This is a genomic window from Streptomyces sp. NPDC004732 (assembly GCF_040609235.1).
Taxonomy (GTDB): Bacteria; Actinomycetota; Actinomycetes; order Streptomycetales; family Streptomycetaceae; genus Streptomyces.
On record NZ_JBEXJR010000005.1, the window covers coordinates 592,707 to 650,377 of the forward strand.

Sequence of the window (57,671 nt, forward strand, 5' to 3'; positions counted from 1 at the left end):
GGCGTCCGGCGTCGCCTCGTACCCGCCGTCGGCGAGGCCGGTGAACAGGTCGTCGGGGGTGTACAGCAGGCCGCGGTACGGGTTGAACGGCAGTCCGGGGACGGGCGGGAAGACCAGCGCGCCGCCCGCCCGCACCTTCGCCGCCGCGTCCTCCCGCATGGGGCAGCCGAGGAAGACGGCGCCCGCCACGTCGGCCGCGAGGAGGGCGGAGGTGCGCTCCGTCAGGTCGACGGCCTGGACGCGGCACCCCGCGAGGGCGCCGCGGCCGGTCACCTCGTCGAACTCGGAGAGGGTCTCGATCTCACGGTCCTCGCCGGGGAGTTGCGGGGTGGACGCGCGTTCGGGAGTCGGCTGCATCCGCCCATGCTAAGCAGGCCGGATGCCGGGGGCTCGGTCAGCCCTGGACCTCGGACGGGTCCATCCACATGATCTCCCAGGTGTGGCCGTCCAGGTCGTCGAAGCCGCGGCCGTACATCGTTCCGTAGTCCTGGACCTTGCCCGCGGTGCCGCCCGCGGCGATCGCTCTGTCGACGAGCTCGTCGACCTTGTCGCGGCTCTCGGCGCTCAGACAGATCAGCGCCTCGCTGGTCTTGGTGGAGTCCGCGATCTCCTTCTGCGTGAAGTTCGCGTAGTGCTCCTTGCTCAGCATCATGGCGACGATGGTCTCGCTGATCGTCACGCACGCGCATTCGTCGGTCGAGAACTGCGGGTTGATCGTGTAGCCGAGCTCCGTGAAGAACTTCTTCGACGCGGCGACGTCGGACACGGCCAGGTTCACGAAGATCATCTGCTGGTACATGAGTGTCTCTCCCGGTGTGTGTGCGCTGTCAGCGCGTGTGCTTACGGAGGGATAGACATCCGTTCGACTCGGAACTCATCGCTCGTGGCGGACTTTCTTCGGATCTTCCTTCGGATCTTCCTTTTCGCAGTGCTGCCGATGCGCTGTCACGGGGTCAGCGGCACTGCCGCCAGCTGAGCGACGACCCAGGTCAGCGGCCCGAACACGGCGACGAGCGCGCCCGCGCGGAGGGCCGCCGAACCGCGCAGCATCGTCGCGGGCGCCCCGAGCCGCAGCAGCGCGGACGTCGTGTCCGAGCGGGACTGCCGGGCCTCTACGGAGGCCGTGGCCAGGGTCAGCACGGCGCAGCCCGCGACGAGCAGCGCGCCGAGCGTGGTGAGCGGACCGGCCTCGGGGCGCGGACCCGCGTACAGCACGATCGAGGCGTACGCCCCCGACGCCACCGCGCACAGCACGCCGAGCGGACGTCCGATGCGCCGTGCCTCTTCCTGGAGGACACGCCCCGCAAGCAGGCGCACGGCGCCGGGCCGCACCGCCTGGACGACCCGTCCGCAGAGGTACGTGAGTCCGGGGCCCGCGAGGACCAGGCCGAGCGCGGTCAGCGCCCAGCCCGCGAGCACGCCCGCCGGGCTGCCGTCGGCGCTGCCCGGCATGGGGAAGCCGGAGCGCGGACCGCTGCCGGAGCGGCTCGCGTACGTCTCCACGGCGAGGCCCGCCGCGAGCAGCGCGACGCCCCAGGGCAGGCCGCTCGGCGGCGTGGCGGGGGCGCCGGGCTCCGACCCGCCCGTGGACTCGGGGGCGGACTCCGTGCCGGTCGCGGTGCCTTTCTCGGCATTGGCCCTGGTGGCTTTCGAGGCGCCCGGTCGCCGTGGCCGCGGCGGTCGCAGCACGAACGCGCTTGCCGCCGACGCGGCGAGCGGGACCAGGGCGAGCAGGGTGAGTGCGGCGGCGACCGGCAGCGGACGGCGGGCGGCCAGCAGATCGGCCGCCGCCCCGTCGAAGGGGAGCCCCGAGACGTCGCCGCGCAGATGCAGGAAGAAGAGCAGCGCCAGCATGGAGCCGAGGGTGCAGGCCACGGCCGTGGAGATCGCGGCGAGCACCATCAGCCGGACGGGGCCGAGGCCCACCGCGGAGAGGCCGCTGCGGGGCCGGGTGCCGGGGTCGGTACGGGCGACGGCGACGGCGAAGTACACGGTGGCGGCGATCGGCGCGAGACACCACGCGAGCCGCAGCGCGGCCCCCGCTCCGGGGTGCTCCATCGCGTACGCCAGGGTGCAGAGCAGCAGGAAGCCGGTGCCGGCGGACGCGGCGGCGACGAGGAGCCGCCGCAGCTGGACGAGCGGGTGCGCGCCCCGGGCTAGACGGAGAGCGAGCACGCGGCCCGGCCTTCCGTCTGGGCGGAGGCGGTGGCCGTGGTGGCCGTGGTGCCGGTGGTGTTCGTGGCGCCTGCGGTACCTGTGGTGGCTGCGGCGCTCGTCGTGCTCGTGGTGCCCGGCGTACCGGAAGCGCCTGCAGTTGCTGGTGCTGTCACTGTTGCTGTCGCCGTCGATTTCGCTGGCCGGGGAGCGGTCGCCCGAGCCGCGCCGCCGGACGCGTCGGCGCCCCCCGCCGCCCCCGGCAAATGCACCGTGTTCACGCGGCGGCCGTCCAGGAGGGTGACCGTGCGGTCGGCGAGCGTGGCGACTTCCGGGTCGTGTGTGGCGAGGACGACCGTGATGCCGTGGGAGCGGGCCGCCGTCGTCAGCGTGCGGAGCGCGAGCGTGTGGTCGGCGCGGTGCAGGGGGGCGGTGGGCTCGTCGGCGAAGAGCACGGACGGCGTGGTGACCAGCGCGCGGGCGATGGCGACGCGCTGCCGCTCGGACTGGAGGAGCGCGTGCGGGCGCTTACGGGCGCAGCCGCCGATGTCGAGGCGGTCAAGCCACTCCTGGGCGGCGGGCTTGGAGACCCGGTGCGAGGCGCCGCGCAGCATCATCGGCAGGGCGACGTTCTCCCAGGCGGTGAGCTCGGGGACGAGGTGCGGTTCGGGGTCGATCCAGCCGAAGCGGTCGCGGCGCAGCCGTTCGCGTACGAGCGGGCCCATCGTGTGGACGGGGGTGCTGTTGAACCACACCTCGCCCTGCTCGGGGAGCAGCTGGCCGGAGAGGCACTGCAGGAGGGTCGTCTTGCCGCTGCCACGGGGGCCGTTGACGGCGAGGATCTCGCCCTCGCGGACACCGAGCGAGACGCCGGTGAGGGCGGGGGAGCCGTTGTGCGTGACATGCAGGGCGCGTGCCCACAGCACGTCGTTGTCCGGCGGGGCCACCATGGCGTACACCTCGGTTCAGATCAGCTCGAATCCCCCGTACGGGGGAACGAAGGCGGGGCCGATCGGTCACTGGGCACGGTAGGGATTCAGGCGGACTTGCCCGGAAACGACGCGGCCCGGGGGCGCTCGTTCTCACTCGAACGGCGGCCCCCGGGCCGGTGTTGATCACACCTTTGATCAAAAACTGCTACGAACCGATCAGAGCTTCGTCCACGCCTCCGTGAGGACCTGTCGCAGGATGCCCTCGATCTCGTCGAAGGTCTCCTGGTTCGAGATCAGCGGCGGGGCGAGCTGGACGACCGGGTCGCCGCGGTCGTCGGCACGGCAGTACAGGCCGTTCTCGAAGAGCGCCTTGGAGAGGAAGCCGTACAGGACGCGCTCGGTCTCCTCGTCGTTGAACGTCTCCTTGGTGGCCTTGTCCTTCACGAGCTCGATGCCGTAGAAGAAGCCGTTGCCGCGGACGTCGCCGACGATCGGCAGGTCGTGCAGCTTGCGGAGGGTCTGGTAGAACGCGTCCTCGTTGTCGAGGACGTGCTGGTTGAGACCCTCCTTCTCGAAGATGTCGAGGTTGGCGATGCCGACCGCGGCCGAGACGGGGTGGCCGCCGAAGGTGTAGCCGTGCAGGAAGGTGTTCTCGCCCTTGTAGAACGGCTCGGCGATGCGGTCCGAGATGATGCACGCGCCGATCGGGGAGTAGCCCGAGGTCATGCCCTTGGCGCAGGTGATCATGTCCGGGACGTAGCCGAACTTGTCACAGGCGAACATCGTGCCGAGGCGGCCGAAGGCGCAGATGACCTCGTCGGAGACGAGCAGCACGTCGTACTTGTCGCAGATCTCGCGCACGCGCTGGAAGTAGCCGGGCGGGGGCGGGAAGCAGCCGCCCGCGTTCTGCACCGGCTCCAGGAAGACGGCCGCGACCGTCTCCGGGCCCTCGAAGAGGATCTCCTGCTCGATCTGGTCGGCGGCCCAGCGGCCGAAGGCCTCGGGGTCGTCGCCGTGGATCGGAGCGCGGTAGATGTTGGTGTTCGGCACCTTGTGCGCGCCGGGGACCAGCGGCTCGAAGGGGGCCTTGAGGGCGGGCAGACCGGTGATGGACAGGGCGCCCTGCGGGGTGCCGTGGTAGGCGACCGCGCGCGAGATGACCTTGTACTTCGTGTGGTTGCCGGTGAGCTTGTGGTACTGCTTCGCCAGCTTCCACGCGGTCTCGACGGCCTCGCCGCCACCGGTGGTGAAGAAGACCTTGTTGAGGTCGCCCGGCGCGTAGTCGGCCAAACGTTCCGCCAGCTCGACGGCCTTCGGGTGGGCGTAGGACCACACCGGGAAGAAGGCCAGCTCCTGCGCCTGCTTGTAGGCGGTCTCCGCGAGCTCGTGACGGCCGTGGCCCGCGTTGACGACGAAGAGGCCGGACAGGCCGTCCAGGTACTTCTTGCCCTTGTCGTCGTAGATGTAGGTGCCCTCGCCACGCACGATGGTGGGCACGGGTGCGTTCTCGTAGTCCGACATGCGGGTGAAGTGCATCCACAGGTGGTCGTACGCGGTCTGGCTGAGGTCCTTGCTCACGGCTATCGGGTTCCCCACATATAGGTCTGCTTCTTGAGCTTGAGGTAGACGAAGCTCTCGGTGGAGCGCACGCCGGGGAGGGCGCGGATGCGCTTGTTGATGACTTCGAGCAGGTGGTCGTCGTCTTCGCAGACGATCTCCACGAGGAGGTCGTGCGAGCCCGCGGTCATCACCACGTACTCGGCCTCCGGCATGGCGGCCACGGCGTCCGCGACCGGGTCCACATCGCCCTCGACGTCGATGCCGACCATCGCCTGCCTGCGGAAGCCCACGGTGAGCGGGTCCGTGACGGCGACGATCTGCATCACGCCCTGGTCGAGCAGCTTCTGGACGCGCTGGCGCACGGCCGCTTCGGACAGGCCGACGGCCTTGCCGATGGCGGCGTACGGACGGCGTCCGTCCTCCTGGAGCTGTTCGATGATCGCCAGAGATACGGCGTCCACGGGAGGGGTGCCGTTCCCACTGCCGCTTCCGCCAGGGGTTCCGGTGCGGGAGCTGCGAGGGGTGCTGGGGTCTGCGCTGCGACTGGCCACGGCCTCACTGTGCACGACGTCTCGTCACTTCCGCAAGGCTCAATCGATGAAATTCGTTGTCTGGGACTTCAATCCTCACGGATTCCGCAGTTCTGGGCGGCTGGGTATGTTGAAAGCGTCGGTGTAGCGACTAGGGTGGGTGTCTCATCCATTGGACATCTGACTTGGAGGGCCGCGGAAGTGACCACCGAGCTGCGCCGTCTGCGCAACTACATCAACGGAGAATTCCGGGACGCGGCCGACGGACGGACCACCGAGGTCATCAACCCGGCGACCGGCGAGGCGTACGCGACCGCGCCGCTGTCGGCCCAGGCCGACGTGGACGCCGCCATGAAGGCCGCCGCCGACGCGTTCCCCGCCTGGCGCGACCTGACGCCCGCCGAGCGGCAGAAGGCCCTGCTCAAGATCGCGGACGCGTTCGAGGAGCGGGCCGAGGACCTGATCGCCGCCGAGGTCGAGAACACCGGCAAGCCGACCGGGCTCACCCGGTCCGAAGAGATCCCGCCCATGGTCGACCAGATCCGCTTCTTCGCGGGCGCGGCCCGGATGCTCGAAGGCCGCGCCGCGGGCGAGTACATGGAGGGTCTGACCTCCATCATCCGCCGCGAGCCGATCGGCGTCTGCGCGCAGGTCGCGCCGTGGAACTACCCGATGATGATGGCCGTCTGGAAGTTCGCCCCGGCGCTCGCGGCCGGTAACACGGTCGTCCTCAAGCCCTCGGACACGACCCCCGCGTCGACCGTCCTGATGGCCGAGATCATCGGCTCCATCGTGCCGCCCGGTGTCTTCAACGTGGTCACGGGCGACCGCGACACCGGCCGCTCCATGGTCGAGCACCCCACCCCGGCGATGGCCTCCATCACCGGCTCGGTGCGCGCGGGCATGCAGGTCGCCGAGTCCGCCTCCAAGGACCTCAAGCGCGTCCACCTGGAGCTCGGTGGCAAGGCGCCGGTCGTGGTCTTCGAGGACACCGACATCGCCAAGGCCGTCGAGGACATCTCGACCGCGGGCTTCTTCAACGCGGGCCAGGACTGTACGGCCGCCACGCGCGTGCTCGTCCACGAGTCCATCCACGACGACTTCGTGACCGCGCTCGCCAAGGCGGCCGCCGACACGAAGACCGGCCAGCCGGACGACGAGGACGTGCTCTACGGCCCGCTCAACAACGCCAACCAGCTGACGCAGGTCTCCGGCTTCATCGACCGGCTGCCCGCGCACGCCAAGGTCGAGGCGGGCGGCCAGCGGGTCGGCGAGAAGGGCTACTTCTACGCCCCGACCGTCGTCTCGGGCCTCAAGCAGGACGACGAGATCATCCAGAACGAGGTCTTCGGCCCGGTCATCACCGTCCAGTCGTTCACGGACGAGGCGCAGGCCGTCGAGTACGCGAACGGCGTCGAGTACGCCCTCGCCTCCTCCGTCTGGACGAAGGACCACGCGCGCGCGATGCGCATGTCCAAGGTCCTCGACTTCGGCTGCGTCTGGATCAACACGCACATCCCGCTGGTGGCGGAGATGCCGCACGGCGGCTTCAAGAAGTCCGGCTACGGCAAGGACCTCTCGGCGTACGGCTTCGACGACTACACGCGCATCAAGCACGTGATGACGTCCATCGAGGGCTAGTACGGCCTTGGCCCCGGCTGGGGGCCAGTACACCCTTGGCCTGGGCTAATTGGGATGCCCGGCCCCGCCGCCCCCGCGTACCGTTGCGTACGCGGGGGCGGCTCCGTGGTGTGCTTCCTTCTTTCCTTCTCTGCAAAAGATCCGTAGCGCACCCACTCCCCGCCCCCGCCTTTCTCTGCACCACGGGGGTGGGACCTGATGACGACGACGATGACGATGACCGACGACCTCGCGGGGCTGCTGCTGCGCCGTCGGCAGAGCGTGTACGTCCCCGAAGGCACCGGACGGTCCGCCGTGACCGACGCGGGGACCGTCGTCCTCGAAGCCGAACTCGCCGACCGCGGACACCTGCTGACCGCCCCGCTGCGCCGCGCGCTGACCGAGCTGTCCGCCGATGACCTCGCGACGACCGGGCGCAAGCTGCTCGCCGACATCGACGCCCTGATGGGCTCCGACCGGCGCCACACCCCGCTGTTCGCAGGGTTCCCCGCCGAGACGGCCTACCAGCCCGCGTTCGAGCGCTACGCCCTCCTCGTCGCCGAGCACCTCGCCGCCCAGCCGCACCAGCCCTGCATGAACTGCGGGAGCACCAAGGCACGCGTGCGCGCGCTCGACCCCTGCGCCCACCTCCTGTGCGACGACTGCCTCGGCGCGAAGCGGGACGTCTGGTACTGCTGCGACCAGTGCTGCGAGTGGTACGAGTGCCCGATCTGCGACAAGCGCTACGAGACCGACGGCCCCATCGACCCCTGGCTCGACACCGGCGCGGGCCTCGACGGTGACGGCGGCCCCGTCCTGCGCGCCCTGCGCCTCGGCGCCCCCGGCGACGCGGCCGCCGAACTCACCGCGCTGCTCGCCCGCCGCACCCCTCTCGGCCCGCAGGACCACGACGACCTCGTCCTGCTCCTCGGCCACCTGGACCCGGCCGCCGCCGCGCAGTGGCTCCCGGCCGCCATTCCGCTGCGCGAGAGCAAGGCACTCGCGCTCGCGCCGCTCCTCGACCTGCCCGACGTGCGTCCCCTGGTCGAGCGGTACGCGGACACGGCCACCGACGTGCTGCGCATCCTCGTCGTACGGTCCGGGGGCGACCCCGACCTGCTCGAACCGCCGCGGCTGCGCGGCCTTCCGCGCCCGGTGCGCCGTGCGCTCCTCGCCCTGCTCGACGGGTTCGACTTCCCGCGCCTCGCCGAGGACATGGCACGCCACCCGCGCGCGTGGCAGCGGGCCGGTGAAATCCTGCACCCCTTCGAGCAGGCCCACCGCCACGCGCGCGTGGCGCTCGCCTTCGCCGTCCTGCGCGGCACCCGCGTCGGCGACGGCGCGCTGGGCGAGACCCTGCTCGCCGAGGCCGCCCGGCACGACGACGTCAGGATCGCCGGTGACCGGCTGCGCGTCGTCACCTGGCAGGCGCGCGTCGAGGAGGCGCTCGGCCGCTGGGACGTCGAGGCGGCGGTGCGGCTGTTGCGCGAGCGCCCCGGTGAACTCCTGCGCCGTCTCGACCTGCTCCTTGCCCGCTCCGGTTCGGCGACGCTCCCGGACACCGTCGGCGAGGCGCTCGCCGACGCCCTGCCGCACTCCGGCCCCGGCCCGCTGCTCGGTGCGTACGGGCGGATGAAGATCCGCGCCGTGCCGGGGCACCGCCGCGTCTTCTTCCCGCGCGGCCGGGTCACCAAGGCGTACGCGGTCGAGGACCACCGGCCGCCGCTGCCCGTCAGGACCGCGGGGCGCGCCGGTGAGCTGATCGAGGCGGAGGCCGTGCGACGCCTCGCCGAGCGGAAGGGCGAGCGGTACGACGTGGCCGTCCTGGACGCCGCGCTCGCCGACCTGCCCGTGCCCTTCGCCGAGCGGGCGTCGGCCGCCTCGCTGGTCGCCGTGCCGCGCGGCAGCTCCCTGCCCGTGCCCGCGGACAGCGAGAACCTGCGGCTCTTCCTGCACTGGATGCAGTCCAAGGGCACGCGCGTCGACCTCGACCTGTCCGTCGCGCTCTACGACGACCTGTGGCGCTTCATCGGCCTCTGCGACTACACACATCTGGAGTACGCGGGCGGCGCGGCCCGGCACTCCGGGGACCTGACCTCCGCACCCGCCCCGCACGGTGCCACCGAGTACCTGGACCTCGACCTGCCGCGGCTCGCGCACACCGGGGTGCGGTTCGTGGTGCCCGCGGTGTTCTCGTACAACGACGTGCCCTTCGACGAACTCCCCGACGCCTTCACGGGATTCATGGCGGTCCGGGGCAAGGAGCGGGCCGTCTACGACCCGCGCACGGTCCGCCAGCGCTTCGACCTCGCGGGCGACGCGAAGCTGACCGTGCCCATGATCGTCGACCTCCGGGCGCGGCGCGCCTGGTGGACGGACGTCACCCTCGCCACGGCGGGCTCCCACCACGCCGTGGGGCGCTACCGCAAGCAGATCGGCCGGATGGGCAACGACCTGCTCGACACCTTCCAGCCGTGCGGCCGGGCCACGCTGTGGGACCTGGCCTGCTGGACGGCGGCGGCCCGCACCGACGGCGACGTGTACGTGCGCGGCCGCGGCCACGTCCTGTGGGGCTACCGCCGTGCCGAGGACGAGCCGCGCGCCGACTTCGCGCTGCGCATACGGGACGGCTGGGAGCCGGACGCGCTGTGTGCGGAGGCGGAGTTGACGGGCCGGACCGCCCTGCTGGCGCTGCTGCACGGAGAGCTGGCGGGCGTGGCGGGCGCGCAGGACGCCGCGTCCGGCACGGCGTACCGCCTCTACCCCGGGCCGGTCGATGCCGCGCCGCTGGAGCGGATCACGGCGGGCGACCTGGCGGCGTGGCTGGAGCCCGCGTGACGGGGGAGTGATGTGGCGGGCGTGATGTGGCGGGCGTGACGTGCGCCGGGTGATCGACAAGGTGTCGGCTCCACGCGGCGGGGCTCGACGCTGCGTCCATTGCCGCGCCGCCGAGCGGGGGCGCATGCTGCCGGGGTGCGAGCGAACCCCGTAGCTTCTCCCGTGTCCCGCCGTTCCCTGCTGCGCGTCCTGGGCGGCGGTGCGACCCTCGGCGCGCTCGCCGGGTGCGGTGTGCCCGCCGCGTACATCGAGCCGGGAGAGCGGGCCGCGGGCGACCGCTCCCGGCAGGACAAGAAGCTGACCTTCGCCAACTGGCCGCTGTACATCGACACCGATGACGACGACAAGACGAAGCGCCCCTCGCTGGACGCCTTCGAGAAGCGGACCGGGATCGACGTCCGCTACACGGAGGAGATCAACGACAACGACGAGTTCTTCGGCAAGATCAGCCCTTCCCTGATGAACCACCAGGAGACGGGCCGCGACCTCATCGTCATCAGCGACTGGATGTGCGCACGCTTCGTCCGGCTCGGCTGGGTGCAGGAGTTGGACCGCGCGCGCCAGCCCAACGTCGCCAAGTACCTCGACCCGCTGCTGCGTTCGCCGCACTTCGACCCCGGCCGGAAGTACACCGTGCCCTGGCAGTCGGGCATCACCGGCATCGCGTACAACAAGCGCAAGGTCGGCCGCGAGATCAAGCAGGTCTCCGACCTCTGGGCGGACGACCTCAAGGGCCACGTCACCCTCCTCTCCGGCCTCGACGAGGCGTTCGCGCTGCTCCTCCAGGGGGACGGCGTCGACATCACGAAGTGGACGGCCGACGACTTCCACCGGATGTGCGACAAGGTCGAGAAGATGGTCGACAGCCACCACATCCGCCGCTTCACCGGCAACGACTACATCAAGGACCTCTCCAGCGGTGACGTCCTGGCCTGCCAGGCCTACAGCGGCGACGTCATCCAGCTCCAGGCGGACGACCCGGACATCGAGTTCGTCGTCCCCGAGGAGGGCGCCGAGCTCTGGGCCGAGTCCCTGATGGTCCCCAACCTGGCCCGCCACAAGCAGAACGCCGAGCGGCTCATCGACCACTACTACGACCCCGAGGTCGCCGCGGAGCTGGCCGCCTGGGTCAACTACGTCTGCCCCGTCCCGGCCGCCCGCGACGTCCTCGCCTCCGCCAAGGACAAGGAGCGCGCCGCCCTCGCCGAGGACCCGCTGATCTTCCCCGACGACGCGATGCGCAAGCGGCTCGCCATCGCGCGGGACATCACGTCGAAGGAGCGGACGGAGTTCGCGAAGCGGTGGAACGCGCTGGCGGGGCTGTAGGCGGCGTCGAAGGGGTCTGTGACACCACACGAGCGGATGGAGAACGGCCCGTCACGCGTGGTGGCCCCGGGTCACTGGCCGAAGGATTGGCCGAAGCCCTGGCGAGCGCCATCGGTGAGGCCGATCGACGAGGCGGTGTACTCCGTCGCGCCGATGGCGGTGATCCCGCCTTTCGCGGCGGGCAGGATGTCGACGCGGCCGTTGTGGGACTCGTCGTCGCCGCCGGAGCCCACGACGAGGTCGGCGCGGTTGTCGCCGTTCAGGTCGGTCAGCTTCACGGCGGAGCCGAAGAAGTCGTATGAGGAGGGCTTGCCCGGCATGCCCTCGGTGCCCTTGAAGTAGGACGTCGCGCCCTTGCCGGAGACACCGCCCTTGCCGCCGAGGAGGGTGGTCACCTGGCCGGTGTGCTCCAGCTCGCCGAGGCTCTCGACGGAGGAGCCGACGGCGAGGTCCGCGTAGCCGTCGCCGCTGATGTCCCCGACGGAGACCGAGACGCCGAAGTAGTCGTCCGTCTCGCTGGAGTCCGGGACGCCGTCGGTCTCCTGAGTGATCACCTGGACGGGACGGGTCGACTGACCGGTCTTGCCGCCGTAGACGACGCTGACCTGACCGGAGTAGACCGGCTCCTCGTAGGTCCACTCCTTGCCGACGACGATGTCCGCGTGACCGTCCTTGTCGAGGTCGCCGACGGCGACATGGCCGTCGGTGGCGGAACGGTTCACCAGGAGCTTGCCGTCGGCACCGGTCAGGTCGCCGGTGCGGCGCAGGCCATTCTTCGTGCCCCGGTGGAGTTCGATCCGGTCGACGGGGCCCGTGCGCCCCGCGAAGACCTGGATGACGAGATCGGTGATGCCGTCGCCTGTCACATCGCCCGAGTCGAGGGCGGTGTGGACGTACGTCTGACCGTCCTTGAGGCCGAGGCTGATCACGGACTTGGCCTTGCCGGTGGTGCGGCTGATCGGCCCGTACAGCACCTCGCCGCCCCGCCCGGTGCTGTAGTCGCCGGTCGCCAGGTCGGTCTTGCCGTCGCCGTTGAAGTCACCGGCCGCCAGCGACGAGCCCCGGCGGACATCGGGGCCCTTGGGCTGGGTCTGCTTCACGGTCACGGCGCCGTGCTTCGTCAGCCCCTTCTTCCCGCCCCAGACGATGAAGGTCTGACCGGCGTTACGGCGGTAGGTGGTGCCGAAGGTGATGTCCTCACCGCTCGCCGAGATCGCGAGGTCGGTGAAACCGTCGCCGTCGTAGTCGCCCGCGACGGACTGGGAACCGAAGCGGTCATAGCCCTCGGTGATGCCGGGGACGCCCGGGGTGTTCTGCGTGATGACCTGGCGCTTGGCCGCGCGCACACCCGTCTTGGAGCCGTACAGCACCGCCACGGCGCCGCCCTCCGCCTTCTCCCCGGAGTTGCCGTGCTGGTTGACGACGAGGTCCCGGTAGCCGTCGCCGTTGAAGTCGGAGACGGCCTGCGCGGCCTTGGTCGTCTTCACGGCCTGCGCCGGTGCGGCGACGGCGGCGGGCGCGAGGCCACCCACCAGGCATGTGGAGACGACGGCGATGGCGGTGTACAGGGTGCGCTGACGCACGATCTTCTCCCACGGTGGTTGCTGCTGTTGCTTCTGTGACTCGCCGAGGAGACCAGCGACCCGGTCCGGAGGTTGTACGAGACGGCGAAGGGCTTGGAACTCCGCACAGGCCCCGCAGGCGCCATGAGATCATCGGGGCGTTCCAGGCTGAGGGGTTGGCGGTGGCTGACGACGCAATCGACGTGGTGATCGCGGACGACGAGGAGCTGGTCCGGGCCGGGTTCGAGCTGATCCTCGACGCCACTGCGGGCATCCGGGTCGTGGGCGTGGCCAAGGACGGCGTCGAGTGCGTCGAGCTGGCCCGACGGCTCGAGCCGGACGTGGTGCTGGTCGACATCCGCATGCCGCGGCTCGACGGGCTGGAGGTCACCCGCATCCTGGCCGGGGAGCGCACCGGCGCCGCCGCGCCGAACGTGGTCGTCATCACCACCTTCGACCAGGACGACTACGTGCGGGACGCGCTGCGCTTCGGTGCCTGCGGATTCCTGCTCAAGGACGCGTCCCCGATGCTGCTGGTGGAGGCGGTGCGGGCGGCGGCGCGCGGGGACGCGCTGGTGTCACCTGCGGTCACCGTGCGCCTGCTGCGCGGTTTCGAAGGCGGGGAGTCGGGACCGGCGCCCTCGGACGAAGCGCCCGCCGGGCTCAGCGAGCGGGAGCTGGACATCGTGCGGCTGGTGGCCGTGGGCCGGACGAACCAGGAGATCTGCGGCGAGTTGTACCTCTCGCTGTCGACCGTGAAGACGTATCTGGCGCGCATCCAGGCCAAGGTCGCGGCCCGCAACCGGGTGGAGATCGCGGCCTGGGCATGGCAGCACGGGGTCATCGACCCGCGGCGCTGACGTCCGCGGGTACCGACAGGGGAATCGCCGCCTCGACCTGCCATCCGCCGTGCGGGAGCGGTCCTGCGTCGAAGGATCCGTCGAGGGCCTCCACGCGTTCGCGCAGCCCCAGCAGGCCGAAGCCGCCGCGTCCACCGGCCGGGACACCGGTCCGGTGCGGGGGCGCGGTGTTGGTGACGGTCACCCGCAGCCAGTCGTCGTCCGCGTCCAGGCGGACGGTGGCGCGGGCCCCCGCGGCGTGGCGCCGGACATTGGTCAGTGCCTCCTGGACCAGCCGCTCCACGGAGACGTCGACCTCGGGGCCGAGCCGGGCGGTACGGGCCGCCGCCGTGACGTCGAGCCGGGCGATCGCTTCGCCGTCGGAGGAGTGCGCGGAGACCAGGTCGCCCAGTTCGGTGAGGAGATCGCCGGGGCGCAGCGCGGGGTGGTTGTCCTCCCGCAGGACGCGGACCAGGCGGCGCATCGACTCCAGCGTGTCCGAGCCGGACCTGGCGATGGTGCGCAGGATGGGTGCCACCTTCTCCGGAGCGGTGGCCTGGATGGTCAGGGCGGCGTTGGCCTGGACGATGATGCCGCTCATGTGATGGGCGATCAGGTCGTGCAGATCGCGGGCGAGCGCGAGCCGCTCCGTCTGCCGCACGTCGTGCACCGCCCGCTCCCTGCGTACCTCCTGGGACCGGATGGCGCAGCCCACGGCGACGCAGATCGCCAGGGCCACGGTCATGACGTAGCCGCCGCCGACGAAGGCGTCCCACGAGCCGATGCGCAGCGGCAGCACGAGGACCGTGACGGCCAGGGCGAGCGTGCACGCGATCGCCCGGACCGGCCGCCAGGAGGCCGCGGTGGCGCGTACGACGAGGTAGAGAAGCCCGCAGGTCTCCAGCGCGCCCCACCACTGGAGCTCGGCGGCATCGATCAGACACCACACCGTCAGGCCCATGGAGATCGTCACGGCGCCGACGACGCGAGCCACCAGACCGGCCGAGCGCGGCACCCCGAGCGTGATCATTGCGATCAGCGGACCCGTGACGAAAACAGGCAGCCAGCTCGTGGGTGACCGGAACGTGGCAGGGCCCTGGAGCAGGATGGCGATGTCGGCGATCCAGGTGAGGGTGAACGCGGCGACACCGCTGATCGCGATGAGGCTGGTGGCGGCCGGGATGCGCGGGTAGTTCCTGTCCACGGTGATCAGCGTACGAGCGTCGGCCGATCCGGGTGTCGGCCGAATGACCGACAGGCGGGCGCCCGACCGGTCCTCGGGACTGACGCCGCAGGCCATGGCCCCGGGAAACCCTGGTGAACACGGCGCCGCCCTGCCGAAGGGCGGCGGCCGCCCGGCGCGTCCGTCGACACCTGTGCGGTGTGCGGACCGCCCACCGGACCGCCCACCGGTCCGCACGCCGCGTCGCACCGACACACAGAAAGCCACCCCATCCCCTCATGGCCACCTTCCTGCACCGAATCGGCCGGGCCGCCTTCGCGCGGCGCCGGCTCGTCGTCCTCCTATGGGTGCTCGTCCTCGGCGCAACAGGCGCCGCTGCCGCCAGCAGTTCCGGTCCGCAGGACACGGCCGTCACGCTGCCGGGCACCGAAGCACAGCGCGCCAACGACCTGCTGGCGGAGAAGTTCCCGGCCGCGAGCGCGGACGGGGCCTCGGCACGTGTGGTCGTACGGGCCCCTGCCGGGGAGAAGATCAGCAGCGCCGCGAACAGGCAGGCGCTCGAAGACACGCTGACCGGAGCGAAGGAGTCCTCCCCGCGGGTCGCGCAGGTCAGTGACCCCTTCACGGACAAGACCGTCAGCGCGACCGGAACCACCGCCTACGCGCAGGTCACCTACACCGCCAAGGACACCGACCTGACCGACGCCGACCACTCCGGCCTGGACAAGGCACTGGAGTCGGGCCGGGACCACGGGCTGGCCGTCGAGGCGTCCGGCAACGCGCTCGAAGCGCCGGTGGAGAGCCACTCGGCCGAGGTCATCGGGTTCGCCCTGGCCGCGGTCATCCTCTTCATCACCTTCGGCTCCCTGGCCGCGGCCGGTCTGCCCCTGCTCACCGCGCTGCTCGGGGTGGGCGTGACGATGTGCGCCATCACGGCGCTGAGCGGACCGCTGGGCCTCAGCAGCAGCACCTCCGGCCTGGCCACGATGCTGGGTATCGCCGTCGGCATCGACTACGCCCTGTTCATCGTCTCCCGCTACCGCGCCGAGCGCGCCGCGGGCCACGACGCCAGGGAGGCCGCCGCCCGGGCCAACGGCACCGCCGGATCGGCCGTCGTGTTCGCGGGCCTGACCGTGGTGATCGCCCTCGCGGGCCTGGCCGTGGTGAACCTCCCGATCCTGACCACCATGGGTCTCGCCGCCTCCGGCGCCGTCGTCGTCGCCGTACTCGTCGCCGTCACCCTGATCCCCGCGCTGCTCGGCTTCTTCGGTGAGCGTGCGAGGGGCAGGTCGCGCTCGCGCTCCGCGCAGAGGCCGTCCGCTCGCGCCGGGCGCACGGGCCTTGCCCAGCGGTGGATCTCCTACGTGCTGCGCAAGCCGGTGCGGGTCCTGCTGCTCGCGGTGGTCGGCCTCGGCGTGCTCGCCGTGCCCGCCACCAAGCTCGAACTCGGCCTGCCGGACGACGGATCCAAGGCGACGTCGTCCACCCAGCGCAAGGCGTACGACATGCTGTCGGAGTCCTTCGGCCCCGGCTTCAACGGCCCGCTCACGGTGACCGTCGACCACCGGGACGCCGACGCCGCCCACGACGGCGCCGAGGCGATGGGCGCGGCCCTCGCGAAGCTGCCGGACGTGGCCACGGTGACCCCGGCCGCGTTCAACAAGGCGGGCGACACCGCCATCATCACGGTCGTCCCCAAGAGCGCACCGTCGAGCGACGCGACGAAGGACCTCGTCGGCGACATCCGCTCGATGGGCCAGGGCGTCGCGAAGGACACCGGGGCGCGCTCGATGGTGACCGGCACGACGGCGCTGAACATCGACACCTCCGACAAGTTCAGCGCGGCGCTTGTGCCGTATCTGGCGCTCGTCGTCGGCCTTGCGGTCCTCGTGCTGATCCTGGTGTTCCGCTCCGTCCTGGTGCCCCTCAAGGCGGCACTCGGGTTCCTGCTGTCCGTCATGGCGGCACTGGGCGCGCTCGTCGCGGTCTTCCAATGGGGGTGGCTGAAGGACCTGATCGGCCTGGAACAGACAGGACCGGTCATGAGCCTGATGCCGATCCTGCTGGTCGGAATCGTCTTCGGCCTGGCCATGGACTACCAGGTCTTCCTGGTCACGCGGATGCGTGAGGCCCACGTCCACGGCGCTGACGCCCGAACGGCGATCACCCGGGGGTTCCGGCAGAGCTCCATGGTCGTCACCGTCGCGGCACTGATCATGATCACCGTCTTCGCGGGCTTCGTCGGCTCCCACGACCCGATGATGAAGGGGCTCGGCTTCGGACTCGCCGTCGCCGTCGCCTTCGACGCCTTCGTCGTCCGCATGGCGCTCGTTCCGGCCGCCCTTGCCCTCCTCGGCGAGCGCGCGTGGCGCCTGCCGGGGTGGCTCGACCGCATCCTGCCCCATGTGGACATCGAGGGCGAGAAGTTGGCCCCCGCCGAGCCGTCGCAGGCGCCGGGGCTCCACGGTCAGCCGAGCCCGGCAGCGGACCGGGAGCACAGCCGACGGTGACATCGGGTGGGGGCGGCGCCGCGGCATCGCCTCCACCTGGCTCCTCCGGCCGTCCGGTGAGACATAGATCACGCCACGGTGACTTGTTCCCGACCTGTTCGTACCGAGCGTGCATACGCGGGTTTGAATGTCCGGATTCCGCGGTCCCTTATGGCGTGGTCCATGCCGTCCCCCGCTCGGCGCACCCCCGTTCCGGTCACGCTCCGTAGACAATTCCGGAACTCAAGCCACACTTGAGCCCCTGCGTAAACGCATTTACCCAATGATCTCTCGCGCTTAAAGTCCGATGCGGCTCGGAAGGAACGCCCGACGTTCCACATCTCCCTAACCCATCAGCGAGGGATTCTGTGAGCGATGTCAACGGCTATCGGCACGCCCACCGGATCGCCATCGTCGGGTCGGGACCGCGGGGGCTCGCCGTCCTCGAGCGCATCGCGGCGCGGCTCCAGAACTCCTCGAGTCATTCCGGAGTGAAAATCCACCTGATCGACTCGACCGAAGTCGGGTGCGGTCGCATCTGGCGCACCGATCAGGACGAGCTCTACCGGATGAATACCGTCGCCGATGAGGTGACCATGTTCTCAGGGCCCTCGGACAAGGGGCCGGTCCGTCCGGGTGCGGGCCCTTCGCTCGCCGAATGGTGGCGGTCCCGGGATCCGCGGGTGGGAAGCAATGAATACGCTCCCCGCAGGATATACGGCCGCTACCTGCGGTTCGTCCTGGCGGCGATAAAGAAAAACCTGTCGCCCACGGCCTCTTTCGAGGGAATTCAGGACCGTGTCATCGATCTGGACCGGGAATCCGAAGTCTTCCAGGTACGTCTCGAAAGCGGACGGACGGTCCAGGCCGACAGTGTCGTCCTTGCGACCGGGCACGGAGTTCCTCGCCTCAAGGGTGCCGAGCTCGCATTCGAGGAATTCGCCGCCCGAAGAAACGGGATCCAGTACGTCCGGAGCGACTCTCCCGCGGAGATGGACCTCGACGGAATTCCCGCGGGCGCACCGACCGGAGTCATCGGTCTCGGCCTCTCGTCCTACGACGTGATGTTTTCCCTCACCGAGGGGCGCCAGGGAAAGTTCCTGGAGGTCGCGGAGAACGAGTACAGCTACCAGCCCAGCGGTCACGAGCCGCTGATCGTCGCGGGCTCCCGCAGCGGGCTGCCGCTGCCCGGCCGGGGGCGGAACCAGAAGGCGCCCGACTACTCCTACCGGCCCGTTCTGTTCAAGGCCGACGAGATCCTTGAGCGTTCCCAGGGCCGCCCCCTGGACTTCCGGTCGGACGTGGTCCCGAGCGTCCTGGCCGAGATGCACCTGGTGTACTTCTCGACGCTGGTGCGCGAAGGGGCGGGAGCGGAGGGAGTGGCCGGAGAGTCCGCGCGGTCCGCGTTCGTCGAGGCGGTCGAGGAGCAGGGGGCCCGTGACGCCCAGTCGATCAGGGAGGTCGCCGAGGCCTTCGGGATCCGCGCCGAACCCGTCGACTTCTTCGCCCTGGCCCGCCCCTTCGACGGGCGCTCCTACGCGTCGCCGGAGGACTTCACCCACCATGTGCTGGCGTTCATGCGCGAGGACCTCCGGCACGCCGAGGCCGGTAACCGGCTCGATCCGCTCAAGGCCGCGCTCGACGTCCTGAGGGACACGCGCAGCGAGATACGCAAACTGGTGGACTTTTCGGGGCTCACCGCGGAGTCGCACGCGAAAGACTTCCTCGGCTGGTTCGGTCCCCGAAGCTCTCTGCTGTCCTCCGGACCGCCGCGAAGACGCGTTTATCAGTTTCTCGCGCTCCTCGAAGCAGGGATCGTGCGCATCGCCGGTCCCGATACCCGTTTCGGTATGAGCGAATCCGCGGGACGGTTCACCGTCGGATCGTCGGCGGTCGCCGGTTCCGAAGCAGAACTCGATGTCCTCATCGATGCCAGGGTTCCGGGTACGGACCTGGCCCTGGACAGCTCCCGCCTCATGGGCAGCCTCCGCGATCGGGGCATATTGACGGAGCACGTCAACAGCAACGGCGAAAGCGTCTTCCGTACCGGCGGAGTCGCGACGACAGGCTCCCCATTCCACCCGGTGGCGCGTGACGGCTCGGCGCCCGATGGCCTGCACGTGCTCGGCATCCCGACCGAGAACACGCGCTGGTTCACCTTCGTCGGAAGCGGCAGGCCCGGTCCCTGGGCCGAGTTCTTCAGTGATGCGGACGCAATAGCCAGACACATACTCAGCAGAGCAGGGTGAGGCATCGTGGAAAACATAATCATGTCGCCGCTCAAGGTATTGCTCCGCAATACACCGCAAGAATGGGCCGAAGCCACCCAGAACACGGCCCATCTGTTGACGGGCACGGACCGCGACCACCCGCCGGAATGGATCAAGGCGCACTACGGTGAGGCATTCCCCGAGATCGAGTGCTTCCCGAATTACGCGATGAACGACCTGGTCGGGAAGCGGGCCGACCACCTGCTCGCGAACGGCGGATTCAAGCGGGTCATCCCCATGGCGGAGGCCGACGTCCTGCGCGCGGCGGCGCTGCGCGAGCGGCACGGACTGGCCGGTATCCGCCCCGAGGACGCCGTCTATATGCGGGACAAGTTCCTCATGAAGCAGTGCGCGTCCGCGGGCGGTGTGCCGGTGGCCGAGTTCAGGAAGGTCCGCAACGCCTTCGAGCTGCTCGACTTCGCCGACGCGGTCGGCTTCCCCGTCGTACTGAAGCCGATCGCGGGCAAGGGCTCGGCCGATACGTACATCCTCGACTCGGAGGAGGAGCTGGACTCCCTCCTGAGCGAGGGGATCTTCGCCGGGATCGAGCGCGAACCGGACATGCTCGCCGAGTCGTTCGTCCACGGGACGCAGCTGCGCGTCGACGGCTTCTACTCCCAGGGCGTCTGCCGCTTCATGAGCGCGGCCCGGTACATCGGCAGCCACATCGACTTCCTGCACGGCGGGTTCATGGGCAGCACGATGCTCGACGCCCGCAGCGACCTCTCCCGGGAGGCGATCGGATTCACCAGGAACCTCCTGGAGAACGTGCTTCCGTTCGGGCCCGAGGGGCTCTTCCACGTGGAGCTCTGGCAGCGCCCCGATGGCCGGCTCGTCCTCGGGGAGGCCGCACAGCGGCTCGGCGGCGGCTCGATCTTCGAGGAGAACCGGGCCGGGTTCGGGGTCGACTTCAAAATGGCCGCGGTCCGTGCGTTCTGCGGGTTCGAACCGTACGACTGGCCGCTGGCGGAAGCCCTGCAGGAGCGGATCTCGGGGCAGACTACGATCTCCCCGCGGCCCGGGGTCCTGACCAGGGTTCCCGAGTCGGTTCCGTTCGACTGGGTCGTCGACTACACCTGCGCCCCCGCCGGACGCCGCTACCAGGCCATGCGGCACACCAACGGCGAGATCGCGACCTTCCTCGTCACCGGCGAGACCAGCGAGCAGGTCGAGGAGCGGCTGCGCGCCTGCGTCGACTGGTTCTACGCGAACTCGGAGTGGTCCGATGCGTGAGGAAACAGCCGAGGGCGGTGAGGTCGTCCGGCACCTGCTCATGATCGGTGGGGCACGCGAGGTTCCGAGGAACTGCCTCCAGGCCGCTCCGGGGCTCCGGATCACCGTGATCTGCCGCCGGGAGGTCGAGGGCAAGGTCTGGGACAGGGAGAACCTGCACCGGCTGCTGATCCTCGACCGCGGGGCGAGCCGGGAGGAGTGGCTCGGCATCGTCCGGGCCGTCCACGAGCACGACCGCATCGACGCGATCGTCAATTTCACCGAGTCCGACGCGGACAGGACCGGATACCTCGCCGAGCAGCTGGGGCTGAGGTGCTACTCCGAGCGGACCGCTCACTGGGTCACCGACAAGCACCTCATGCGCGCCCGCCTCGTCGAGACCGGTGTCGATGACACTCCGGCGACCAAGGTCTTCGGAGCCGACGAGCTCGCCAAGGCCGCAGGGAACCTCGGATACCCCGTCATCTGCAAGCCCGCGGGAGGCATCGGGAGCCTGGGCATCAGCAAACTGACGTCTCCCGCGGACGTCTCCAAGGCCTTCACGTGGAGCACGGAGGGGACCGAGGGGCTGGACGCGGACGAGCTCATCGTCGAGCCCTTCCACCAGGGCCGGGAGTTCAGCGTCGAGTGCATCAGCGAGGCGGGCAGGCACTTCGTCGCGGGGATCACCCAGAAGTCCACCGACCAGGAGAGCTTCGTCGAGGTCGGACACCTGGTGCCCGCTCCGCTGCCCGAGGCGGAGGAGGCGGCCGTCGCCGACACCGTGCGCCGGATGCTGGACACGCTGGAGGTGCGGGACGGCGCGACCCACACCGAGGTGATCCTCACCGGGAACGCCGTCCGGATCATCGAGACCCATCTGCGCTACGGCGGCGACCGGATCCCCAACATGCTCGCGGCCGCGACGGGGATCGACATCCAGAAACTCTGGGCCCGGCAGGCGGTCGGCCACTCGATCACCGCGGAGGCCGAGGAGGCGATGCGGCGTCACCGGAGCGGCGAGCACGCGGAGTTCGCGGCGATCCAGTACCGGTGCGCCGACCGCAAGGGCGTGTTCGCCGCGGTCCACGGCATCGAGGACGCGCGGGGGATGCCCGGCGTGGCGGAGGTCGCCACGGTGGCCGGTGTCGGCCAGCGGATCGGCGATCTCACCGGGTCGCTCGCCCGGCTCGCGTTCGCCTGGGCGCTCGGCGCGACGCCGGAGGAGGCGGCGGAGCGTGCGCGGGCGGCCGTGGACTCGCTCACCTTCGACCTCGACGACGAACCGCTCGACGTCGACGACGAACCGTTCCACCTCGACGACGAACCGCTCGACGTCGACGACGAACCGTTCCACCTCGACGACGAACCGCTCGACCGCGACGACGAACCGGGACGCCGCCCGTGATGCTGCAATCCATGTCGGTCAATGTCCGCCTCCTGGGCATCGCCGTCTTCTTCAACCTCCTTGGCCGGGGCGCCTTCATGGCGTCCTCGGCGCTGTACTTCACCAAGTTCGCGGGCGTGACGCCCGGCCAGCTCGGTCTGGGGCTCGCGATCGCGGGCGCCGCAGGGCTGGTCTCCGGCGTCCCGTTCGGGCACCTCGCCGACCGCCGTGGCCAGCGTGACGTGGCCGCCGTGCTCCTGATCCTCAGCTCGCTGGCCGGTGTGTTCTTCCTGGTGGTCGACGGGTTCGTCCAGTTCACCGCGGTCGCCGTCGTGTTCACGTTCATCGAGCGGGGCGCCTACGCGGCGCGGCAGGCGGTGCTCGCCACTCTCACCGCCGGTGAGGACGCGACCCTGGCGAGGGCCCAGATCCGCACGATCGGCAACATGGGCGTCGCGATCGGCAGCGGTATCGCGGGCCTGGCGATCTGGGTCGGCACCGAACCGGCCTACATGGGCGTGATCGGCTTCAACGCCGCGTCGTATCTCATCTGCGGCCTCACCCTCTTCGCGCTGCCCCGCATCGCCGTCGTCCCCGTGCAGCCCGGCGTCGCCAGGCTGCCGGTCCTGCGGGACCGCCGGTACACGGCCGCCACCCTGGTGAACATGATCATGGTGATCCACTTCGCCATGCTCGACATCGGGTTCCCGCTGTGGATCGTGCACCACACCGACGCCCCGAACTGGATGGCCGCGGCGCTGATCCTCTTCAACACCGTGGGCTGCGTGCTGTTCCAGGTGTCCGCGTCGCGCAGGATCGGATCGCTCGAATCGGCGCGGCGGTCGTGGCGGCTGGCCGGTTTCCTGTTCCTCGGCACCTGCATCCTCACCGGCCTGACGGGCGGCCTTTCCGCAGTCGGCGCCAGCGTCCTCCTGCTCGTCGCGGCAGGGCTCCATCTCTATGGAGAGATCATCCAGTCGGCAGCGGGCTGGGTGATCAGCTTCGACCTCGCTCCGCCCGAACAGAACGGCCAGTACCAGGGGCTCTTCACCACGGGATTCGCGTTCTCCCAGATGGTCGCCCCCTTCGTCATATCGACCCTGGTCATCGAGAACGGAACGGTCGGCTGGATCTGTCTCGGCGCGACCTTCGCGCTCGCCGGGGTCGCGATGACCCCGGTGCTGCGCATCGCCGACGGAGCGCCATCGGCCACCCCTCAGCAGAAGGAGACAGCCCGCTCGTGAGTACTCGGCCCCCGGTGGCGGTCGTCGCCACCATCAGCTCCGACGCCCACACCTGGAACCTGGTCTATCTGCAGCTCGTTCTCGAAGAGCGCGGGTGGCAGGTGATCAATCTCGGCTCCTGCACGCCGGTCGACCTCGTGGTCGAGTCCGTCGTCGGTTCGGATGCCGACCTCCTCGTGGTCAGCACCGTCAACGGGCACGGCCTGCTGGAGGTTCCCGCCCTGCTCGACGCCGTCCTCCAGGTGCCGGAGCGGGTCCGCCCGCCGGTCGTCCTCGGCGGCAAGCTGAATACCCAGGGTGAGATCAGCGGCGGCGAAGTGCAGCGCCTGCGCGACATGGGCTTCGCCGACGTGTTCGTCAGAGAGACGGCCGTCGACGCGTTCTGCTCGTACCTGTCCGGCTTCTCCGTCGGTTCCACGGCGACCGCGGCCTAGGGTCGGCGATCGGTATGGCGCGGACGCCGCAGATGCCACAGACGCCGCACACGCCGCATACGCCGCAGACACAGACGTCCGGCTTCGGTGCCTACGTCGCCGAGGCGGCGCGCCGGGACGAGCTGGTGGTCCAGTCCCGCATGGGCTTCGCGAGCCCCGAAGCCATGCGGGCCGGTCTCGATGCGGTCAGGGACGCGGGGCCTCGCGTGGTCGGGACCATCACCCTGGACAGCTTCACGCGTACGGGGCAGTTCCTGCGGGCCGGTCGGGCCATCGCCACGGGGGAGTCGCTCAACGGCTACCCGCTCGTGTCGCACAGCGCGGCGAACAACTCCCTGCTGCTGCGCGGCTTGGACCTGGCCGCCTTCCCCGTCCAGGTCAGGCACGGGTCGCCCAGGCCCCAGGAGATCTTCCGCACCATGCTCAGGTTCGGGCTCACCGTGTCCGAGGGCGGCCCGGTCTCGTACTGCCTGCCCTACAGCAGGGTGCCGCTGCGGGAGTCCATCGACGCCTGGGCCGAGGGGTGCCGGATCCTCGCGGACGGCGGGGAGGATGCCGCGCACCTGGAGACCTTCGGCGGCTGCATGCTGGGACAGCTGTGTCCCCCGGGGCTGCTGGTCGCCCTCAGCGTCCTCGAATGCCTCTTCTTCGCCGAGCACGGCATCCGCAGCGTCTCCCTCAGCTATGCCCAGCAGACGAATCCGCAGCAGGACCGCGACGCGATCCTGGCGCTGCGCACCCTGGCCGGGAAACACCTCGGCGGCATCGACTGGCACGTGGTCCTCTACACCTTCATGGGCGTCTATCCGAAGTCCACGGACGGCGCCACCGCGCTCCTGCGGGGGAGCGCCGAGCTCGCCGCGACCTCCGGCTGTGAGCGGCTCATCGTCAAGACGACGGTCGAATCCCAGCGGATCCCCACCATCGCGGAGAACGTCGCAGCCCTGCGCATCGCCGCGGGCGCCGCCTACGGTGTCCCGCGCTCCCACCCACCGAGAAGCGAAGTCCTCCGCGAGGCCTCGGCCCTGATCGACGCCACGCTCTCCCTGAAGGCCACGGTGGGCGACTCCCTCCACGAGGCCTTCCGTCTCGGCATCCTCGACGTCCCCTACTGCCTCCACCAGGACAACAGGAACCGCACCCGGACCTCGATCGACAGCAACGGCTTCCTCCGGTGGGCGTCCAGCGGCGACATGCCCCTCCCCGTGCAGTCGGCACCCGACGAACCAGGAGGAGCCGCCGACCGCCTCCTCCAGATGCTCTCCTACAACCAGTACCGCTTCGACGCGCTCTAGGGCCTGTCTTCAAACTCCTGTCTGCTCCGCGACGCCTGACACGCGCTCTCGCCGCACCGGGTGAACACCCACGTACGTCCAGTACGAGGGCGTCCACCCGGCACGCCGAGAGCACGCACCAGACGCCGCGAAGCCGCCCTCCGGGCGACGACAGGAGTTTGAAGACAGGCCCTAGGCCCCTAGGCTCTGTCCTGGCGATCTTGGTGCGCTTCCCCGGGGCCTGGCGGCTGGCTCGGGGGACTGCTCCGCCGGTCTCATGGGCGGCGGGGCAGTGCGGGGGGTCAGAGCCCGCCGGTGTACAGCAGTCGGTTTGTGGTGGCGCTCCCGCCGATTCCGGTCAGGGCATCCATGGTGGCTTCTTCCTCGAGCCATTCGTTGATGTCTGCGATGGTGGCGTCGGGGTGAGCGGCGAGGTAGAGGGCGATGGTGCCGGTGACATGCGGGGCGCTCATGGCGGCGCCGGTCATGACGGTGCTGCCACCGCCCAGCTTGGCGGAGGTGATCTCAGCGCCCGGCGCGAAGATGGACACACACAGACCGGTGTAGCCCCCGGCAACCGTGTCGGCCTCGTCGTATCGGGAGGACGTCGCGACGGTGATGACACGTTCGGCGGAGGCGGGGGACTGGGTGCACGCGTTCGGCATATCGCTGAAGGCGGAGATCGCGGGCGTGATGCCCGCGTCGGAGAGTGCGGTGGCGGCTGTGTTGAGGGCCTCGCTCTTGCCCGCGTTGACGGAGATGTTGGCGGCGGCGGGCTTCTTGGCGTTGGCGGCGATCCAGTCGAGGCCGGCGATGACTCCTTCGACGGTGCCCGCACCGGTGCAGTTCAGGACGCGGACACTGACGAGGTTGGCCTTGCGGGCGACGCCGTAGGTCCTGCCCGCGACAGTCCCGGCTCCGTGGGTGCCCTCGCCGTTGCAATCGGCACCGTTCCGCCCGTCGCCGACGGTGTCGGTGCCCGCGGTGGCGCGGCCTTCGAACTCGTCGTGGCCGAAGTCGATGCCGGTGCCGACCATGTAGGCGGTGACACCCGCCCCGTCGCCCTTGACGGTGAACTGGCCGTCGCCGGTGCCGGTGGACTTGTCCCAGTCCCGCTGGTCGATCCGGTCAAGGCCCCAACTGGAGGCCGCCTCCGTGGTGGATCGGGTGGCCGCGCTCACGGACCGCGGGGCGCTCACGACGCCGTCCTCCTCGACGGCCGTCACGCCGGGCAGCGCGCGCACCCGTGCCAGCTGGGTGGCGTCGAGGCGGGCGTAGAAGCCGTTGAGGGCGGTGCGGTAGGTGTGCAGCGGCTCGACGCCGCGGACCTCGGCGGCCGTCGCGGCCGGGTGCACGCCCTTGTCGAGGGTGACGATGTACCGGCCGGGCAGGGCCTCGGCAGCCCTGTGCAGCGGTGCCGGAGCCGCCCGGCCGGACGGCTCGTCGGCTGCCGCGCCGTGTGCGGCGGCCAGGGGTACGAGCAGGACGAGGGCGGCGGACACACAACGCGCGGACAGTCGCACGGGGACTCCGTTCTGTCGGGACCGTCTGCGGGTCGTTCTGCCCTGGATATGACGGTCTCCCGTTCTATCGTCCGTTGGCGCACGGTCCTTGAACGACCGGCGGGCGGTGACGCGCTCGCGATCTGGGCAGTGCCCTGGCGATCAGTTGAGTCGTTGATAGGGCTGTGGGGCATAGGGGTGATCTGACGGATGCTCAGTGGGGGCGGCTTGAGCCGCTTCTGCCGGTGGGCAACGGGAGTTGTGGGCGATGGCGGGATCACCGGCAGGTGGTGAACGGGGTGCCGTACCGGATCCGTACCGGTGTGCAGTGGCGTGACCTCCCGGAACGGTACGGCCCGTGGAAGACGGTTCATGAGCGGCATCGCCGCTGGTCGGCGGACGGAACGTGGGAGCGGCTGCTCCAGCGGGTCCAGGCCGTGGCGGATGCGGCCGGGGACATGGACTGGGACGTGTCGGTGGACTCCACCTCCGTGCGCGCCCACCAGCACGCGGCGGGTGCCCGGCACGCACCGCCGCCCCTCCAAAGGGGGGCTCCGCAGCGGCGGTCAGGAGCGTTCGGATCCGGGCGGAACTGGTCGCCCTGCTGGCGGAGGGGGTGCGGGAGGTGAGGCGCTCGGCCGCTCGCGCGGCGGCTTCACGACCAAGGTCCACCTGAGCGCGGACGGCCGCTGCCGGGTTCTCTCGATCGTCCTGACACCCGGTCAGCGAGCCGACTGCACCCAGTTCGAGGCCGTCATGGAACGGATCCGGTTTCCCGACCCGCTCGTGCGATGCTGCTTCTTGCTGGCGGGACTTCACTTCCCGTACCGCTGCGGGGGCCGTCTCCAGGGCGTGCAGGGTACTGGCTGCCCGGTGCATCCCGGCGGCGTCCTGATGGGCCCGCACGGTGGTGGAGTCAACGCCGACCAGGGACAGGTCCACCGCTCCTTGGCCGACCACTTGGGCGAGCAGGGCGTGGAGCAGGGCGTGGAAGACCCCGGCGTCGCGCCACTGGCGGCAGCGGCCCGCGACGGTGCTTCAGGCGCCGAACTCGGCCGGCATCTCCCGCCACGGCCCGCCGGTCCGAAACCGCCAGAGCACTCCTTCGAACTGCTGCCGCAGCCGCCCCGGGTACGGGCCGTACCGGCCGATCGGCAGGTACGGACCGATGAACTCCCACTCTGCGTCCGTGAGTTGTGCGCGTGTCACGCGGCGCAGCCTCTCCCTGTCCGCTGCGTGCGGGATGCGGCAGGGCGGTCGCGGTTGCCGCATCCCGTGTCGGGGTCAGCTGGGCAGGGTGATGGTGGCTGTGCTGGTGTGGAAGTTGGAGACGCGGGTGTACTGCTGGGTGTTGCGCCCCTCCTGCGAGTCCTCCACGGAGGAGGGGCTGTTCCACCAGTAGCCGCCCGTCTTCTCCGTGTTGCTCGTGAACAGGAAAGCCTCGTAGTCGCCGCCCGGTTCCACCCCGGTGAAGACCTTCTCGAAGCACCAGTAGCCAGAGGGAGCCCTCGTTGCCCTGAACTGCGCGTCGCCCACCATGCGGCCGTGACGCCCCGCCGTGCGCAGGCCGAAGTCGACCTTGAGGCTGGGCACGTACCAGCCGCCGTAGTTCTCCCGGTACCACCATCCAAGGCGCGAGCAGTACTGGGCCCATGCCTCGAAGGTGACGATCAGCCCCAGCTTGCCGTTGTTCATCGTGGCCGGGGTCAGGGAGAACTGGTGCTCCAGCCGGGACCAGTCCCGGGTGCCGTAGGCGGTCAGGAGCTTCCCGCTCACCTTGGTGCCCCGTTTCGCCACGTCCTCCAGGGCCGGCGGCTTGGGCGGGGTCGGCGGCTTGGGCGGCACGTAGCGGTCAACGCCCCGGTGGACCAGCAGCAGGACCTGCCGCTCGTCACCGTCGGGGCCGTCGGTGAACGGCAGCAGGGCCGGGGAGTTGCTGGAGTCATGCCCCTTCAGTGTCACCGGCTCGGACCATCCGGTCTCCGGGGTCCAGGTGCCGTGGCACAGCTTGTTGTCCCGGGAGGGGAAGACGGCGTGGAGTGTGCCGTCGTGAGAGGCCAGGGCGGCGCCACGGCGCGAGAGGTAGGGGCTCGGCCCGCCGTCCTGGCCCTTCGGGCCGGCATCCGCCGCATCGGTCCAGGCGGTGCCGTCGAAGACGGCGTGCCGCAGCGGTCCGTGCGTCACCTCGTGTGCTTCGTTGCCGTAGCTGGCGGCGTATTTGTACCCGGGCTCGGCACGGAAGACGAGGTGGAGCTGACCACCGTGCACGGACAGGGCTACGTTGCCCGGCCAGCCGTACGCCTTCAGGGCCGCGTTGGCGGCCTTGTCGTCGGCCAGCCTGCTGCCCCGCAGGGGAGTGGCGATCTTGTTGCCGTCGGCCCCCGTGACGGGCGCCCATGCACCGTCGGCACCGCGGACCAGGTGCTGGATGTGTGTGCTGCCGGGGTTGACGTAGACCAGGTGCACGGCCCCGTTGAACACCGCCACGCCCGGCGCGAGCGGCATGCCCTTGGCCTCAAAGATCACTGTGGGCGGAGTCCACACCACATAGTCGCCGCTCGTGTCCAGCGACGACTCCCACAGCAAGGTCGCCCAGATATCCCCGCCGGGGAAAATGATGGCTTTGGTGAAGACCATGCGCAGGGTGCCATTGTCGTTGACGAGTGTCGGCGTCTCGATGCTTTCGATGCGACGGCTGGAGGAGTCAGGGGAACTGAGCTGGATCGCTTTCGCCGCCTCGACGGCTTTCCCGTACCGCTCCTTCTGCTCGTCGGTGGCATCCTCGGGCGGCCGCAGCCTGGCCTCCTTCAACACGGCGTGCTGCTCGGGGGAGAAATCCCAGACCATCTGCATGTCGGGGTGCCACTTGCGTGCCGCGTCCAGAGCCCCGGCCGCCGCCGTGACGGCTTCCTGCTGCCGCTCCTTCTCCTCGTCGCCGGCACCCTCGGGCAGAGCCGCCCTGGCCTCCTCCAGTGCCGTGACGAAGGGCAGCGTGGCGGCAGGAGTGAACCAAGTCCACATCACCGGGAGCCGCTTGCGCTGCCCCTGCCGCGCGCCGCGGTGCACGCAGCACAGCGTCCCGTCCACCTCGGCCAGCGCGGGTGCGGCGACGCTCAGGTGTTCGGCGAACGCCGTCCCCTCGCCCCACCCCCGGTCCGCCGTGTAGACCGCCCGCCACAGATTCTGGTCGTCTTCCTGCTGCTCAACCTCGTCCGCCACGTACCCCTCCCAGTGCCATGCCGTGCCCACACCCCAGACGATGCTCAGGTCCGCCCGGAAGGATCACGATCCCAACGAATGCCACGGAAGGTAGTGACCGTGTGACTTTACGTGGAGGGTGGTTGATCGTTCCGTCCGGATTCCACGCATGCATGACCGAAACTCACCGCCCCGCAACACCACGCACAGTCCAGCCGACTACACGGACCCTCACCCCACAGCCAGGCACTCACTGATCGCGACCCAGTACACGCCCTAGGGGCCCTAGCCGGAGCGGCGGCGTCCGCGCAGGGCCTCGCGGAGATGCTCGGCGGCGTCCGCGATCTGCTGCTGCCGGACCTGCAGCTTGTCCGCCACCCTCGACGCGACCTTCCGCCACTTGAACCACGGCGGCAGCTCGCGGAACGGCACGAACGTCAGCGTGTCGTCGACGGCGGTCTCGGCGAAGCCGCGGTGGCCCTCCGCGCGCAGCGCCGCGTACAGCTCCGGGGTCAGCCCGCCGTTGAGCCGCGCCGCATGGCCCGCCGCGGTGTACGCGAACCCCCGCTGGCCGCGGTCCGCCGACCGCATCGCCTTGAGTATCCGCGGCGAGGCCTGGGCCAGCGTGCAGTTGAAGGCGAGCCCGATCGCCGCCGTCCCGATCCGCGGCTCCCCGCGTTCGTACGCGGCGTCCCAGTCGGCCGGGTCGTCGATGCGCAGCAGGCCCTCGCCGCTCTCCCAGTTCCACGTGGACGTCATGACGGACGCCGCTCAGGGAGTGCGCAGGGCGTGCAGGACGTCGACGCGGTTCGTGGTGATCGAGTCGACGCCCGCCTCGATCAGGCGGCGCATCGAGCGGCGGGTGTCCGGGGTCCAGGCCGAGACGAGCAGGCCCTGGCGGTGCACGTGGACCGCGAGGTCGTGGTCGACCAGCGGGAAGCGGTAGTTGAGCCAGCGCGGCTTCACCGCGTCCAGCAGCACGGGGCGGGGCGGGGCCAGGGTCGTCCAGGTCAGCGCGATCTCCGCGGCCGGATCCGCTTCGCGCACGGCGAGCATCGTCCGTCCGCCCGCGCAGTAGTACACCCGCTCCGCCGCGCCGCACTCCGCGACGACCCCGACGACCGCGCGCACGTCCTCGTACGTGGCGCCCGGCAGGTCGAGCATGAGCCGGTGCCCCTCGGTGGCCGCGATCGCCGCCGCGAGCGTGGGGACGCCGCCCTCGGTGAGACCTTCGACCTCGGCGGACGACACGGCGGCGAGCGGCCGTTCGTACCCCCACAGGCGTTCGAGCGTCGGATCGTGCAGCAGGACGGGCACGCCGTCGCTGCTCAGTCGGACGTCGATCTCCACCGCGTCCGCGCCCCGTTCGAACGCGGAGCGCAGGGACGGGATGGTGTTCTCGCGGACGCGGTAGGGATCGCCTCGGTGGGCCACTGCAGTCACGGTGCGCATGGGCCCATTGTGGTCACGGGACAGGGCTTACGGGGCGAGCCACGTCTCCGTGTACGTGTCGATCTCGGCGGCGATCCGCTCCTTGCCCGCCGGGTCCAGGAAGGACGCCTCGACGGCGTTCTTCGCGAGGGCCGCGATGCCGCGCTCGTCGAGGTCGAGGAGCCGGGCCGCGACGGCGTACTCGTTGTTGAGGTCCGTGCCGAACATGGGCGGGTCGTCGGAGTTGATGGTGACGGTCACCCCGGCCGCCACGAACTGCTTGACCGGGTGCTCGTCCAGGGTGCGGACCGCGCGGGTCGCGATGTTCGAGGTCGGGCAGACCTCCAGCGGAATGCCGTTCTCGGCGAGGTGGGCGAGGAGCTTGGGGTCCTGTGCGGAGGTCGTGCCGTGGCCGATGCGCTCGGCGCCGAGGTGGATGAGGGCGTCCCAGACGGTTTCGGGGCCCGTCGTCTCGCCCGCGTGCGGGACCGAGTGCAGGCCCGCCGCGATCGCCCGGTCGAAGTACGGCTTGAACTGCGGGCGCGGCACGCCGATCTCGGGCCCGCCGAGCCCGAAGGAGACCAGGCCCTCGGGGCGCAGGCTGTCGGTGGTCGCGAGCCGCAGCGTCTCCTCGGCCGACTCGAGCCCGGCCTCGCCGGGGATGTCGAAGCACCAGCGCAGTACGGTGCCGAACTCCTTCTCGGCGGCCTTGCGGGCGTCCTCGATGGCGTCCATGAAGGCGCGGTCCTCGATGCCGCGGCGCACGGAGGAGAACGGGGTGATGGTCAGCTCGGCGTAGCGCACGTTCTGCCGCGCCATGTCGCGGGCCACCTCGTAGGTGAGCAGGCGTACGTCGTCCGGGGTGCGGATCAGGTCCACGACGGACAGATAGACCTTGATGAAGTGCGCGAAGTCCGTGAACGTGAAGTAGTCGGCGAGCGCCTCGGGGTCGGTCGGCACCGCGGAGTCGGGGTGCCTGGCGGCCAGCTCGGAGACGATGCGGGGGGAGGCCGAGCCGACGTGGTGCACGTGCAGTTCCGCCTTGGGCAGTCCGGCGATGAAGGCGTGCGTGTCTCTGTCGGTCGTGGCTGCGGTCTGCTGCTCGGTCACGGTTTCCTCCCCAGGAACGGGTTTGATCGGCTGATCGATGGGTCGGGATCATCGTAGGCGGCGGTCGGCGCGGGCAAAGCGGGGGCCGTAGCATGACGGAACGTACGAAAGAGGTGACCCGTCATGTCCGCGAAGTCCGACGACGACGCCGTGCCCGGCGCGGGCGGCGCGGGGGCGCCGGAAGAGCGCGATCCGTGGGCGCCGCCCGCCGAGGATGCGGTGCCGCGGCCGGGGAGTGCGCCCGGGGCCGGGTACGGGTCCGGTGCCATGCCCGGGCCGGTGTCCGGGCCGCCTTCGGTGCACGACCAGTGGACGGTCACGTCGATGCCGGGGGCGGGGCAGGGGCCTGTGCCGTCGCCGCCCGCGCATCCGCACCCGCACCCGCAGGCCGGTGTCGGCAACCCCTTCGCGGCGCCCGGAGAGCCGGTGCCGCCGCCTCCGATCTCGCCGGACGGGCCTGGTCAGGTGCCATACGGGCCGGGTCCGGCGCCGTACGGACAAGGGCAGGTGCCGTACGGACAGGGCCAGGTGCCCTACGGCTATCCGGGCAACGGCTCGCAGGGTTATCCGGGATACCCCGGTCACCCGGGCCACCCGGGGTACCAGGGCGGGCCCGGATACGGCTGGCCCGGCATGCCGATGGCGCCCGCGAACGGCATGGGCGTGACCGCGCTCGTCCTCGGGATCATCGCCGCCGTCGGCTTCTGCATCTGGCCGCTGGCGATCGTCCTCGGCATCCTCGCGGTGATCTTCGGCGCGGTGGGGCGCGGCAAGGCCCGGCGGGGCGAGGCGACCAACGGTGGGCAGGCCCTCGCCGGGGTCATCTGCGGCACGGTCGGACTCGTCCTGAGCGTGGTGCTGCTGGTGCTCCTCATCGTGCTGCCGGACGATGCCACGGACGTGGGTGCGCCGCCGGGCGACCCGGGCCATTCGGCCACGTCGGACGTGACGTCCAAGGCGTAGGGGCCTCGCGCCGTCCCGCGCGGCGCGGACTCAACCCCCGTACGTCGCCTCGGACTCGTCGAGCACGGCGGCGAAGTCCGCGGCCAGCCGGGCCGCGTCCGCCACTTCCAGCGCGGACGTGGTGATGCGCACCGCGGTGGGCGTGGCGATGCGGAACCGCGCCCCCGCGGCCACCCACCACCCCCGCGAGCGCAGCCCGTTGACGACCGCGGACTCGTCCCGCACGGGTACCCAGACGTTCAACCCGCTCGCGCCCCGCGCCGCGATGCCGTGCCGCGCGAGCTCCCGGACGAGTGCTTCGCGCCGCTCCGCATACGCACGCTCGGCCCGGCCCACCACCTCGCGGGCCGCGGGGTCGGTCATCGTCCGCTCGACCGTCTCCTGCAGTACGTGACTGACCCACCCCGAGGTGAGCAGCATCCGCCCCTCGTGTCTGGCCAGCGTGGTGGCGTCGCATGCGAGGGCCGCCCACCGCAGGTCGACGCTCAGGTGCTTGGAGACGGTCCGCACCTGCGCCCAGCGGGGGAGTCCGCCGGTCGCCAGTGAGTGCGGGGCCGCCCCCGCCACCTCCGCGTTGTGGTCGTCCTCGACGACGAGCACGTCCGGATGGCCGCCGAGGACGTCGAGCAGCGCCTCCCGCCGCGCCGCCGTGAAGCGGCCGCCCACCGGGTTCTGCCCCCGCGGGCTGCACACCAGGGCCCTCGCGCCCGCCCGCAGCGCGCCCCGAAGGGCCTCCGGCCTGATGCCCTCGTCGTCCACGGCGACCGGCGCCATGCGGAGCCCCAACGCCGGTACGAGGTCGAGGAGATGGTGGAAGCCCGGGTCCTCCACGGCCACCGTGTCGCCCGGCTTCAGCTCCACCGAGAGCAGCCGGGCCAGGCAGTCCAGCGCTCCGTGCGCGAAGGTCACCCGGCCGTCCGGCACCCCGTCCCGCGCGAACCACTCCCGTGCCACGTCCTCAAGACCCGCGAGGCGCGGCGCCGCACGGTGCGAGCCGCTCACCGGCGCCACCCGGGCAGGTGGCATCAGGACCGGCAGCAGAGCCGAATCGGGGTGTCCGCCCGCCAGGTCGTGCACCCCCTGCGGCGCCCTGGGCGGCCTGCGGGTGCCGACCGCCGGTGCCTGCGCCACGACCGTGCCGCCCCGGCCGCGGGTCACCACGATCCCGCGCTGCCGCAGTTCCTTGTAGGCCGTCGCCACCGTGCCCGCGCTGACCCCCAGCTCGTCGGCGAGCCTGCGCACCGGAGGCAGCGGGGCGCCCGGCGCCAACCCGCCGTCGGCCACCGCCCGTTCGACCGACGCGGTGATGCCCTTGGCGGTCGAGCCACTGATCACATATTGTGCTGCCACGTAATCAATTATGTACCGGTACAAAAATGCGAGTCAAGCCGACGCCGGAAGTCCAGGGGGACGGGTGAGCCTCAGCCGTAAGCGGTCCGCACTGTACGCACGCATACCAGGGGGTGCCGACGGCCGCCGCATGCTCTGGATCGCCCTGATCAACAAGGCGGGGACCGGTCTCTGGATGGGGGCGGCCGCCCTCTACTTCACCCTGGTCACCGGGCTGTCCGTCGCCGAGGTCGGCGTGCTCCTGGGTGTCTCCGGTGCCGTCGGCATCGCGGGCGCGCCGCTCGCGGGCCACCTCGCCGACCGCTTCCCGGTCACCCGCATCATCATCGGCGCCCAACTCCAGCAGGCCGTCGCGCTGTTGGCGCTGCTCACGACGGACAACTTCGCGCTGCTCGTGCTCTACTCGGCCGTCAACAGCCTCGCCGACCGCGGCGCCAACGTCCTCACCAAGCTGTACGCCGCCCGCATCGCGGGTCCGGACCGCACCACGTACCAGGCCGTGCAGCGCACCGTCTCCAACGCGGGCTGGGCACTCGGCGGTCTCGCCGGTGCGCTCGCGCTCGCCGTCGGCACCACCCACGCCTACCAGGCGCTGCTCATCGGCAACGTGGTCAGCTTCGCCGTCGCCGCGGCCCTCACCCTGCGCTGCGCCGAACCGCCCTCACCGTCCCGGCTGGTCACCGACTCCACGGAATCCGCACCGGCGCCCACGACCCCGCCGTCCAACCCCTGGCGCGACCGCTCCTACCTGCTCTTCACGTTGACCGAGACGGCCCTCTTCCTCGACGACGCGGTGCTCCAGGTCGGCATCCCGCTCTGGATCGTCCACGCCACCGACGCCCCGCACGGCCTCGCGCCGCTCCTGATGGTGCTCAACTGCGTGCTGGTCGTCTGCTGCCAGGTCCCGCTGTCCCGGTTCGGCAGCACTCCGGACAAGGCCCGCGGACTCCTCGTCCCCCTCGCGGGCTGCTTCGTCGTCGGCTGCGCCGCCCTCACCGCCTCCACGCTCGGCTCCACCTGGCTTGCCGCCGCCGCCCTCACGGTCGCGGCCGTCGCCCTCACCTTCGCGGAGATACTCCACGCCATCGCCTCCTGGGAGCTCTCCATCGCGCTCGCCCCCGACGATGCCCAAGGTGCCTACCTCGGGGTGCACGGCCTGTCCTCGTCGGCCCAGCGCAGTGGCGGACCGCTCCTGGTCACCGCCGTGATCGCGGCGGGACCACTGGCCTGGCCGGCCCTCGGCGCGGGCGTGATCGTGACGGTGGCGGCGCAGAGCCGTCTCGTACGGAAGCGGCTGATCCGGCAGGGCCCCGCGGCAGGCCACGCCGTGGCAGGCGCCCCCGTCCCCGCCCCCGCGGAGAGCGACGCCGCGACGCCGCGGACCACCTGAGGCGCTCACCGGTCAGATGCGGGACCGCGCCTCCATCAGCGCGAAGCCGAGGAGATTGGGCCCCCGCCACTCCGTGGGGTCGTCCGCCCGGGGGTCGTCGGCCGCCAGGCCGATGCCCCAGATGCGGTCGAGGGGGCTCGCCTCGACCAGGACCCGGCTCCCCGTGCCCAGGAGGAAGTCGCGCAGGGCGGGGTCGGAGGCGAACTTGTGGCGACTGCCGTCGACCACGGTGCCGAAGCGCTCGCGGGTCCATATCGCGTCGTCGAAGTCCCGCACGAGCCGTCCCGCGTTCTTCGCCTCCGCGGGCGTCCGGGCCGCCAGGACCGCCCGCTCCGCGTCCGCGTCGTCGAAGAGGCGGGCCTTCGCGGCCATCATCCAGTGCTCCGCCGTCGCGTACTCCACACCGTCCACCGTGAAGGGCGACGGCCACCACTGGCTCAGGCAGCTCGGGCCGAGCGTGCCGTCCGGCCGCGGGGTGTGGCCCCAGAAACGCAGGTACTTGATCTTTTCGCCCGCGCGCACCGCGTCGACCAGCGCCTCCACCGAGTCGATCTTCGTCATGCACGCGAGTCTGGCACGCACCACTGACATTCCGTCCTGGGTTTTCCAGGACGACTCGACACCTGGTCGACAGATTCCGTCGCGTAACCAAAAGGCAACAACGGAATCACTTGTTGGACTACCACTGCTCTGTCAGGATCGGCACTCAAATCGATCCGGAGCTACGCCGACCCCCGCGGGACGGGGCGGGCGGCGGAGGAGAGCGTCATGCACAACTTCCAGGCGCAGGACCACTTCGCGGACGGTGCTCAGTACATCGCCGGGCGGCTGACCAAGGGAACGTCGGGCCACTCCCACACGGTCGTCGACCCCGCCTCGGGCGATGACGTCTACAGCTACGAGCTGGCCGGAAGCGACGACGTCGACGCCGCCGTCGCCGCGGCCGCCGAGGCGTTCCCCGGCTGGGCGGGCGCCACCCCGGGCGAGCGCTCCGACGCCCTGCACCGCTTCGCGGGCGTCCTGGCGGACCGTGCCGAGGAGTTCGCGCAGGCCGAGTCGTTGCAGTGCGGCAAGCCGATCAAGCTGAGCCGGGAGTTCGACGTCCCCGGGACCGTCGACAACGCCGCCTTCTTCGCGGGCGCGGCCCGGCACCTCCAGGGCCAGTCGGCCGGTGAGTACACCGGTGACCACACCTCGTACGTACGACGTGAGCCCATCGGCGTCGTCGGGTCGATCGCCCCCTGGAACTACCCCCTCCAGATGGCCGCCTGGAAGGTCCTGCCGGCCATCGCCGCAGGCAACACGATCGTCCTCAAGCCCGCCGAGCTCACCCCCTTCACCTCGCTCCTCTTCGCACAGGCCGCCACCGAGGCGGGCATCCCCGACGGCGTCGTCAACATCGTCACGGGGGCGGGCAAGGACGCCGGTGAGCACCTCGTCGGCCACCCCGACGTCGCCATGACGTCCTTCACCGGGTCGACCGGCGTCGGCAAGCGCGTCGCCGAGATCGCGACCGCCAGCGTCAAGCGCCTGCACCTGGAGCTCGGCGGCAAGGCGCCCTTCGTCGTGTTCGACGACGCCGACCTCGACGCCGCCGTGCACGGCGCCGTCGCCGGGGCGCTCATCAACACCGGGCAGGACTGCACGGCCGCCACGCGCGCGTACGTCCAGCGTCCGCTCTACGAAGCCTTCGTGCAGGGCGTCGCCGACCTCATGGACAGCGTGCGGCTCGGCGACCCGTTCGACCCGAGCACCGACCTGGGGCCGCTCATCTCGCACGCGCACCGCGACCGTGTCGCCGGGTTCGTCGACCGGGCCCGTTCCTACGCGCGCGTGGTCACCGGCGGCGAGGCGCTCCAGCACCCCGGCGCGTACTACAAGCCCACCCTCATCGCCGACGCCGCGCAGGACAGCGAGATCGTGCAGTCCGAGATCTTCGGACCCGTGCTCGTCGTCCTGCCCTTCGACAGCGACGACGAGGGCATCCGGCTCGCCAACGACACCCCCTACGGCCTCGCCGCCTCCGCCTGGAGCCGCGACGTGTTCCGCGCCAACCGCGCGACCCGCGAGATCAAGGCGGGCTGTGTGTGGGTCAACGACCACATCCCGATCCTCAGCGAGATGCCGCACGGCGGCTACAAGGCGTCCGGCTACGGAAAGGACATGTCCGCGTACTCCTTCGAGGAGTACACACAGGTGAAGCACGTCATGTTCGACAACACGGCGGAGGTCCGCAAGGACTGGCACCGCACGATCTTCGGGGACCGGTAGTCACGTAGCCACGTCGTCACAGGCCGCACGACCGGCGGCCGCCTTCCTCCCGAAAGGGCAACCACGCGTATGGAGCAGTACGAGCCCGAACCCCTCTCCCCGGCCCGACTGGCCGCCATGCACCGCAGCTTCAGGAACGGCAGGGCCGCACTGACCCGGCGTTCGGTACTGCGCACCGCCACGGGCGGCGCGCTCGCCGTCGGCGGTCTCGGGGCGCTCAGCGCCTGCGGGATCCCCGCGGCGGGCAAGAGCCAGGGCGAGGTCTCGTCCGAGGACCACTCGGCCGGTGAGAAGCGGATCAGCTTCTCCAACTGGACCGAGTACATGGACGTCGACGAGAAGGACGCGAACCGGCGGCCCACCCTGGACGCGTTCACCAAGCGCACCGGGATCCAGGTCAAGTACACCGAGGACATCAACGACAACGTCGAGTTCTTCGGCAAGATCCAGCCGCAGCTCGCGGCGGGACAGGAGACCGGACGCGACCTCATCTGCGTCACGGACTGGCTGGCGGCCCGGCTCATCCGCTTCGGCTGGGTCCAGAGACTGGACCCGGCCAACCTGCCGCACGCGTACGCCCGTCTCTCCGCCCAGTTCCGCACCCCCGACTGGGACCCGGGCCGCTCCTACTCGTATCCCTGGACGGGCATCTCCACCGTCATCGCGTACAACAAGAAGGCGACCGGCGGCAAGGAGATCACCTCGGTCTCGCAACTGCTCGACGACCCGAAACTGAAGGGGCGCGTCGGGTTCCTGTCCGAGATGCGCGACACCGTCGGCATGACGCTCATCGACATGGGCAAGGACCCCGCGGACTTCACCGACGACGACTTCGACGCGGCCATCGCCCGCCTCCAGAAGGCCGTCGACAAGAAGCAGATCCGGCGCTTCACCGGCAACGACTACACGTCCGACCTCGCCAAGGGCGACATCGCGGCCTGCCTCGGCTGGGCCGGTGACATCGTGCAGTTGCAGGCCGACAGCCCCGACGTCGGCTTCCACATCCCCGACCAGGGCTACATCACGTCCACGGACAACCTGCTGGTCCCGAACAAGGCGCGGCACAAGAAGAACGCCGAACGGCTCATCGACTACTACTACGAGCCGGAGCCCGCGGCCCGCCTCGCCGCGTACATCAACTACGTCTGCCCGGTCGACGGGGTACGCGACGCGCTGGCGGAGATCGACAAGGACGCGGCGTCGAATCCGCTGATCATCCCCGACAAGGAGATGAAGGAGAAGTCCCGCGCGTTCCGGTCGCTCACGCCGAAGGAAGAGACCGCGTACGAAGAGAAGTTCGCACGCCTCACCGGGGCCTAGTCCCTCTCGTCATCCCCCTCGACTTCCCCTGGACCCACCATGACCTCTGCTCAAGAAGCTGGCGGCGATGTCCGTCTCGCCGGGATCAGCAAGACCTACGGCTCCTTCACCGCCGTGCGGCCGCTCGACCTCACCGTGCCGCAGGGCTCCTTCTTCGCCCTGCTCGGGGCGTCCGGCTGCGGCAAGACCACCACGCTCCGCATGATCGCGGGCCTGGAGGAACCCAGCTCGGGGACGGTGCACCTCGGCGACCAGGACGTCACCGACCTGCCGCCGTACAAGCGGCCCGTGAACACCGTCTTCCAGTCGTACGCGCTCTTCCCGCACCTGGACATCTTCGAGAACGTCGCCTTCGGACTGCGCCGCCGCGGCATCAAGTCCGTGAAGAACCAGGTCGGCGAGATGCTCGACCTGGTGCAGCTCGGCGAGCACATCCGCAAGAAGCCGCACCAGCTCTCCGGCGGCCAGCAGCAGCGCGTCGCCGTCGCGCGCGCCCTCATCAACCACCCCAAGGTGCTGCTGCTCGACGAGCCGCTCGGCGCCCTCGACCTGAAGCTGCGCCGCCAGATGCAGCTGGAGCTCAAGCGCATCCAGACCGAGGTCGGCATCACCTTCGTGCACGTCACGCACGACCAGGAGGAGGCCATGACCATGGCCGACACCGTGGCCGTGATGAACGGCGGCCGCGTCGAGCAGCTCGGCGCCCCCGCCGACCTGTACGAGAACCCGCGCACCACGTTCGTCGCCAACTTCCTCGGCACGTCCAACTTCATCGAGGCGGACATCCAGGAGGGCGCCGCGCGCAGCGGCGACGAGCTCGTCCTCAAGGCGGGCGACTGCAAGCTGACGCTGCCCACCGCCCGATGTACCGGCCCCACCGGCACCGGCAGCAAGATCCTCGTCGGTGTGCGCCCGGAGAAGATCTCCCTCACCCACGCCGACGACGCGGGCCAGATCCCCGAGGGCCGCAACCGCATCACCGGACGCATCGCCGACAGCAGTTTCATCGGCGTATCGACGCAGTACGTCGTCCGCAGCCCGGTCTGCCCGTCCTTCGAGGTGTACGCGCAGAACATCGAGCGCGACGGCCGCCTCGTCCCCGGCGCCGACGTCGTCCTGCACTGGAACCCCGCGCACACCTTCGGCCTCGATGCCTCCCAGGATGTCGCGGCGGGCGTCGAGAAGGTCGAGGAGGACGCCTCCGCATGACGACCGTGACCGACGCACCACCACCCGCGTCCCCGAAGCCGCCGTCCGCCGCCGAGGACGCGCCCCCGCGCAAGCCCCGCAAACGAGGGCGGCTCGTCCCCTACTGGCTGCTGCTCCCCGGCATCCTCTGGCTCGTCGTCTTCTTCGCGCTGCCGCTCGTCTACCAGGCGTCGACCTCCGTACAGACCGGCTCCCTCGAAGAGGGCTTCAAGGTCACCTGGCACTTCGCCACCTACTGGGACGCGCTCGCCGACTACTGGCCGCAGTTCCTGCGCTCGGTGCTCTACGCGGGCGCCGCCACGGTCCTGTGCCTGCTGCTCGGCTATCCGCTCGCCTACCTCATCGCGTTCCGCGCGGGCCGCTGGCGCAACGTCATCCTGGTCCTGGTCATCGCGCCGTTCTTCACCAGCTTCCTGATCCGTACGCTGGCGTGGAAGACGATCCTCGCCGACGGGGGGCCCGTGGTGGGCGCCCTCAACTCCCTGCACGTCCTGGACGTCACCAGCTGGCTGGGCGTCACGGACGGCGACCGGGTCCTGGCCACGCCCCTCGCGGTGATCTGCGGACTCACCTACAACTTCCTGCCGTTCATGATCCTGCCGCTCTACACCTCGCTGGAGCGCATCGACGGGCGGCTGCACGAGGCCGCGGGCGACCTCTACGCCAGGCCGTCCACCACGTTCCGCAAGGTGACCTTCCCGCTCTCCATGCCGGGCGTCGTCTCCGGAACGCTGCTCACCTTCATTCCGGCGGCCGGTGACTACGTCAACGCGGACCTGCTCGGATCCACCGACACCCGCATGGTCGGAAACGTCATCCAGACGCAGTTCCTGCGCATTCTGGATTACCCGACGGCCGCGGCACTCTCCTTCATCCTCATGGCCGCCATCCTCTTCATGGTGACCTTCTACATCCGCAAGTCGGGGACGGAGGATCTCGTCTGATGGCTGCCTTCTTCCGCTGGCTCCGGCGCAATGTCGTCGTCATAGCGGGCCTGCTGACGCTCGCCTACCTGCTCCTGCCGAACGTCGTCGTCACGGTCTTCTCCTTCAACAAACCGAAGGGCCGCTTCAATTACTCGTGGCAGGAATTCTCGCTCGACGCGTGGAAGGATCCGTGCGGTGTCGCCGACATGTGCGGTTCCCTCTCGCTGAGCCTGCAGATCGCCACCTGGGCGACGATCGGCGCGACCGTGCTCGGCACGATGATCGCCTTCGCGCTCGTGCGCTACCGCTTCCGCGCGCGGGGCGCCATCAACTCGCTGATCTTCCTGCCGATGGCGATGCCCGAGGTCGTCATGGCCGCGTCGCTGCTCACGCTCTTCCTGAACATGGGCGCGCAGCTCGGCTTCTGGACGGTCCTGATCGCCCACATCATGTTCTGCCTCAGCTTCGTGGTGACCGCAGTCAAGGCGCGCGTCATGTCGATGGACCCGCGCCTGGAACAGGCGGCGCAGGACCTCTACGCCGGTCCTGTGCAGACGTTCCTGCGGGTGACCCTGCCGATCGCCGCACCCGGCATCGCGGCGGGCGCGCTGCTCGCTTTCGCGCTCTCCTTCGACGATTTCATCATCACGAATTTCAACGCGGGCTCGACTGTGACCTTCCCCATGTTCGTCTGGGGATCCGCACAGCGGGGCACGCCCGTTCAGATCAATGTGATCGGCACGGCGATGTTCCTCGTCGCCGTCCTTCTCGTACTCTCCGGAATGCTCATCGGAAAGCGCCGCAACAAGCAGGCGTGACAGCGCACCAACTGTTTCTGAAGGAGTGGAAATCATGGCCCCTGGTGCCATGACCCGTTTCACCGAGTCCCTCGCCGACGCCAAGCCGGTGTCCTTCTGGCTCGACGACCCCGGCAGGCCCGCCCCCGAGCCCGCACTGACCGGCGACGAGCGGTGCGACCTGCTCGTCGTCGGCGGCGGGTACAGCGGCCTGTGGACCGCGCTGATCGCCAAGGAGCGCGACCCGCGGCGCGATGTGGTCCTCGTCGAGGGCCGCGAGGCGGGCTGGGCAGCATCCGGCCGCAACGGCGGCTTCTGCGCCGCCTCGCTCACCCACGGCATCGCCAACGGCCTGTCCCGCTGGCCCGGCGAGATCGGGAAGCTGGAGGAGCTCGGCGCCCGCAACCTCGACGAGATCGAGGCGGCCGTCAAGCGCTACTCCATCGACTGCGACTTCGAGCGCACCGGCGAGATCGACGTCGCCACCGAGCCGCACCAGCTGGCCGAACTCCGCGAGATGTACGAGGAGATGGCGGAGCACGGTCTGGCGGAGGGCTCCGAGCTCCTGGACGCGGAGGCGCTGCGCGAGCACGTCGACTCGCCGACCTTCCTCGGCGGGCTCTGGGACCGCGAGGGCGTCGCCATGCTGCACCCGGCGAAGCTGGCGTGGGGCCTGAAGCGGGCCTGCCTGGAGAAGGGCGTACGCATCTACGAGCACACGCCCGCGCTGGAGCTGGCCTCCTCCGGGGCGGGCACGGCGATCCGCACGCCGTACGGCAGGGTCTTCGCCCAGCACGTCGCGCTCGCCACGAACGTCTTCCCCTCGCTGGTCAAGCGCCTGCGCCCGTACACCGTGCCGGTCTACGACTACGCGCTGATGACCGAGCCGCTGACCGACGAGCAGCTGGCGGCGATCGGCTGGAAGAACCGCCAGGGCCTCGGCGACAGCGCCAACCAGTTCCACTACTTCCGGCTCTCCGCCGACAACCGCATCCTGTGGGGCGGCTACGACGCGATCTACCCCTTCGGCGGGAAGGTGCGCGCCGAGTACGACGACCGGCCCGAGACGTACGCGAAGCTCGCCGGGCACTTCTTCACCTGCTTCCCGCAGCTGGAAGGGGTCCGCTTCACGCACGCGTGGGGCGGCGCGATCGACACGTGCTCGCGCTTCTCGGCGTTCTTCGGCACGGCCCACAAGGGCCGCGTCGCGTACGCGGCGGGCTACACGGGCCTCGGCGTCGGGGCCTCCCGGTTCGGCGCCGACGTCATGCTCGACCTGCTCTCGGGCGAGCGGACGGAGCGCACGGAGCTGGAGATGGTGCGGACGAAACCGCTGCCGTTCCCGCCCGAGCCGTTCGCGTGGACCGGTGTCGCGCTGACCAAGTGGTCGCTCGCCAGGTCCGACGCCAACGGCGGCAAGCGGAACCTCTGGCTCAAGACGATGGACAAGCTGGGCCTCGGCTTCGACAGCTGAGGGGCCCGACGCCCGCTGTTCAATTGGCGGCCGAAACCCGCGTAATGGTCGGGCCCGAGGCCTGTCTCCCCCGTGACGTGCATGGTGTCGTACACAGGGAAGGCAGGTCCCGGCATGACTGGCTCGGATGACTCGGGGACGAGGTCGGCGATCGAATGGCTGGTGTCGGTGGCGCCGGATCCGGAAGCGTGCCGCTGGGAGTGGGAGCGCAATCCCCTCGGGGTCGCGCTGCTGCCCGCGGGGCGGCGCTGGGACGTGCTGATCCTCCCCGGTGAGCTCGGATATCCCACGCTCGACGTGCTGACGCGCTGCGTCGACCGCCCCGGCCCCGTGCTCGCCGACTTCGGCGACGAACGCATGGGGTTCTTCGTGCCCGCGGGCACGGTCTCGCGCTGGCTCGGCACGGGCGTGCGCGGCGCGGGGCGCGGCACCTGGGTGGTCGTGCCCTACCCGGGCCGGGCCGCGGGCGGCGTCCGCTGGCTGGTCCCGCCGGACGGCTCGGGGACGCTCACCGACCCGGGGTTCCTCGAACTCGCGATGCACGAGGCGGCCGCGCAACTGGCGGGCGACGGAGAGGAGTGAGCTGCCAAAAACCTTGACAACTTCATTGGTCTGGACCAAGTTATGCGCGACCCGCCCTCCAATCCCCCCATGCCCGGAGGCAGTTGTGGATCGCTCTTTGTTGCCCCGAACCAGCCCCGCGAGCCGTGTGAGACGTGCCGCCGTGGTCGCCGTCGCGGCCTGCGCGCTCGCCGCGTCCGGCCTGCTCGCGACCCATGCGACCGCGTCCCCCGAACCGCGGGCCGCCGCCTCGAATGCCGCGGCCGCGCACAGCCTTGTCGGCTATCTGCACACCAGCTTCGCCAACGGCTCCGGCTACACCCGGCTCGCCGACACCCCCGACAGCTGGGACATCATCGACCTCGCCTTCGGCGAACCGACCTCCGCGACCTCGGGGGACATCCGCTTCGACCTCTGTCCCAAGACGGAGTGCCCGAACGTCGAGACCAAGGACGAGTTCAAGGCCGCGATCAAGGCCAAGCAGGCCGCGGGCAAGAAGGTCCTGATCTCCATCGGCGGCCAGAACGGCCAGGTGCAGCTGAAGACCGCGCAGGCCCGCGACACCTTCGTCGCCTCGGTCTCCAAGATCATCGACGAGTACGGACTCGACGGCCTGGACATCGACTTCGAGGGCCACTCGCTCTCGCTGAACGCCGACGACACCGACTTCAAGAACCCGAAGACCCCGGTGATCGTCAACCTCATCTCCGCGGTGAAGACCCTCAAGGCCAAGTACGGCTCCGGCTTCACGCTCACCATGGCGCCCGAGACCTTCTTCGTGCAGCTCGGCTACCAGTTCTACGGCACCGGGAAATGGGGCGGGCAGGATCCGCGCGCGGGCGCGTACCTCCCGGTCATCCACGCCCTGCGCGACGACCTGACGCTGCTGCACGTCCAGGACTACAACTCCGGCCCGATCATGGGCCTGGACAACCAGTACCACTCCATGGGCGGCGCCGACTTCCACATCGCGATGACCGACATGCTGCTCACCGGCTTCCCCGTGGCGGGCGACAAGAACAACGTCTTCCCGGCGCTGCCGCCCCAGAAGGTCGCCATCGGCATGCCCGCCTCCGTCAACGCGGGCAACGGCCACGTGTCCACGGGAGAGGTCAACAAGGCCCTGGACTGCCTCACCAAGGGCAGCAACTGCGGCTCGTACAAGACCCACGGGACCTGGCCGGACCTGCGCGGCCTGATGACGTGGTCGATCAACTGGGACCGCTTCAACAACGGGGAATTCTCGAAGAACTTCGACGCGTACTTCGGGTGATCAGCACCGTCTCCGGCCGATCACCAGCAGCATCGCCCGCAGCAGCACCGCGGCCAGGTACCAGCTCGCCACCACGTCCAGCGGCCAGTGATAGCCGCGCCGCACCAGCCCGAACCCGATCGCCACGTTCAACAGACAGCATCCGATGACCAGTTCGCGGCGGCCGTAGGCGCCACGGAGCAGCGGCAGCAGGAGCAGGACCGCCGCTCCGTAGGCGACCGCGGCCGTCGCCGCGTGGCCCGAGGGGAAGAAGCCGCCGTCGCCCGCCGTGCCGGGCGGGCCCGGGCGGTCGATCACCGCCTTGAGCGGGGCGACCAGCGCGGGCACCGCGGCCATGGCGACGAGCGCGGCGACCGCGGGCAGCCACCACCGGGACGTACCGCCCTGCCGCGCGCGCCAGGCGGCGTACGCGGCCACCGCGACCAGCACCGGCACGGCCACCGCGATGTTGCCGAGGTCGGCGAGGAACTCCGCGGCGCGGTCCGGCAGACGGCTGCCCGCCAGGGCGCGCCCCGCGCGCTCGTCGGCGCGGCGCAGCGGTCCTCCGGCGACGACCTGCCAGGTCAGGAGCGCGAAGAGGGCCAAGAGGGCGACGCACAGCGAGAGGGTGAGGGCCGGCCGTCGCGGGGCCGGGGATGCAGACATGCGCCACAGCCTGGCAGGGATGATCGCCGACGCGTGCGCCAGGGCGTCGGCGCGCGGCGGAAGGCCCCCGCCGGACGATCCGGCGGGGGCCTTCGGCGACGTGCGTGTGCCCGTCCGTGCCAAACGGTCTCAGTGCCCGTGGTCGCAGCACTTGTTCCGCAGCTGCTTGCCCGTCCGGGCCCACTGCTCGCGCTCCTCCGCCGTCACCTGCACCGCGGGCACGGCCGAGACCAGGTCGCTCACCTCGTACGGCACTCCGCCCCGCATCACCGACACCGTGCGCACCAGCGAGTCGAAGTCGGTGAACGGGTCGCCGTCGATCACCGCCAGGTCGGCGAGCTTGCCCACCTCCAGCGTGCCGAGGTCGCGGTCGAGGCCGAAGATCCGCGCGGGCGCGGAGGTCGCCGTGCGCAGCGCATCGGCGGCCGAGTAGCCGCCGCGCCGCAGGGCGCGCAGACCGATGTGGACGCCCAGGCCGGTCGGGATGCCCGGGGAGTCCGTGCCGAGGGCGATCAGTCCGCCGCCGGTCGAGATCCTGCGGTAGATGCCGGTCTCCCGCGCCAGGGTGGCCAGCTGTGCGTCGGTGGGCGGCTGCTCGGCCAGGCTCCGCACCTGGGCGGTCTCCCACGGAGGCATCAGCCGCGTGACCCGCTCGTCGTCGGCGAGGCCCGGTGCCGCGCCGATCAGGGGAGTGGCCGAGAAGGGCGTCGCGACCAGGTGGAAGTCGCCCGTGGCGGTGTAGATCTCCGTCACGTCCTGGTACGCGAGTTCGCCCGCGGACGTCGCGTGGCCGAACTCGGCGCGCTGGGTGGCCTGCAGATGTGTCGTCAGGTCCTGGCCGAGCTGGATGCCGGGGGAGAGGTTGTGGCTGCCGCAGCGCACGCCCATCTCCTCGTGCGCGAAGCGCGTGGCCTCCTCCATCACCCAGCCCGGGGCCCGGACGTAGGTCTTGACGAAGTCCCAGTCGAGGGCCTTGCCCCGGGACAGGGTCAGCCGCAGGCCCTCGCGGGTCGCGTGGACGCGGTTGTCCCACGCGATGCGCGACCCGTCGAGGACCTCGCTCGCGGTCACGAGCCGGGGACCGGCCAGCTCACCGGCGGCGGTGGCCTCGCGCAGCCTCGCCCCTTCGTAGCCGGAACCGCCCATCGACATGGCGCTCGTGATGCCGTACGAGAGGAAGAGGGCGGACTGGCGGCCGCCGTAGATGCCCGGCTGCGGGTGCATGTGGGTGTCCCACAGGCCGGGGATCACGGTCTGCCCGGAGGCGTCGACGCGGCGTCCTGCCGCCCGCCCGGAGCGGTGCGGTCCGACGGCCGCAACGCGGCCCCCGCGGATGGTCACGTCGACGTTCTCGCGGACGCTGTCGTCGACCCCGGAGCCGTCCCAGAAGCGGCCCGCGTGGATGACGGTGTCCGCGGGCGCGGGGCGCCGGTGGTCGAGCGGCAGCTTGACCGTGCGGACGCTGCCGTCCGCCACGGTGAGGAGCCGGAGGCGGCCCGCGGAGAGATAGAGGACGTGGCGGCCGTCGCCCGACCAGGTGGGGTGGTCGGCGGCCTCGGCGGGGAAGGTGCGGGGCTTGCCGTTCGGGGTGCCGTCGGCGGCCACGGGCAGCAGCCACAGCGCGGATTCGACGACGGCGGCCAGGTGGCGGCCGTCGGGGGACCAGACGGGACCGTTGCTGTTGCGGTCGGAGATGGAGGTGTGCGGCGCCACCGCGTGGGTCCGTGCGGATCCGTCGGCCGTGTCTATCACGCGGATGAGGTTGTAGCCCTCGCGGAACCGCTGGTTGATCCGGTTGCGGAAGCTCACCGCGACATGGCGTCCGTCGGCGGACCAGCTGGGCCTGCCGGACAGCTCGCCGCCGGGCGGGCTGGCGGCAAGCACCTTCTCCTCGCCGGTCCGCAGATCCCGCACCAGCAGATTCGTCGCGAGGTCGAAGCAGGCGAGGCGGTTGCCGTCCGGGGAGAGTGCCGCCTGGATGCGCCCGCCGGACGCGAGCACCGTCTCCTTGCCGGTGGCCAGCTCCCGGCGGCGGACGGCGGGCATGCCGTCGCGGTCGTCGGAGTACAGCAGCGCCTTGCCGTCGGGCGTCCACGCGGCCGCGTAGAGGTACCCGGTCTCCTTGGCCCGCGTCACCCGGCGTGGCGCCCTGCCGCCCGAGACCTCGCCCACCCAGAGGGAGTTGAGGGCCGTGAAGGCGACCTGCTTGCCGTCGGGGGAGAGCACGGGCAGGTCGAAGGCGCGCACGGGGCGGCTCCCGGTGCCGTCCAGGTCGAACGTCTTGAGCCGGTAGTCCGGCCGGTCGAGGGGCAGCGGCGCGGTGAAGGGGATGTCCTTGCGGGTGCCGGGGTCGTCGGGCCGTACGACGGTGAACTGGCCGTCGACCGTGAGGAGCAGCTCCTTGGCGGAGATCCAGCGGGGCGGCGCGGGCTCCACGTCACCGCCCACCGCGACCGCTTCGCCGTCCACGACGAGGGCGCAGGCGGCGTTCGGCGCCGCCGTCGTGCGCAGATACGCCAGGGTGCCGTTCGAGGAGACGGCGGGCACGAAGATCTGGGCGGTGGTGGCGTCGGTGTGCTCCACGGTCACGGCACCGCTGCCGTCGGCGGCCACGGAGGCGATGGTGCGGGCGTCGAGCGCGCCCGACTTCACCGCGGCGCGGACGAAGAGCACCCGCTTCCCGTCCGGCGACCAGACGGGGTCGAAGTCCTCCCACGCGCCGTCCTGCACGGGGCCTGACTGGCCGGGCCGCCCGGTCAGCCGGGTCAGCTCGCCGGTGGCCAGCTCAAGCACCCAGATGCGGAAGGGGGCGCCGGTGACCGGGTCGCCGCCGCGCTCGGAGGAGAACGCGATCCGCTTGCCGTCGGGCGACCAGGCGGGGCCGCGGTCGTCCCAGTCGCCCTCGGTGCGCCGGGTCAGCTCGGAGCCGTCCGGCTTCAGCGTCCAGATGTGGAAGTTGCCCGTGCGGAACGCGCAGACGGCGATCAGGCGGCCGTCGGGCGAGTGCACCGGACGCGTCGGCTCCAGGTCCGCCGGGGTGAGCGGCACGGCGTCGCCGCCCGTGCGCGGCAGGGACCACAGCACGCCCTGCACCTCGGCGATCATCCGGTCGCCCGCGAGGGACGCGGCGCCGTTGGTGGTGGCGGTGAAGCGCAGCCGGGTCGCGGCGGCCGCGGTACCGGCAGCCGGGGCGGCGGCGTGCGCGCTGCCGCTGCCGATGCCGGTGAGCGCACCCGTCGTGGCAGCGGCACCGGCGGCCGTCGTCGTCTGCAGGAAACGGCGGCGCGATATGTAGGGGATGCTCAACTTTTCTCCCGCGAAGGCCTGTTGGTGACGCTGACGGTGAACGGTGAAGCTGACGGTGAGCGGCGACAAGACAGTGCTTCGCGATCTTCACGCAGAGCGCCGGTGGCGAGGAGCGCTGCGCAGGATCACGGCAAAAACGACCTGCCTCGCGCAGGAAGGCGCGTTATACAGGGAGTTGTGAGAGCCCATTCGCCGACCGGCGGCGCAGCCGAGCCGCGCGCGGCGGATCCGGACCTCGACAGCCTTGACCTGCGGATCGTCAGCGCCCTGCAGATCGAGCCGCGGGCCTCGTGGGCGAAGGTCGGCGCCGTGCTCGGGGTGGACGCGGTCACCGTCGCGCGCCGCTGGAACCGGCTGCGGGCGGCGGGCCTCGCCTGGGTGACGGCGTACGAACCGGGGCCCGCCGGGGGCCGCTTGGCGGTCGTCGAGGTGGAGTGCGCGGGCCATCCCCTTGATGTGGCCGACTCGATCGTCGACGACCCGGAGTGCCGGTCGCTCGACCTCACGTCGGGCGGGCGCGATCTGCTGGTCGGTGTCGGCGCTGCCGACGAGGTGGCGCTGGCCGACTACCTCCTGAAGCGGCTCGGCACCGGGCCGCAGATCCGGGCCGTGCGCACCCAGCTCGTCACGTCCTTCGTCCGGGAGGCGGGCGACTGGCGGCTGGGGGAGCTAGCCGCGGACCAGGCGGCGCGGTTCACCGACCAAGGCCTGCGCGAACCGGGCGCCCCCACGGAGCCGACCGCCCTCGACCGCGCGGTGCTCGCGGCCCTGCGCACGGACGGACGCATGCCCGCCACCACCATCGCGGCCCGCACCGGCGTCCCCGTGCGCCGGGCCCGCGACGCCGTGCACCGCCTGCTAATGCACCGGCGGGTGGTGCTGTGGACGGACGTGGCCCGTGCGCGGTGCGGCCGGTCCGTGCAGGCCTGGCTCTTCCTCCAGGTCCCGGCGAGGCGGCTGGCGGGGGCCGCGGCCCGGCTCGCCGGCCTGGACGAGGCCCGGCTGGTGGTGACCACCGTCGGCACGTACAACCTGGCGGTGTGCGTCTGGATGCGGGAGCTCGCGGACGTCACCCGGCTCGAGGCGCAGATCGAGGACGGCCTGGAGGGCGTACGGATCGCGGACCGCTGCATCACGCTGCGGACGGCGAAGCGGGCGGGCAACCTGCTGGACGCGCAGGGACGCAGAACCGGCAGACCGGGCTGACCGGGGAGCCCGTCGGGAGCCGGACATGCCGAAGGGCCAGCACAAGGGGGGGAGTGTGCTGGCCCTTCGGTGGCCGACCGGCCCGGACTGTCCGAGGGGACCTGCTCACGCGGGTCCGTCGGGGGAGTCTCCGAAGCGGTCGTCCGGATCGGGGGTCCGCGCGCCCCGGGGGGTTTGGGGCGGGCGGCCGTCCGATCGGTGAGGAGTTCCGGAGCTGGAAGCTCCGGGTGTGCGCGCAAAGGCACGCCCAGGGCGGGGCTGGGGAGGCTCCGCCGTGGTGTCGCCCGCAGTTCCCTGCGGGCGGGGTGTTTCTCTCATCTGCAGAAACCGTACGGCAGGCGGTGGCGGGCCGACAGACGGATCGGCAACCCGTCATGGGGCCCGCACACCTTCTTCACACGCCCCGACGCTCAGACGCGGGCGAAGGCGCCCTCGATGATGTCCAGGCCCTCGTTCAGCAGGTCCTCGCCGATGACCAGCGGCGGCAGGAAGCGCAGGACGTTGCCGTACGTGCCGCAGGTCAGCACGAGCAGCCCCTCGGCGTGGCAGGCCTTGGCCAGGGCCGCGGTGGCCTCGGGGTTCGGCTCCTTGGTCGTACGGTCCTTGACCAGCTCGATGGCGATCATGGCGCCGCGGCCGCGGATGTCGCCGACGATGTCGAACTTCTCGGCCATGGCGGTGAGGCGGGTCTTCATGACCGACTCGATGTGCTTCGCCTTGGCGTTGAGGTCGAGCTCCTTCATGGTCTCGATGGCGCCGAGCGCACCGGCGCAGGCCACCGGGTTGCCGCCGTAGGTGCCGCCGAGGCCGCCCGAGTGCGGGGCGTCCATGATCTCGGCGCGGCCCGTGACGGCGGCGAGCGGCAGACCGCCCGCGATGCCCTTGGCCGTGGTGATCAGGTCGGGGACGATGCCCTCGTCCTCACAGGCGAACCACTGGCCCGTACGGCAGAAGCCGGACTGGATCTCGTCGGCGACGAAGACGATGCCGTTGTCGTTCGCGTACTTCACGATCTCCGGCAGGAAGCCCTTGGCGGGCTCGATGAAGCCGCCCTCGCCGAGCACCGGCTCGATGATGATCGCGGCGACGTTCTCGGCACCGACCTGCTTGCTGATCATGTCGATGGCCTGCTTGGCGGCCTCGGGCCCGGCGTTCTCCTCGCCCGTGGGCCAGCGGTAGCCGTAGGCCACCGGGACGCGGTAGACCTCGGGCGCGAACGGACCGAAGCCGTGCTTGTACGGCATGTTCTTGGCGGTCAGCGCCATCGTGAGGTTGGTGCGGCCGTGGTAGCCGTGGTCGAAGACGACGACGGCCTGGCGCTTGGTGTGCGCGCGGGCGATCTTGACGGCGTTCTCGACGGCCTCGGCGCCGGAGTTGAAGAGCGCCGACTTCTTCTCGTGGTCACCCGGCGTGAGCTCCGCAAGCGCCTCGGCGACGGCGACGTAGCCCTCGTACGGCGTGACCATGAAACAGGTGTGGGTGAACTGCTCCAGCTGCGCGGCGGCGCGGCGCACGACGGCCTCGGCGGACGCGCCCACGGAGGTCACGGCGATGCCGGAACCGAAGTCGATCAGACGGTTGCCGTCGACGTCCTCGATGATGCCGCCGCCCGCGCGCGCGGCGAACACGGGCAGCACGGAGCCCACGCCACCGGCGACCACGGCGGTACGGCGGGCCTGCAGCTCCTGCGACTTCGGACCGGGGATGGCGGTGACGACGCGGCGCTCCTGCGGAAGGGCAGTCATGAGGGGCTCCTGTTGCTGACGGGGGTGGGGCGACGATACGGACGCTCTACTGCTTTCTTCGCAGGTTAGGGGCGAGGCCATGGGGTGGGCATGCTCCATGGGGGAGTCGTTCGGCGTGGCGGTTGTCCGTGGTGGACATAGCGGAGCGTTCGTCGCGAAGGCGCCCGCCGGGGCCGGATCGCCGCGGGCCCGGGCGCGTATCCGGTGAACTCCCCCTGCGGGGGCACTAGATTGACCCGCGAACCAAGAGAGCGGCAGGCCAGGGGGCAAGAATCGTGGATTCCGACGGCACGCAGGACGCGCAGGGCACCCATGCCACTCCGGTGCCGCGCCCGGCGTCGCCTCCGAACGGGTCCGTGGTGCCTTCGCACGGGTCCATGGCGCCGCCGCCCCGGCCCGCACAGGCCCCCGGGGCGCCGCCGTTGCCCGACGGGGCGGCCTTCCTCGCCTGGCTGCGCGCGCCGCGGCCCGCCGCCCTGCCCGGCATCTGGCGGTTCGCACACAGGCCGCGGCCCGCGCAGGAGCCCGAGACCGTGCCGACCCGGCAGCTGCTGAGCGGGGCGCTGATCTCGTTCCTGGTGGGGTGGCTGCTCTGGTCGCTGCTGTGGAACAACTACCTGGGCGGTTGGTGGGTGCTGCCGATCGAGCTGTTCCTGCCGGACGCCTGGATCTACAGCGGAAACAAGGTCGGCAACGCGTTCGTCTGGTACAGCTATTACACCCTCATCGCGCTCGCCATCATGATCGGCGTCGGCAAGGTCGGCCGCTGGGGCGAGGTCTGGCGCCGCTTCTTCGCCCCTCACCTGCGCCGCCCCGACGCGCCCCCGCCGCCGCCCGCCCCCGAGGAAGACCCCGCCCGCTGGCCGCAGCTGCGGGCCGCGGGCGCGGAGGCCGCCGCCGACCGGCTCGCCGCCGACGCGGGGGCCGGACTGATGCGGGACGTGGACCACGCGAGGATCGCGCGGGCCTGGCGGTCCGTGCGGGCCGGGCGCAGCCCGCTCGCCGTCTTCACCGACGCCGTCCTGCGCGACGGCGCCCGCGCCTGCCCGCACCCCTCGGGGGACCGGGACCTGCCCGCGCGGGCCGCCCGCCACGACCTCGCCACGGCGCAGGTGCGCATCGGGACGACCGCCGACGACCCCCGCAACCCCTACGCCTACCGGAGCACCGGGCTCGCGCTCGGGCCCGAGCTGCTCGGCACCTCGCTGCTCGCCGTCGGCCCCGGCGGCTCCGGCAAGACCGCACGGGTGGTGTGGCCGCTCGCCGAGTCGCTGTGCCTGGGCGCACTCGCCGGGCGGGCGGCCGTGGTGGTCGTCGGGGCCGCGGGCGCGGGGCTCGGGCCCGCGGAGGACTACGACGTGGTGGTGCGGATCGGGCAGCCCGACTCCGTGTACGACCTCGATCTGTACGGCGGCACCAACGACCCCGACGAGGCCGCGGCCGTGCTCGCCGAAGCCCTCGTCGGCGACCTCGTCGACCCCCACCCCAGCGGCGACAGCCGCCGCTCCACGACCTGCCTGGCCCAGCTCCTCGGCCCCTTCCTCGCCGTCCACCGGCGCTTCCCCTCGGTGCCGGAACTGCGCGCCCTGCTCGACGGCTCGCCAGGACCGCTCGGCGCCCTGCGCAAGGCGTTGCAGGCGGCGGGGCAGGACGGGATGATCCGCGAACTCGACGCCCGGGAGCGCCAGCTGGGCCACCCCGGCGACCCCGGCGCGGTCCTCGCCGACCGCATCGCACTCCTCGACCGCCCGGCCTTCGCCCCGTTCTTCGACACCTCGGGCCGCAGCACCCCGTTCTCGCTGCGGGCCCTGGACCATCCCGTACGGGTCCGCATCGACCTCCCCGAGCGCGGGCACGCCGACGCCTCGCGGATCCTGGCCCGCCTCGTCCTCGCCCAGTTCACGGCGACCGCCGCCGGGCGCGAGGACCGCTCGCTCTTCGCCTGCCTGGTCCTGGACGACGCGTCGGGCACGGTCACCCCGGAATCCGTACGCCGCATCCAGCGTCTGCGGTCCGCCAACGCGGGCGTCGTCATGACCTTGCGTACGCTCGACGACGTACCCCGGCCCCTGCGCACACCGCTCCTCGGCGCGATCGGCTGCCGCATGGCGCTCTCCGGCCTCACCCCGTGGGACGGCCAGGACTTCGCGGAGGTCTGGGGCAAGGAGTGGACAGAGGCGCGCGATGTGACCGACCGGCAGATCATCGCCGAGACCCCACTCGGCAAAACCGTGCACATGCTGCGCCGCGTCATCACCGGCAACGCGCCGACCGCCCGAGCCGTCACCGTCCGTCAGGTCGAGCGCGAGCGCTGGTCCGCCTCCGAGCTGGCACACGGGGTGCCGCCGGGGCACGCGGTGCTTTCGCTGACCGATGTACGCGGGGAGCACGCGCCCCCGCTCCTGGTGGACCTGCGCTCCTGAAGCCGCGCGGGCCCGGCCTGAAGCGGTGTGGACGGGGCACTCGGAAATCCCGGCGCGGACGAAAGACGAGATGAACCGCCGGATCACACGTACGTGGTGTTCGGTCTCTGTCGCACCATACGGTGAGGCAGAATCGACACAGGTCGTTCATACGGACCGGCCAAAAGATCCACATCGCGAAGATCCCGTCGCGCCCACCCGCCCCGCCTGCCGCAGACCTGAAGGTCCCATGCCGCCCACGCTCGCCTCGCTCGTCCACCACTCCGCGCTCAAGCTGACCGTGCGCGCGGGCGAGGAACGCCTGGACACCCCGGTGCGCTGGGCGCACGCGAGCGAGCTCGCCGACCCCGTGCCCTACATGGAGGGCGGCGAACTCCTCCTCATCACCGCGCTCAAGCTGGACGCGGAAGACCCGGACGCCATGCGGCGGTACGTGAAGCGGCTGGCCGGTGCCGGAGTCGTCGGGCTTGGCTTCGCCGTCGGCGTGCACTACCCCGACATCCCCAGGGCCCTCCTCGACGCCGCGACCGACGCCGGTCTGCCGCTCATCGAGGTGCCCCGGCGCACCCCGTTCCTCGCCATCAGCAAGGCCGTGTCGGCCGCCATCGCCGCCGAGCAGTACCGCGCGGTGACTGCGGGCTTCGCCGCCCAGCGCGAGCTGACCAAGCAGGCGCTGAGCGACGGCCCCGAAGGGCTGCTGCTCGCGCTCGCCGGACAGGTCGACGGCTGGGCCGCGCTGTACGACGCGTCGGGCGCCGTCGTCGCCGCCGCGCCGGAGTGGGCCAACCGCAGGGCCGCCCGGGTCACCGCCGATGTCGAACGCCTCAGGGAGCGCCCGGCCCCCGCGAGTTCCGTCGTCGCGGGCGCCGAGGACCGCGTGGAGCTGCACTCGCTCGGCACGGGACGCAGGCCGCGCGCCGCGCTCGCCGTCGGCACCGAGTCGACCCTCGGCACCGCCGAGCGGTACGCGGTGCACTCCGCCATCGCCCTGCTCACCCTGACCACCGAGCGCTCCCGCTCCCTGCACGCCGCCGAGCAGCGGATCGGCGCGGCCGTGCTGCGGATGCTGCTCGCGGGGGAGCCCGACCACGCGCGGACCGTCGCGGGCGAGCTGTACGGCGGGCTCCTCGACGCGCCGTTCCGCCTCGTCGTCGCGCAGGTGGCGTCCGCGTCCGCGGCGCGGGTGCGGGCGGGCGCCGAGGGCAACGGCGAGGCTTCCGGCGCGAACGACACCGGACCTGGCACCGCCTCCGCCGCGGTGCTCGCCGCCGTGGCCGACGCCTCCGGCAACGGAGACCCGCTCGCCGGACTCGTCGACGTCGTCGAGGCCGCGGCCGCGCGCTCCGGCGAGGCACTGCTCGTCGTCCCGTACGGGGAACGGCTCGTGCTGCTCGTCGTGGACCGGGGCGCGGGAGCGCGGGCCTGCGCGGAGTATGCGGCGGCGCTGGAGGCGGGGCGCGGCACCACGGGCCGCGACGCCGCCGCTTCCGGCGAGGAGGGCGAGCTGGTGATGGGCCTTTCCGCACCGGCCGGACCCATCGCCGCGGCCACCGCGTACAAGCAGGCCGAACAGGCGCTGTCCGTCGCCCGACGCCGCGGCCGCGCTCTGGTCGAGCACGAGGAGCTGGCCGCGGGGTCCGTCCTGCCGCTGCTCGCGGACGACGCGGTGCGGGCGTTCGCGGACGGTCTGCTGCGGGCGCTGCACGAGCACGACGCGACCGGCCGCGGGGATCTCGTCGCCTCCCTGCGGGCCTGGCTCTCCCGCCACGGCCAGTGGGACGCGGCGGCGGCGGACCTCGGCGTCCACCGGCACACCCTGCGGTACCGCATGCGCAGGGTCGAGGAGATCCTCGGCCGCTCCCTGGACGACCCGGACGTCCGCATGGAGCTGTGGCTGTCCCTGAAGGCGACATCGACGGGATCGGACTGACGCCCCGGTAAGCGGAACGCCCCGTAAGGGGCGCGGGGAACTGCGCGATCAGCCCCCACCGCCCCGCGGGCAGAGAGCGATTCCCCCAGGCCACACGCCGAGGGGCCACCACACATACAAAGCGGCGCAAGGCCCCCGGCCAGCACTCCGCGTCGGATAAACGTCAGCGGCTGCCGCTGCCCCTACGGTGAGGGACGTACCCCCAGACACACCACCGCGGAAGGGCCGGGAATCGACATGACTTCCATCCACGCCTTCTGGCTCGCCGGTCGCCAGACCACCGGCGAGACCACCTTCGACGTCACCTCGCCCTGGGACGGACGGGTCGTCGGCAAGGCCGCCGTACCGACCGACGCCCAGGTCGAGGAGGCCGTCGCCGCCGCGTACGCCGTGCGCGACGAGTTCGCCGCTACCCCGGCCCACGTCCGCGCCGCCGCCCTCACCCACGTGTCGAACCGCCTGGTCGAGCGCACCGAGGAGATCGCCCAGCTGATCTCCGCCGAGAACGGCAAGCCGATCAAGTGGGCCCGTGGCGAGCTCGGCCGCGCGATCTCCGTCTTCCGGTTCGCCGCGGAGGAGGCCCGCCGCTTCAACGGCGGCGAGGCCCAGCGTCTGGACACCGACGCGGGCGGCCAGGGCCGCCTCGCCCTGACCCGCCGCTTCCCCAAGGGCGTCGTCCTCGGCATCGCGCCGTTCAACTTCCCGCTGAACCTCTGCGCGCACAAGATCGCCCCGGCCATCGCCGTCGGCGCGCCGATCATCCTCAAGCCCGCCCCGGCCACCCCGC

The 57,671-nt window shown here is 71.2% G+C and carries 41 protein-coding genes and 5 pseudogenes (2 of these 46 cut by a window edge); 26 read left to right on the forward strand and 20 right to left on the reverse strand.

All coding sequences use genetic code 11. The annotated features are described in order from the left end of the window. From ABZV77_RS18140 to ABZV77_RS18165, 6 genes and pseudogenes are all read right to left on the reverse strand, one after another. Positions 1-357, reverse strand: partial view of a Rossmann fold nucleotide-binding protein gene (locus tag ABZV77_RS18140; RefSeq protein ID WP_356257305.1) — the 5' end (the start) only. The gene continues 792 nt to the left of window position 1, outside the view; the window shows 357 of its 1,149 coding nt (coding positions 1-357); its start codon is at positions 355-357; its stop codon lies off the left edge, out of view. A 37-nt stretch (positions 358-394) separates the two neighbouring features. After that, positions 395-799 carry a VOC family protein gene (locus ABZV77_RS18145; protein WP_356257308.1) on the reverse strand — a complete coding sequence of 135 codons (405 nt, stop codon included), beginning with the start codon at positions 797-799 and terminating at the stop codon, positions 395-397. A gap of 146 nt (positions 800-945) precedes the next feature. After that, positions 946-2,175 (reverse strand): hypothetical protein, encoded by a 1,230-nt coding sequence (locus tag ABZV77_RS18150; protein WP_356257311.1) that lies wholly within the window; start codon positions 2,173-2,175, stop codon positions 946-948. Between the two features lie 239 nt (positions 2,176-2,414). Continuing rightward, positions 2,415-3,104 (reverse strand): annotated as a pseudogene (locus ABZV77_RS18155) (ATP-binding cassette domain-containing protein); the annotation flags it as partial. A 198-nt stretch (positions 3,105-3,302) separates the two neighbouring features. Further along, positions 3,303-4,682: an aspartate aminotransferase family protein gene (locus tag ABZV77_RS18160; protein ID WP_356257314.1), complete on the reverse strand. Its 1,380-nt coding sequence runs from the start codon at positions 4,680-4,682 to the stop codon at positions 3,303-3,305. Continuing rightward, a complete protein-coding gene (locus ABZV77_RS18165) occupies positions 4,667-5,212 on the reverse strand; it encodes an Lrp/AsnC family transcriptional regulator (protein WP_356257317.1) in 546 nt (181 codons plus the stop codon). Before ABZV77_RS18165 ends, ABZV77_RS18160 begins: the two co-directional genes overlap by 16 nt. Positions 5,213-5,377: 165 nt before the next feature. On the opposite strand from ABZV77_RS18165, the gene ABZV77_RS18170 reads away from it, so the two are divergent. The 3 genes from ABZV77_RS18170 (at position 5,378) to ABZV77_RS18180 (ending at position 10,960) form a co-directional block, all read left to right on the forward strand. After that, positions 5,378-6,817: a gamma-aminobutyraldehyde dehydrogenase gene (locus ABZV77_RS18170; protein ID WP_356257319.1), complete on the forward strand. Its 1,440-nt coding sequence runs from the start codon at positions 5,378-5,380 to the stop codon at positions 6,815-6,817. A 198-nt stretch (positions 6,818-7,015) separates the two neighbouring features. Next, positions 7,016-9,634 carry an MXAN_6230/SCO0854 family RING domain-containing protein gene (locus ABZV77_RS18175; RefSeq protein WP_356257322.1) on the forward strand — a complete coding sequence of 873 codons (2,619 nt, stop codon included), beginning with the start codon at positions 7,016-7,018 and terminating at the stop codon, positions 9,632-9,634. 162 nt (positions 9,635-9,796) lie between these two features. Continuing rightward, entirely contained in the window at positions 9,797-10,960 is a 1,164-nt protein-coding gene (locus tag ABZV77_RS18180; protein WP_356257325.1) for a spermidine/putrescine ABC transporter substrate-binding protein, read from the forward strand. Between the two features lie 71 nt (positions 10,961-11,031). Here the strand turns inward: ABZV77_RS18180 and ABZV77_RS18185 are convergent, their stop codons facing one another. Beyond that, positions 11,032-12,543: an FG-GAP-like repeat-containing protein gene (locus tag ABZV77_RS18185; protein ID WP_356257327.1), complete on the reverse strand. Its 1,512-nt coding sequence runs from the start codon at positions 12,541-12,543 to the stop codon at positions 11,032-11,034. Positions 12,544-12,704: 161 nt separating this feature from the next. Between ABZV77_RS18185 and ABZV77_RS18190 the strand changes: the two genes are divergently transcribed. Beyond that, complete coding sequence (locus ABZV77_RS18190) at positions 12,705-13,382, forward strand: response regulator transcription factor (RefSeq protein ID WP_356257330.1); 678 nt, start codon at positions 12,705-12,707, stop codon at positions 13,380-13,382. Here ABZV77_RS18190 and ABZV77_RS18195 read toward each other — a convergent pair. Beyond that, positions 13,363-14,565 (reverse strand): histidine kinase, encoded by a 1,203-nt coding sequence (locus tag ABZV77_RS18195; RefSeq protein WP_356257333.1) that lies wholly within the window; start codon positions 14,563-14,565, stop codon positions 13,363-13,365. The two genes, ABZV77_RS18190 and ABZV77_RS18195, sit on opposite strands and share 20 nt — an antisense overlap. Before the next feature lie 257 nt (positions 14,566-14,822). On the opposite strand from ABZV77_RS18195, the gene ABZV77_RS18200 reads away from it, so the two are divergent. The 7 genes from ABZV77_RS18200 to ABZV77_RS18230 all read left to right on the forward strand — a co-directional run bounded on the left by ABZV77_RS18200 (position 14,823) and on the right by ABZV77_RS18230 (position 24,875). Then, on the forward strand, positions 14,823-17,054 hold the full coding sequence (locus ABZV77_RS18200) for an MMPL family transporter (RefSeq protein ID WP_356257335.1): 2,232 nt from the start codon (positions 14,823-14,825) through the stop codon (positions 17,052-17,054). Between the two features lie 347 nt (positions 17,055-17,401). Next, on the forward strand, positions 17,402-19,282 hold the full coding sequence (locus tag ABZV77_RS18205; RefSeq protein ID WP_356257338.1) for an FAD/NAD(P)-binding protein: 1,881 nt from the start codon (positions 17,402-17,404) through the stop codon (positions 19,280-19,282). Positions 19,283-19,288: 6 nt separating this feature from the next. Next, a complete protein-coding gene (locus ABZV77_RS18210) occupies positions 19,289-20,536 on the forward strand; it encodes a hypothetical protein (protein ID WP_356257341.1) in 1,248 nt (415 codons plus the stop codon). Further along, on the forward strand, positions 20,529-21,923 hold the full coding sequence (locus ABZV77_RS18215) for an ATP-grasp domain-containing protein (RefSeq protein ID WP_356257344.1): 1,395 nt from the start codon (positions 20,529-20,531) through the stop codon (positions 21,921-21,923). The genes ABZV77_RS18210 and ABZV77_RS18215 overlap by 8 nt, the downstream gene beginning before the upstream one ends. A gap of 11 nt (positions 21,924-21,934) precedes the next feature. Beyond that, on the forward strand, positions 21,935-23,146 hold the full coding sequence (locus ABZV77_RS18220) for an MFS transporter (protein ID WP_356257347.1): 1,212 nt from the start codon (positions 21,935-21,937) through the stop codon (positions 23,144-23,146). Next, positions 23,143-23,580: a cobalamin-dependent protein gene (locus tag ABZV77_RS18225; RefSeq protein ID WP_356257350.1), complete on the forward strand. Its 438-nt coding sequence runs from the start codon at positions 23,143-23,145 to the stop codon at positions 23,578-23,580. The genes ABZV77_RS18220 and ABZV77_RS18225 overlap by 4 nt, the downstream gene beginning before the upstream one ends. A 32-nt stretch (positions 23,581-23,612) precedes the next feature. Beyond that, on the forward strand, positions 23,613-24,875 hold the full coding sequence (locus ABZV77_RS18230) for a methylaspartate mutase (RefSeq protein WP_356257353.1): 1,263 nt from the start codon (positions 23,613-23,615) through the stop codon (positions 24,873-24,875). Between the two features lie 281 nt (positions 24,876-25,156). Here ABZV77_RS18230 and ABZV77_RS18235 read toward each other — a convergent pair whose 3' ends face one another. Then, on the reverse strand, positions 25,157-26,377 hold the full coding sequence (locus tag ABZV77_RS18235; protein ID WP_356257356.1) for a S8 family peptidase: 1,221 nt from the start codon (positions 26,375-26,377) through the stop codon (positions 25,157-25,159). Between the two features lie 164 nt (positions 26,378-26,541). On the opposite strand from ABZV77_RS18235, the pseudogene ABZV77_RS18240 reads away from it, so the two are divergent. Beyond that, a pseudogene (locus ABZV77_RS18240) lies at positions 26,542-27,133 on the forward strand (IS5 family transposase); the annotation flags it as partial. A gap of 261 nt (positions 27,134-27,394) precedes the next feature. Here ABZV77_RS18240 and ABZV77_RS18245 read toward each other — a convergent pair. The 5 genes from ABZV77_RS18245 to ABZV77_RS18265 all read right to left on the reverse strand — a co-directional run bounded on the left by ABZV77_RS18245 (position 27,395) and on the right by ABZV77_RS18265 (position 32,095). Then, complete coding sequence (locus ABZV77_RS18245; RefSeq protein ID WP_356257359.1) at positions 27,395-27,565, reverse strand: transposase; 171 nt, start codon at positions 27,563-27,565, stop codon at positions 27,395-27,397. Positions 27,566-27,640: 75 nt separating this feature from the next. Continuing rightward, positions 27,641-29,575, reverse strand: a complete 1,935-nt coding sequence (locus ABZV77_RS18250) for a hypothetical protein (protein WP_356257362.1) — start codon at positions 29,573-29,575, stop codon at positions 27,641-27,643. Between the two features lie 264 nt (positions 29,576-29,839). After that, positions 29,840-30,313, reverse strand: a complete 474-nt coding sequence (locus ABZV77_RS18255; protein WP_356257365.1) for a hypothetical protein — start codon at positions 30,311-30,313, stop codon at positions 29,840-29,842. 12 nt (positions 30,314-30,325) lie between these two features. After that, positions 30,326-31,006, reverse strand: coding sequence for a glycerophosphodiester phosphodiesterase (locus tag ABZV77_RS18260; RefSeq protein ID WP_356257368.1), 681 nt, complete (start codon positions 31,004-31,006; stop codon positions 30,326-30,328). A 27-nt stretch (positions 31,007-31,033) separates the two neighbouring features. Beyond that, positions 31,034-32,095 (reverse strand): adenosine deaminase, encoded by a 1,062-nt coding sequence (locus ABZV77_RS18265; protein WP_356257371.1) that lies wholly within the window; start codon positions 32,093-32,095, stop codon positions 31,034-31,036. Positions 32,096-32,218: 123 nt separating this feature from the next. Here ABZV77_RS18265 and ABZV77_RS18270 point away from each other — a divergent pair, with 123 nt between their 5' ends. Then, on the forward strand, positions 32,219-33,058 hold the full coding sequence (locus ABZV77_RS18270; RefSeq protein WP_356257374.1) for a DUF4190 domain-containing protein: 840 nt from the start codon (positions 32,219-32,221) through the stop codon (positions 33,056-33,058). Positions 33,059-33,088: 30 nt separating this feature from the next. On the opposite strand, the gene ABZV77_RS18275 is transcribed toward ABZV77_RS18270, so the two are convergent. Further along, positions 33,089-34,408: an aminotransferase class I/II-fold pyridoxal phosphate-dependent enzyme gene (locus tag ABZV77_RS18275; RefSeq protein WP_356257377.1), complete on the reverse strand. Its 1,320-nt coding sequence runs from the start codon at positions 34,406-34,408 to the stop codon at positions 33,089-33,091. 64 nt (positions 34,409-34,472) lie between these two features. Here ABZV77_RS18275 and ABZV77_RS18280 point away from each other — a divergent pair, with 64 nt between their 5' ends. Next, positions 34,473-35,798, forward strand: a complete 1,326-nt coding sequence (locus ABZV77_RS18280) for an MFS transporter (protein WP_356257380.1) — start codon at positions 34,473-34,475, stop codon at positions 35,796-35,798. Between the two features lie 12 nt (positions 35,799-35,810). Here the strand turns inward: ABZV77_RS18280 and ABZV77_RS18285 are convergent, their stop codons facing one another. Then, complete coding sequence (locus ABZV77_RS18285) at positions 35,811-36,389, reverse strand: NADAR family protein (protein WP_356257383.1); 579 nt, start codon at positions 36,387-36,389, stop codon at positions 35,811-35,813. Between the two features lie 177 nt (positions 36,390-36,566). Between ABZV77_RS18285 and ABZV77_RS18290 the strand changes: the two genes are divergently transcribed. From ABZV77_RS18290 to ABZV77_RS18325, 8 genes and pseudogenes are all read left to right on the forward strand, one after another. Next, a complete protein-coding gene (locus ABZV77_RS18290) occupies positions 36,567-38,069 on the forward strand; it encodes a gamma-aminobutyraldehyde dehydrogenase (RefSeq protein ID WP_356257386.1) in 1,503 nt (500 codons plus the stop codon). Positions 38,070-38,138: 69 nt separating this feature from the next. Next, on the forward strand, positions 38,139-39,389 hold the full coding sequence (locus tag ABZV77_RS18295; RefSeq protein ID WP_356257389.1) for a spermidine/putrescine ABC transporter substrate-binding protein: 1,251 nt from the start codon (positions 38,139-38,141) through the stop codon (positions 39,387-39,389). A gap of 39 nt (positions 39,390-39,428) precedes the next feature. Further along, the gene (locus tag ABZV77_RS18300; protein ID WP_356257392.1) at positions 39,429-40,598 is read left to right on the forward strand and encodes an ABC transporter ATP-binding protein; all 1,170 of its coding nucleotides are present in this window, start codon (positions 39,429-39,431) and stop codon (positions 40,596-40,598) included. Beyond that, positions 40,595-41,542: an ABC transporter permease gene (locus ABZV77_RS18305; RefSeq protein WP_356257395.1), complete on the forward strand. Its 948-nt coding sequence runs from the start codon at positions 40,595-40,597 to the stop codon at positions 41,540-41,542. The genes ABZV77_RS18300 and ABZV77_RS18305 overlap by 4 nt, the downstream gene beginning before the upstream one ends. After that, the gene (locus ABZV77_RS18310) at positions 41,542-42,342 is read left to right on the forward strand and encodes an ABC transporter permease (RefSeq protein ID WP_356257397.1); all 801 of its coding nucleotides are present in this window, start codon (positions 41,542-41,544) and stop codon (positions 42,340-42,342) included. The genes ABZV77_RS18305 and ABZV77_RS18310 overlap by 1 nt, the downstream gene beginning before the upstream one ends. 34 nt (positions 42,343-42,376) lie before the next feature. After that, a complete protein-coding gene (locus ABZV77_RS18315; protein WP_356257400.1) occupies positions 42,377-43,795 on the forward strand; it encodes an FAD-dependent oxidoreductase in 1,419 nt (472 codons plus the stop codon). A 114-nt stretch (positions 43,796-43,909) separates the two neighbouring features. Further along, entirely contained in the window at positions 43,910-44,377 is a 468-nt protein-coding gene (locus ABZV77_RS18320; protein WP_356257403.1) for a hypothetical protein, read from the forward strand. A gap of 244 nt (positions 44,378-44,621) precedes the next feature. Next, positions 44,622-45,629 (forward strand): annotated as a pseudogene (locus ABZV77_RS18325) (chitinase); the annotation flags it as partial. A gap of 3 nt (positions 45,630-45,632) precedes the next feature. Here the strand turns inward: ABZV77_RS18325 and ABZV77_RS18330 are convergent. Both ABZV77_RS18330 and ABZV77_RS18335 read right to left on the reverse strand, forming a co-directional pair. Further along, positions 45,633-46,274, reverse strand: a pseudogene (locus tag ABZV77_RS18330) (phosphatase PAP2 family protein); the annotation flags it as partial. A gap of 129 nt (positions 46,275-46,403) precedes the next feature. Beyond that, positions 46,404-49,580: an amidohydrolase family protein gene (locus tag ABZV77_RS18335; protein WP_356257406.1), complete on the reverse strand. Its 3,177-nt coding sequence runs from the start codon at positions 49,578-49,580 to the stop codon at positions 46,404-46,406. A 177-nt stretch (positions 49,581-49,757) separates the two neighbouring features. On the opposite strand from ABZV77_RS18335, the gene ABZV77_RS18340 reads away from it, so the two are divergent. After that, entirely contained in the window at positions 49,758-50,786 is a 1,029-nt protein-coding gene (locus ABZV77_RS18340; RefSeq protein ID WP_356257409.1) for an AsnC family transcriptional regulator, read from the forward strand. Positions 50,787-50,942: 156 nt separating this feature from the next. Here the strand turns inward: ABZV77_RS18340 and ABZV77_RS18345 are convergent. After that, positions 50,943-51,104, reverse strand: a pseudogene (locus tag ABZV77_RS18345) (phosphoesterase); the annotation flags it as partial. Between the two features lie 92 nt (positions 51,105-51,196). Next, positions 51,197-52,531 (reverse strand): 4-aminobutyrate--2-oxoglutarate transaminase, encoded by a 1,335-nt coding sequence (gene gabT, locus ABZV77_RS18350; protein ID WP_356257412.1) that lies wholly within the window; start codon positions 52,529-52,531, stop codon positions 51,197-51,199. Between the two features lie 275 nt (positions 52,532-52,806). On the opposite strand from gabT, the gene ABZV77_RS18355 reads away from it, so the two are divergent. From ABZV77_RS18355 to ABZV77_RS18365, 3 genes are all read left to right on the forward strand, one after another. Beyond that, positions 52,807-54,954 carry an ATP-binding protein gene (locus ABZV77_RS18355; RefSeq protein ID WP_356257415.1) on the forward strand — a complete coding sequence of 716 codons (2,148 nt, stop codon included), beginning with the start codon at positions 52,807-52,809 and terminating at the stop codon, positions 54,952-54,954. Positions 54,955-55,183: 229 nt separating this feature from the next. Further along, entirely contained in the window at positions 55,184-56,884 is a 1,701-nt protein-coding gene (locus ABZV77_RS18360; RefSeq protein WP_356257418.1) for a PucR family transcriptional regulator, read from the forward strand. Between the two features lie 237 nt (positions 56,885-57,121). Then, positions 57,122-57,671, forward strand: partial view of an aldehyde dehydrogenase family protein gene (locus ABZV77_RS18365; RefSeq protein WP_356257421.1) — the beginning only. It continues 896 nt past the right edge of the window; only the first 550 of its 1,446 coding nucleotides appear in the window; its start codon is at positions 57,122-57,124; its stop codon lies off the right edge, out of view.

Excerpts from the sequence above, each read along its gene's own strand:
- ABZV77_RS18315 (WP_356257400.1), top strand. The coding sequence starts at position 42,377 with ATGGCCCCTGGTGCCATGACCCGTTTCACCGAGTCCCTCGCCGACGCC.
- ABZV77_RS18145 (WP_356257308.1), bottom strand. The coding sequence starts at position 799 with ATGTACCAGCAGATGATCTTCGTGAACCTGGCCGTGTCCGACGTCGCC.
- ABZV77_RS18215 (WP_356257344.1), top strand. The coding sequence starts at position 20,529 with ATGCGTGAGGAAACAGCCGAGGGCGGTGAGGTCGTCCGGCACCTGCTC.
- ABZV77_RS18290 (WP_356257386.1), top strand. The coding sequence starts at position 36,567 with ATGCACAACTTCCAGGCGCAGGACCACTTCGCGGACGGTGCTCAGTAC.
- ABZV77_RS18320 (WP_356257403.1), top strand. The coding sequence starts at position 43,910 with ATGACTGGCTCGGATGACTCGGGGACGAGGTCGGCGATCGAATGGCTG.
- ABZV77_RS18360 (WP_356257418.1), top strand. The coding sequence starts at position 55,184 with ATGCCGCCCACGCTCGCCTCGCTCGTCCACCACTCCGCGCTCAAGCTG.
- ABZV77_RS18300 (WP_356257392.1), top strand. The coding sequence starts at position 39,429 with ATGACCTCTGCTCAAGAAGCTGGCGGCGATGTCCGTCTCGCCGGGATC.
- ABZV77_RS18255 (WP_356257365.1), bottom strand. The coding sequence starts at position 30,313 with ATGACGTCCACGTGGAACTGGGAGAGCGGCGAGGGCCTGCTGCGCATC.
- ABZV77_RS18295 (WP_356257389.1), top strand. The coding sequence starts at position 38,139 with ATGGAGCAGTACGAGCCCGAACCCCTCTCCCCGGCCCGACTGGCCGCC.
- ABZV77_RS18310 (WP_356257397.1), top strand. The coding sequence starts at position 41,542 with ATGGCTGCCTTCTTCCGCTGGCTCCGGCGCAATGTCGTCGTCATAGCG.
- ABZV77_RS18285 (WP_356257383.1), bottom strand. The coding sequence starts at position 36,389 with ATGTCAGTGGTGCGTGCCAGACTCGCGTGCATGACGAAGATCGACTCG.
- gabT (WP_356257412.1), bottom strand. The coding sequence starts at position 52,531 with ATGACTGCCCTTCCGCAGGAGCGCCGCGTCGTCACCGCCATCCCCGGT.
- ABZV77_RS18200 (WP_356257335.1), top strand. The coding sequence starts at position 14,823 with ATGGCCACCTTCCTGCACCGAATCGGCCGGGCCGCCTTCGCGCGGCGC.
- ABZV77_RS18270 (WP_356257374.1), top strand. The coding sequence starts at position 32,219 with ATGTCCGCGAAGTCCGACGACGACGCCGTGCCCGGCGCGGGCGGCGCG.
- ABZV77_RS18260 (WP_356257368.1), bottom strand. The coding sequence starts at position 31,006 with ATGCGCACCGTGACTGCAGTGGCCCACCGAGGCGATCCCTACCGCGTC.
- ABZV77_RS18220 (WP_356257347.1), top strand. The coding sequence starts at position 21,935 with ATGTCGGTCAATGTCCGCCTCCTGGGCATCGCCGTCTTCTTCAACCTC.
- ABZV77_RS18230 (WP_356257353.1), top strand. The coding sequence starts at position 23,613 with ATGCCACAGACGCCGCACACGCCGCATACGCCGCAGACACAGACGTCC.
- ABZV77_RS18175 (WP_356257322.1), top strand. The coding sequence starts at position 7,016 with ATGACGACGACGATGACGATGACCGACGACCTCGCGGGGCTGCTGCTG.
- ABZV77_RS18305 (WP_356257395.1), top strand. The coding sequence starts at position 40,595 with ATGACGACCGTGACCGACGCACCACCACCCGCGTCCCCGAAGCCGCCG.